Annotated in this window: 53 protein-coding genes, 15 tRNA genes, 2 pseudogenes, 2 riboswitches and 1 other annotated feature (1 of these 73 only partly in view); of the genes and pseudogenes, 19 read left to right on the forward strand and 51 right to left on the reverse strand. The window is 38.0% G+C overall.

Annotated elements, in window-relative coordinates; translation table 11 throughout:
- The 4 genes from pulA to pepV all read right to left on the reverse strand — a co-directional run.
- Nucleotides 1-373 carry the beginning of a type I pullulanase gene (gene pulA, locus ACM5BR_RS10305; RefSeq protein WP_416827747.1) on the reverse strand. The gene continues 1772 nt to the left of window position 1, outside the view, so only the first 373 of its 2145 coding nucleotides appear in the window; the start codon lies at nucleotides 371-373; its stop codon lies off the left edge, out of view.
- A 154-nt stretch (nucleotides 374-527) separates the two neighbouring features.
- Nucleotides 528-1061 (reverse strand): RNA 2',3'-cyclic phosphodiesterase, encoded by a 534-nt coding sequence (gene thpR / locus ACM5BR_RS10310; RefSeq protein WP_416827748.1) that lies wholly within the window; start codon nucleotides 1059-1061, stop codon nucleotides 528-530.
- 148 nt (nucleotides 1062-1209) lie between these two features.
- Nucleotides 1210-2403 (reverse strand): MFS transporter, encoded by a 1194-nt coding sequence (locus ACM5BR_RS10315; RefSeq protein WP_416827749.1) that lies wholly within the window; start codon nucleotides 2401-2403, stop codon nucleotides 1210-1212.
- A gap of 144 nt (nucleotides 2404-2547) precedes the next feature.
- Nucleotides 2548-3948, reverse strand: coding sequence for a dipeptidase PepV (gene pepV, locus ACM5BR_RS10320; RefSeq protein ID WP_416827750.1), 1401 nt, complete (start codon nucleotides 3946-3948; stop codon nucleotides 2548-2550).
- A 414-nt stretch (nucleotides 3949-4362) separates the two neighbouring features.
- Here pepV and ACM5BR_RS10325 point away from each other — a divergent pair, with 414 nt between their 5' ends.
- On the forward strand, nucleotides 4363-4584 hold the full coding sequence (locus tag ACM5BR_RS10325) for a DeoR family transcriptional regulator (RefSeq protein WP_416827751.1): 222 nt from the start codon (nucleotides 4363-4365) through the stop codon (nucleotides 4582-4584).
- A 169-nt stretch (nucleotides 4585-4753) separates the two neighbouring features.
- Here ACM5BR_RS10325 and ACM5BR_RS10330 read toward each other — a convergent pair whose 3' ends face one another.
- Both ACM5BR_RS10330 and ACM5BR_RS10335 read right to left on the reverse strand, forming a co-directional pair.
- The gene (locus ACM5BR_RS10330; protein ID WP_416827752.1) at nucleotides 4754-5464 is read right to left on the reverse strand and encodes a pseudouridine synthase; all 711 of its coding nucleotides are present in this window, start codon (nucleotides 5462-5464) and stop codon (nucleotides 4754-4756) included.
- A gap of 142 nt (nucleotides 5465-5606) precedes the next feature.
- A complete protein-coding gene (locus tag ACM5BR_RS10335; RefSeq protein WP_416827753.1) occupies nucleotides 5607-7256 on the reverse strand; it encodes a putative polysaccharide biosynthesis protein in 1650 nt (549 codons plus the stop codon).
- A 199-nt stretch (nucleotides 7257-7455) separates the two neighbouring features.
- Here ACM5BR_RS10335 and ACM5BR_RS10340 point away from each other — a divergent pair, with 199 nt between their 5' ends.
- Nucleotides 7456-8724: a BaiN/RdsA family NAD(P)/FAD-dependent oxidoreductase gene (locus ACM5BR_RS10340; RefSeq protein ID WP_416827754.1), complete on the forward strand. Its 1269-nt coding sequence runs from the start codon at nucleotides 7456-7458 to the stop codon at nucleotides 8722-8724.
- A gap of 42 nt (nucleotides 8725-8766) precedes the next feature.
- On the opposite strand, the gene ACM5BR_RS10345 is transcribed toward ACM5BR_RS10340, so the two are convergent.
- The 9 genes from ACM5BR_RS10345 to ACM5BR_RS10385 all read right to left on the reverse strand — a co-directional run bounded on the left by ACM5BR_RS10345 (nucleotide 8767) and on the right by ACM5BR_RS10385 (nucleotide 15172).
- A complete protein-coding gene (locus ACM5BR_RS10345) occupies nucleotides 8767-8949 on the reverse strand; it encodes a sporulation protein Cse60 (RefSeq protein ID WP_416827755.1) in 183 nt (60 codons plus the stop codon).
- Nucleotides 8927-9187, reverse strand: coding sequence for a DUF2553 family protein (locus tag ACM5BR_RS10350; protein ID WP_416827756.1), 261 nt, complete (start codon nucleotides 9185-9187; stop codon nucleotides 8927-8929). Before ACM5BR_RS10350 ends, ACM5BR_RS10345 begins: the two co-directional genes overlap by 23 nt.
- A 156-nt stretch (nucleotides 9188-9343) precedes the next feature.
- Nucleotides 9344-9517, reverse strand: coding sequence for a hypothetical protein (locus ACM5BR_RS10355; protein WP_416827757.1), 174 nt, complete (start codon nucleotides 9515-9517; stop codon nucleotides 9344-9346).
- Between the two features lie 62 nt (nucleotides 9518-9579).
- The gene (locus ACM5BR_RS10360) at nucleotides 9580-9804 is read right to left on the reverse strand and encodes a spore germination protein (protein ID WP_416827890.1); all 225 of its coding nucleotides are present in this window, start codon (nucleotides 9802-9804) and stop codon (nucleotides 9580-9582) included.
- 50 nt (nucleotides 9805-9854) lie between these two features.
- A complete protein-coding gene (locus tag ACM5BR_RS10365; protein WP_416827758.1) occupies nucleotides 9855-10169 on the reverse strand; it encodes a rhodanese-like domain-containing protein in 315 nt (104 codons plus the stop codon).
- Nucleotides 10170-10645: 476 nt separating this feature from the next.
- Complete coding sequence (leuS, locus tag ACM5BR_RS10370) at nucleotides 10646-13060, reverse strand: leucine--tRNA ligase (protein WP_416827759.1); 2415 nt, start codon at nucleotides 13058-13060, stop codon at nucleotides 10646-10648.
- 50 nt (nucleotides 13061-13110) lie between these two features.
- Nucleotides 13111-13323 (reverse strand) — a binding site (T-box leader).
- Nucleotides 13324-13361: 38 nt separating this feature from the next.
- The gene (locus ACM5BR_RS10375) at nucleotides 13362-14552 is read right to left on the reverse strand and encodes an MDR family MFS transporter (protein WP_416827760.1); all 1191 of its coding nucleotides are present in this window, start codon (nucleotides 14550-14552) and stop codon (nucleotides 13362-13364) included.
- A gap of 194 nt (nucleotides 14553-14746) precedes the next feature.
- Nucleotides 14747-14890: a glycogen biosynthesis protein GlgD gene (locus tag ACM5BR_RS10380; protein WP_416827761.1), complete on the reverse strand. Its 144-nt coding sequence runs from the start codon at nucleotides 14888-14890 to the stop codon at nucleotides 14747-14749.
- 18 nt (nucleotides 14891-14908) lie between these two features.
- Nucleotides 14909-15172, reverse strand: coding sequence for a DUF2524 family protein (locus ACM5BR_RS10385; protein ID WP_416827762.1), 264 nt, complete (start codon nucleotides 15170-15172; stop codon nucleotides 14909-14911).
- 148 nt (nucleotides 15173-15320) lie between these two features.
- Between ACM5BR_RS10385 and mnmL the strand changes: the two genes are divergently transcribed.
- Both mnmL and mnmM read left to right on the forward strand, forming a co-directional pair.
- Nucleotides 15321-16280 (forward strand): tRNA modification radical SAM protein MnmL/YtqA, encoded by a 960-nt coding sequence (gene mnmL, locus ACM5BR_RS10390; RefSeq protein ID WP_416827891.1) that lies wholly within the window; start codon nucleotides 15321-15323, stop codon nucleotides 16278-16280.
- Entirely contained in the window at nucleotides 16277-16852 is a 576-nt protein-coding gene (gene mnmM / locus ACM5BR_RS10395; RefSeq protein WP_416827763.1) for a tRNA 5-(aminomethyl)-2-thiouridylate-methyltransferase MnmM, read from the forward strand. The genes mnmL and mnmM overlap by 4 nt, the downstream gene beginning before the upstream one ends.
- Nucleotides 16853-16907: 55 nt before the next feature.
- On the opposite strand, the gene ACM5BR_RS10400 is transcribed toward mnmM, so the two are convergent.
- Both ACM5BR_RS10400 and ACM5BR_RS10405 read right to left on the reverse strand, forming a co-directional pair.
- On the reverse strand, nucleotides 16908-17966 hold the full coding sequence (locus ACM5BR_RS10400; protein WP_416827764.1) for a tetraprenyl-beta-curcumene synthase family protein: 1059 nt from the start codon (nucleotides 17964-17966) through the stop codon (nucleotides 16908-16910).
- Nucleotides 17967-17979: 13 nt separating this feature from the next.
- Nucleotides 17980-18762, reverse strand: a complete 783-nt coding sequence (locus ACM5BR_RS10405) for an alpha/beta hydrolase (protein WP_416827765.1) — start codon at nucleotides 18760-18762, stop codon at nucleotides 17980-17982.
- Nucleotides 18763-18830: 68 nt separating this feature from the next.
- On the opposite strand from ACM5BR_RS10405, the gene ACM5BR_RS10410 reads away from it, so the two are divergent.
- The 4 genes from ACM5BR_RS10410 (at nucleotide 18831) to ACM5BR_RS10425 (ending at nucleotide 23037) form a co-directional block, all read left to right on the forward strand.
- On the forward strand, nucleotides 18831-19349 hold the full coding sequence (locus ACM5BR_RS10410; RefSeq protein ID WP_416827766.1) for a gamma carbonic anhydrase: 519 nt from the start codon (nucleotides 18831-18833) through the stop codon (nucleotides 19347-19349).
- A 135-nt stretch (nucleotides 19350-19484) separates the two neighbouring features.
- Nucleotides 19485-20021 carry a phosphatase PAP2 family protein gene (locus ACM5BR_RS10415; protein WP_416827892.1) on the forward strand — a complete coding sequence of 179 codons (537 nt, stop codon included), beginning with the start codon at nucleotides 19485-19487 and terminating at the stop codon, nucleotides 20019-20021.
- 17 nt (nucleotides 20022-20038) lie between these two features.
- The gene (locus tag ACM5BR_RS10420) at nucleotides 20039-21181 is read left to right on the forward strand and encodes a glycosyltransferase family 4 protein (RefSeq protein ID WP_416827767.1); all 1143 of its coding nucleotides are present in this window, start codon (nucleotides 20039-20041) and stop codon (nucleotides 21179-21181) included.
- 326 nt (nucleotides 21182-21507) lie between these two features.
- Nucleotides 21508-23037 carry an MDR family MFS transporter gene (locus ACM5BR_RS10425; RefSeq protein ID WP_416827768.1) on the forward strand — a complete coding sequence of 510 codons (1530 nt, stop codon included), beginning with the start codon at nucleotides 21508-21510 and terminating at the stop codon, nucleotides 23035-23037.
- Nucleotides 23038-23163: 126 nt separating this feature from the next.
- Here the strand turns inward: ACM5BR_RS10425 and metK are convergent, their stop codons facing one another.
- Complete coding sequence (gene metK / locus ACM5BR_RS10430; protein ID WP_416827769.1) at nucleotides 23164-24363, reverse strand: methionine adenosyltransferase; 1200 nt, start codon at nucleotides 24361-24363, stop codon at nucleotides 23164-23166.
- A 136-nt stretch (nucleotides 24364-24499) separates the two neighbouring features.
- Nucleotides 24500-24612, reverse strand: a riboswitch (SAM riboswitch).
- Between the two features lie 211 nt (nucleotides 24613-24823).
- On the opposite strand from metK, the gene pckA reads away from it, so the two are divergent.
- Nucleotides 24824-26407 (forward strand): phosphoenolpyruvate carboxykinase (ATP), encoded by a 1584-nt coding sequence (pckA, locus tag ACM5BR_RS10435; protein WP_416827770.1) that lies wholly within the window; start codon nucleotides 24824-24826, stop codon nucleotides 26405-26407.
- Between the two features lie 145 nt (nucleotides 26408-26552).
- On the opposite strand, the gene ACM5BR_RS10440 is transcribed toward pckA, so the two are convergent.
- On the reverse strand, nucleotides 26553-26705 hold the full coding sequence (locus ACM5BR_RS10440; protein WP_416827771.1) for an anti-repressor SinI family protein: 153 nt from the start codon (nucleotides 26703-26705) through the stop codon (nucleotides 26553-26555).
- Between the two features lie 14 nt (nucleotides 26706-26719).
- Nucleotides 26720-26804: riboswitch (cyclic di-GMP riboswitch) on the reverse strand.
- Between the two features lie 232 nt (nucleotides 26805-27036).
- Between ACM5BR_RS10440 and ACM5BR_RS10445 the strand changes: the two genes are divergently transcribed.
- Genes ACM5BR_RS10445 through ACM5BR_RS10455 form a run of 3 tightly spaced genes read left to right on the forward strand, consistent with a single transcriptional unit; the run spans nucleotide 27037 to nucleotide 29608 of the window.
- Entirely contained in the window at nucleotides 27037-28029 is a 993-nt protein-coding gene (locus ACM5BR_RS10445; RefSeq protein WP_416827772.1) for an ABC transporter substrate-binding protein, read from the forward strand.
- Between the two features lie 12 nt (nucleotides 28030-28041).
- Nucleotides 28042-28809: an ABC transporter ATP-binding protein gene (locus ACM5BR_RS10450; protein ID WP_416827773.1), complete on the forward strand. Its 768-nt coding sequence runs from the start codon at nucleotides 28042-28044 to the stop codon at nucleotides 28807-28809.
- The gene (locus ACM5BR_RS10455) at nucleotides 28799-29608 is read left to right on the forward strand and encodes an ABC transporter permease (RefSeq protein WP_416827774.1); all 810 of its coding nucleotides are present in this window, start codon (nucleotides 28799-28801) and stop codon (nucleotides 29606-29608) included. Before ACM5BR_RS10450 ends, ACM5BR_RS10455 begins: the two co-directional genes overlap by 11 nt.
- A gap of 72 nt (nucleotides 29609-29680) precedes the next feature.
- Here the strand turns inward: ACM5BR_RS10455 and ytkD are convergent, their stop codons facing one another.
- Both ytkD and ACM5BR_RS10465 read right to left on the reverse strand, forming a co-directional pair.
- Nucleotides 29681-30157 carry an RNA deprotection pyrophosphohydrolase gene (gene ytkD / locus ACM5BR_RS10460; protein ID WP_416827775.1) on the reverse strand — a complete coding sequence of 159 codons (477 nt, stop codon included), beginning with the start codon at nucleotides 30155-30157 and terminating at the stop codon, nucleotides 29681-29683.
- 367 nt (nucleotides 30158-30524) lie between these two features.
- Nucleotides 30525-30998, reverse strand: a complete 474-nt coding sequence (locus tag ACM5BR_RS10465; RefSeq protein WP_416827776.1) for an S-ribosylhomocysteine lyase — start codon at nucleotides 30996-30998, stop codon at nucleotides 30525-30527.
- A gap of 147 nt (nucleotides 30999-31145) precedes the next feature.
- On the opposite strand from ACM5BR_RS10465, the gene yidD reads away from it, so the two are divergent.
- Entirely contained in the window at nucleotides 31146-31382 is a 237-nt protein-coding gene (gene yidD / locus ACM5BR_RS10470; protein ID WP_416827777.1) for a membrane protein insertion efficiency factor YidD, read from the forward strand.
- On the opposite strand, the gene ACM5BR_RS10475 is transcribed toward yidD, so the two are convergent.
- Nucleotides 31376-31942 (reverse strand): beta-class carbonic anhydrase, encoded by a 567-nt coding sequence (locus ACM5BR_RS10475; protein ID WP_416827778.1) that lies wholly within the window; start codon nucleotides 31940-31942, stop codon nucleotides 31376-31378. The two genes, yidD and ACM5BR_RS10475, sit on opposite strands and share 7 nt — an antisense overlap.
- Nucleotides 31943-32198: 256 nt before the next feature.
- Here ACM5BR_RS10475 and ACM5BR_RS10480 point away from each other — a divergent pair, with 256 nt between their 5' ends.
- Nucleotides 32199-33542 carry a cytochrome ubiquinol oxidase subunit I gene (locus ACM5BR_RS10480; protein ID WP_416827779.1) on the forward strand — a complete coding sequence of 448 codons (1344 nt, stop codon included), beginning with the start codon at nucleotides 32199-32201 and terminating at the stop codon, nucleotides 33540-33542.
- Nucleotides 33532-34560 (forward strand): cytochrome d ubiquinol oxidase subunit II, encoded by a 1029-nt coding sequence (gene cydB, locus ACM5BR_RS10485; protein ID WP_416827780.1) that lies wholly within the window; start codon nucleotides 33532-33534, stop codon nucleotides 34558-34560. The genes ACM5BR_RS10480 and cydB overlap by 11 nt, the downstream gene beginning before the upstream one ends.
- Before the next feature lie 81 nt (nucleotides 34561-34641).
- Here cydB and menC read toward each other — a convergent pair whose 3' ends face one another.
- The 6 genes from menC to ACM5BR_RS10515 form a co-directional block, all read right to left on the reverse strand.
- Nucleotides 34642-35742 (reverse strand): o-succinylbenzoate synthase, encoded by a 1101-nt coding sequence (menC, locus tag ACM5BR_RS10490; protein ID WP_416827781.1) that lies wholly within the window; start codon nucleotides 35740-35742, stop codon nucleotides 34642-34644.
- Complete coding sequence (locus tag ACM5BR_RS10495) at nucleotides 35739-37187, reverse strand: o-succinylbenzoate--CoA ligase (protein ID WP_416827782.1); 1449 nt, start codon at nucleotides 37185-37187, stop codon at nucleotides 35739-35741. Before ACM5BR_RS10495 ends, menC begins: the two co-directional genes overlap by 4 nt.
- A 147-nt stretch (nucleotides 37188-37334) precedes the next feature.
- Entirely contained in the window at nucleotides 37335-38153 is an 819-nt protein-coding gene (gene menB, locus ACM5BR_RS10500; protein WP_416827783.1) for a 1,4-dihydroxy-2-naphthoyl-CoA synthase, read from the reverse strand.
- Nucleotides 38153-38977 carry a 2-succinyl-6-hydroxy-2,4-cyclohexadiene-1-carboxylate synthase gene (gene menH, locus ACM5BR_RS10505; RefSeq protein WP_416827784.1) on the reverse strand — a complete coding sequence of 275 codons (825 nt, stop codon included), beginning with the start codon at nucleotides 38975-38977 and terminating at the stop codon, nucleotides 38153-38155. The genes menB and menH overlap by 1 nt, the downstream gene beginning before the upstream one ends.
- Nucleotides 38970-40715, reverse strand: coding sequence for a 2-succinyl-5-enolpyruvyl-6-hydroxy-3-cyclohexene-1-carboxylic-acid synthase (menD, locus tag ACM5BR_RS10510; protein WP_416827785.1), 1746 nt, complete (start codon nucleotides 40713-40715; stop codon nucleotides 38970-38972). The genes menH and menD overlap by 8 nt, the downstream gene beginning before the upstream one ends.
- Nucleotides 40712-42091 (reverse strand): isochorismate synthase, encoded by a 1380-nt coding sequence (locus ACM5BR_RS10515; protein ID WP_416827786.1) that lies wholly within the window; start codon nucleotides 42089-42091, stop codon nucleotides 40712-40714. The genes menD and ACM5BR_RS10515 overlap by 4 nt, the downstream gene beginning before the upstream one ends.
- A 184-nt stretch (nucleotides 42092-42275) precedes the next feature.
- Between ACM5BR_RS10515 and ACM5BR_RS10520 the strand changes: the two genes are divergently transcribed.
- Both ACM5BR_RS10520 and ACM5BR_RS10525 read left to right on the forward strand, forming a co-directional pair.
- A complete protein-coding gene (locus tag ACM5BR_RS10520; RefSeq protein WP_416827787.1) occupies nucleotides 42276-43220 on the forward strand; it encodes a 1,4-dihydroxy-2-naphthoate polyprenyltransferase in 945 nt (314 codons plus the stop codon).
- Nucleotides 43221-43398: 178 nt separating this feature from the next.
- Complete coding sequence (locus ACM5BR_RS10525) at nucleotides 43399-44127, forward strand: TraR/DksA C4-type zinc finger protein (protein ID WP_416827788.1); 729 nt, start codon at nucleotides 43399-43401, stop codon at nucleotides 44125-44127.
- Nucleotides 44128-44242: 115 nt separating this feature from the next.
- Here the strand turns inward: ACM5BR_RS10525 and ACM5BR_RS10530 are convergent, their stop codons facing one another.
- Nucleotides 44243-44443 (reverse strand): cold-shock protein, encoded by a 201-nt coding sequence (locus tag ACM5BR_RS10530; RefSeq protein WP_416827789.1) that lies wholly within the window; start codon nucleotides 44441-44443, stop codon nucleotides 44243-44245.
- A gap of 282 nt (nucleotides 44444-44725) precedes the next feature.
- Between ACM5BR_RS10530 and ACM5BR_RS10535 the strand changes: the two genes are divergently transcribed.
- Complete coding sequence (locus ACM5BR_RS10535; protein WP_416827790.1) at nucleotides 44726-45460, forward strand: TIGR00266 family protein; 735 nt, start codon at nucleotides 44726-44728, stop codon at nucleotides 45458-45460.
- A 173-nt stretch (nucleotides 45461-45633) separates the two neighbouring features.
- Nucleotides 45634-46362 (forward strand): lipase family protein, encoded by a 729-nt coding sequence (locus ACM5BR_RS10540; RefSeq protein ID WP_416827791.1) that lies wholly within the window; start codon nucleotides 45634-45636, stop codon nucleotides 46360-46362.
- Nucleotides 46363-46396: 34 nt separating this feature from the next.
- On the opposite strand, the gene ACM5BR_RS10545 is transcribed toward ACM5BR_RS10540, so the two are convergent.
- The 22 genes and pseudogenes from ACM5BR_RS10545 to ACM5BR_RS10650 all read right to left on the reverse strand — a co-directional run bounded on the left by ACM5BR_RS10545 (nucleotide 46397) and on the right by ACM5BR_RS10650 (nucleotide 57351).
- Entirely contained in the window at nucleotides 46397-48796 is a 2400-nt protein-coding gene (locus tag ACM5BR_RS10545; protein WP_416827792.1) for a glycogen/starch/alpha-glucan phosphorylase, read from the reverse strand.
- Between the two features lie 5 nt (nucleotides 48797-48801).
- A pseudogene (locus ACM5BR_RS10550) lies at nucleotides 48802-49185 on the reverse strand (glycogen synthase); the annotation flags it as partial.
- A 2-nt stretch (nucleotides 49186-49187) separates the two neighbouring features.
- Nucleotides 49188-50348 (reverse strand): annotated as a pseudogene (gene glgA, locus ACM5BR_RS10555) (glycogen synthase GlgA); the annotation flags it as partial.
- The gene (locus tag ACM5BR_RS10560; RefSeq protein WP_416827793.1) at nucleotides 50345-51364 is read right to left on the reverse strand and encodes a GlgC family sugar phosphate nucleotidyltransferase; all 1020 of its coding nucleotides are present in this window, start codon (nucleotides 51362-51364) and stop codon (nucleotides 50345-50347) included. The pseudogene glgA and the gene ACM5BR_RS10560, both read right to left, overlap by 4 nt.
- 26 nt (nucleotides 51365-51390) lie before the next feature.
- On the reverse strand, nucleotides 51391-52521 hold the full coding sequence (locus tag ACM5BR_RS10565; RefSeq protein ID WP_416827794.1) for a glucose-1-phosphate adenylyltransferase: 1131 nt from the start codon (nucleotides 52519-52521) through the stop codon (nucleotides 51391-51393).
- Nucleotides 52469-54397 carry a 1,4-alpha-glucan branching protein GlgB gene (gene glgB, locus ACM5BR_RS10570; RefSeq protein ID WP_416827795.1) on the reverse strand — a complete coding sequence of 643 codons (1929 nt, stop codon included), beginning with the start codon at nucleotides 54395-54397 and terminating at the stop codon, nucleotides 52469-52471. The genes ACM5BR_RS10565 and glgB overlap by 53 nt, the downstream gene beginning before the upstream one ends.
- A gap of 411 nt (nucleotides 54398-54808) precedes the next feature.
- Nucleotides 54809-55750, reverse strand: coding sequence for an L-lactate dehydrogenase (locus tag ACM5BR_RS10575; protein WP_416827796.1), 942 nt, complete (start codon nucleotides 55748-55750; stop codon nucleotides 54809-54811).
- Nucleotides 55751-56046: 296 nt separating this feature from the next.
- Nucleotides 56047-56118 (reverse strand) — tRNA-Glu (locus ACM5BR_RS10580).
- A gap of 1 nt (nucleotide 56119) precedes the next feature.
- A tRNA-Ser gene (locus ACM5BR_RS10585) sits at nucleotides 56120-56210 on the reverse strand.
- Between the two features lie 3 nt (nucleotides 56211-56213).
- Nucleotides 56214-56288: transfer RNA gene (locus tag ACM5BR_RS10590), tRNA-Asn, on the reverse strand.
- A gap of 24 nt (nucleotides 56289-56312) precedes the next feature.
- Nucleotides 56313-56389: transfer RNA gene (locus tag ACM5BR_RS10595), tRNA-Ile, on the reverse strand.
- Nucleotides 56390-56395: 6 nt separating this feature from the next.
- Nucleotides 56396-56469, reverse strand: a tRNA-Gly gene (locus tag ACM5BR_RS10600).
- Between the two features lie 6 nt (nucleotides 56470-56475).
- Nucleotides 56476-56547, reverse strand: a tRNA-Lys gene (locus ACM5BR_RS10605).
- Nucleotides 56548-56558: 11 nt separating this feature from the next.
- Nucleotides 56559-56631 (reverse strand) — tRNA-Thr (locus ACM5BR_RS10610).
- Between the two features lie 19 nt (nucleotides 56632-56650).
- Nucleotides 56651-56723: transfer RNA gene (locus ACM5BR_RS10615), tRNA-Phe, on the reverse strand.
- Between the two features lie 3 nt (nucleotides 56724-56726).
- Nucleotides 56727-56802: transfer RNA gene (locus ACM5BR_RS10620), tRNA-Asp, on the reverse strand.
- Nucleotides 56803-56805: 3 nt separating this feature from the next.
- Nucleotides 56806-56882 (reverse strand) — tRNA-Met (locus ACM5BR_RS10625).
- A 36-nt stretch (nucleotides 56883-56918) separates the two neighbouring features.
- Nucleotides 56919-57011: transfer RNA gene (locus ACM5BR_RS10630), tRNA-Ser, on the reverse strand.
- Nucleotides 57012-57027: 16 nt separating this feature from the next.
- Nucleotides 57028-57104: transfer RNA gene (locus ACM5BR_RS10635), tRNA-Ile, on the reverse strand.
- An 8-nt stretch (nucleotides 57105-57112) separates the two neighbouring features.
- Nucleotides 57113-57189 (reverse strand) — tRNA-Met (locus ACM5BR_RS10640).
- A 12-nt stretch (nucleotides 57190-57201) separates the two neighbouring features.
- Nucleotides 57202-57274, reverse strand: a tRNA-Ala gene (locus ACM5BR_RS10645).
- Nucleotides 57275-57277: 3 nt separating this feature from the next.
- Nucleotides 57278-57351: transfer RNA gene (locus tag ACM5BR_RS10650), tRNA-Pro, on the reverse strand.
- Between the last annotated feature and the right edge of the window lie 50 nt (nucleotides 57352-57401).

Below are 57401 nucleotides of genomic sequence, written 5' to 3' on the forward strand. Positions count from 1 at the left end.
TCGTAGCAGTAGGTGCCCATACTTTGCAGATTGTTTTTTCAAGGGTAAATGTCACACCTAAATCATTTCCATCATAATAATAGGTGTTATCGAATGCCTGAGTTCGAATAACCGCTCCTATTTGTAAATCAATTTCATTATTTCGTTCATCTACAACACGATACGTCTCTCCCATTTCTAAAGACGTTTCTACCTTACATTCATATTTCGTAAATTCCTGGAATTCGATTATTTTCTCTATGTTAAGATTCCATTCAGACTCATGACTTTTCAAACGAAATTTACTTGATACACCATACGCTTTTGACAGCAAAATTGTAATAAAGTCCATTCGATCTATATACGCTTCAAATGCGTTCTCGACTTTAAGCATTGCTGTAATTCACCATCCTCTAACTCTTTTCAAGCCGTAATCGTTTATTTAAGCTGTCTATACTATACTATATTCTCTTCTTCCGTAAACGTTTTCATTATCTCGTGATTTCCATAAAGTGAAACTGCCCGAAAGTAGAAGGTCTTAGCGCCCATTAATGTAGGAGTGGAAATGTAGCGATTTCTTCATACTTAGGTGTTGCATCCATATGTGTAGCAAATAAAGAGAAGGAATCAACCGAAAATGAAAGAGGTGCAATTGTCATCTTATTTTCAAATGAATTTTCATTTCCCCAACGTTTAGCCAGTGTAATATGTGGTTGATATGGACGTTTATCTAGCGAGTATCCCAAATTTGTACAAACTTCGTATATGTAAGCTTGCAATGAAATAATTTCTGCTGATTGCGAAACACCTGCCCACAAAATACGCGGACGATCCTCCATTCCAAATGTATGTATACCTTGAATATCAAGAGAAAAACTGGATACAGGAATACCCTTTAAGAGGGGCTGAAAAGAAGAAAGAGCTGAAATAGCTTCTCCTAAAAATGCAAGTGTTATATGATAATCGTCTTTATGGGTCCAAGTTCGAAAGGAAAGGTGTTGCTCATTTTGTGAGCGCCACCATGCTAACTTTTCTTTTACATAAGACGGTAAAGGAATAGCAAAAAAATAATGGTTTTTCATTTAAAAATCATTCTCCCATCTGCATGAAGCCTTCTCTCGTGTGAAGAGGTTTACTATTAGCTGTATTGTCCCTCATTAACTCGGTAGACATCCGCTTTTAGAGATAACTTACTGTAAAGTAGGAAGAAACTATCTTGGAAGCTTTACTTTATACTAGTTCGTTCTGCTTCATTCGAGAGGGAACTTTATTTCTGAATATTAGAATTAACAAGAAAATGCCAATACATGTGAGTACAAAATAACAAAAATATATGGCTTGTATCCCAAAATAATCCATGAGAATTCCGCCAATTATCGTACTAAACCAGGTTCCCAATCCACTGCCTGCTGATGCATACAATGTAACAGCGGTAGATTGCATCGAATCAGAAGAAAGGCTACGAACATACTGCAAAGCAGCTGGTACGAAAAAACCAATCGATATACCTTGGGCAATAGTCGTAATATAAATAAGCAATAACGGAGGCTCAAAAAAATAAAACAACCAACGAATCGCTGAAACAGCAGATGATAAAATAAGAATTTGACCTACGCCTAGCTTACTCATCCAATAGGAGGATATTCTCATAAACGGCGCTTCACTCCCTGCAGAAAGTAAAAACATAATCCCTACCGCAGTTAATGTCCCGCCAAGCTCCATAATTAACAAGCCAAAATACGTATTATTCGCATTAATAGGACCAAAGATAAAAAACGAACTACATAAAAACAATAGAAATTCACGTTTTTTAAAAAGGACCTTACATCCTTGTAAAAGATTGACTTCTAAATTTGTCCCTTGTTTTGGAAGGGTCGACGTCAATATTGCTCCAGCAAACATAAATACTGCAAACAAGTAGAATATAATTACTGTTCCAAAGCTTTGCGAAGCTCTTCCAGCAACGAAAACTGCAATAGCAAATCCAAGGGAACCATATAGACGAATTCCCCCGTAGTTATCCTGCCCCTTTTGCACATAATTAAGAGCGATACTATCAGAAATCGGAATAATTGCACTTTGTGAAAATGCCAACGCAAATGAGATAATCACAAGAATCGCGTAAGTTGCAGTGGTTGCATACAAAAAGCCGATGATACCTGTTGCTAACAAAGTAAAAAATAATACTTCACGAGGTTTTTGCGTATAATCACATAGAATTCCCCATAATGGTTGAATGAAAATCATAACAATTGGTCCAATTGACGTAATCGTACCAATCTGTGTTCCAGATAAATGCAGTGAATCTTTCAAATATACGCCAAGTAAAGGCATTAAAACGCCTAATCCAAAAAAAATGAAAAAATAATAGAATCGAAACATTATACTAGTCTTCTTCGATTCCTTCTGTATGGATATCTCCATGTATTCCACCCTTTCCAAACAGTAAAAAGAAAGAGATAGAGCTGTCTCCACAGTATTTTCCTTTTGGGATAGCCCTATCTCATGAATAATCGGTTATCAGCTGCATGCCTTGACTCTTGCATGTTAAGCTTCTAGCCTTTCCTATTATTTAGCCAATTCATAGATAGCTTGTGCATAGATTGCAGTTGCTTTTATTAAATCATCAATCTCGATATATTCATCCTTTTGATGCGCAAGCTCTTCCTTTCCTGGAAATAATGGACCAAATGCGACTCCTGCTTTTAATGAACGTGCATACGTACCGCCGCCAATAGATAATAGGGTAGCTGGTTTACCCGTTTGCTCTTCATAGACACGCCCTAGTCTTTGAATGAGAACGTGATCCTTATCGACATGATGTGGCTTCGAATCAGATACATCTCCTACCAAAAATCCATTCTCTTTTGCATTTGTTTCGAGCGTTTGTAGCATCCACTTGGCATCTGTTGTCACCGGATAGCGTATGTTTAATCCAAGTGTACCGCCCTCTACTTCACTATAGGACATAAGACCTACATTCACTGTTAAATCCCCTGTAATGCTATCCTTATATGAAATTCCTAGTTTTTTACCTAGCGTATCATTTTCAAAATAATCAGCTGCCAACGTAACAAACAAAGCCCCAGCTGAGTCTAATTGCTCTTCTTTCAAGAAGGCTGCTAACAAAATACCTGCATTTCGTCCTTGTTCTGGAGTAGATCCATGCGCAGATATCCCCTTTATTTCAAACGAAATGACATCTTTCTCAAGTGTTGCATGCCCTTCTATTCCTTTTTCCTGTATATAGGTCTTAAACCGCTCTATACTATGTACATCCTTTGTCCGTACTTGTGCTCTCGCAAAATCTGGCACCATATTTAATCGTCTACCTGATGAAAAGCGAATGAGTGCGATTTCCTCTTTCTTGTCAGATGCAGGCTGCTTTAGATATACATCACAAATTCCTTTTTCTGCATTAATAATAGGAAAATCAGCATCTGGTGCAAAACCCATCGTTGGCATTTCTTCGTTTTTAAAATAATGATCCACACAACGCCAATTGCTTTCTTCATCTGTACCTAAAATCATACGTACTCGCTTTGTTAAAGGTAAGCCTAGCTCTTTCACAATTTTCATAGCATAGTAAGCTGCCATTGTGGGCCCTTTATCATCAATTGCCCCGCGTGCAATTATTTTTCCATCCCGAATGTTTGCAGCATATGGATCGCTCGTCCAGCCATCGCCTTCCGGTACAACATCTACGTGACACAATATACCGAGCAATTCCTTTCCTTGTCCCATTTCAAGATGTCCTGCATAACCTTCTAGATTTTTTACAAGAAATCCATCTTTGCTACCCATTTGAAGCATATGCGTAAGTGCTTGCTCTATGCCCGTTCCGAATGGAGCACCTTCATGGCCATCCTCTTCGTCAAGTACACTTTTAATTCGTAAAAATTGTTGCACATCTTCAATGAGTGCTTCTTTTCTTTTTTCTACTTCTTCTAGCCAATTAATATTTGCCATGGAATCACCTACTTTATTTATTATCCTCTTTCATCATAGCAAACGGTTATCCATAACGCCAATATTCATGATAAAATAGGACTGTATTGCAATCCACTACTAAAAAAGGGGATGCTATAATTGACTTAAAAACATATGCAACGTGGTTACCTCTTAACGAAGGGTAAAACATATACACTCACGAACATTTGACAAAATGAAGGACTTAGACAGTTTTTGTAGAAATGGATACTCGATCTTATCTAAGATCTTGTCGACTACTCTCATATCATGCTTTTACATTTTTAATAGTAAAGTTAATTTTCTGTTAAAATACATAAAAAAAACGCATGTTATTCATGATATGGAGTACAATAAAAACAAAAGAATTCTTTCCCAGTTGAGTCACTATAAAACTCGTGGAGGAGTGGTTTTTTGAAATTTACAACCTCTCGTATGTTAACACGGATTAAGTCGATTTATATGTACATCAATGAAAAGGGCACGGTTACAACCCAGGATTTAGTGGATGAGTTCGGTATAACACCCAGAACCATTCAACGAGATCTAAATGTGCTGCAGTTCAATGATTTGGTTTACAGCCCTAGTCGTGGCAAGTGGACGACAACAGGAAAGAGAGTGAGACTCACATCATAAAAAAACGATTTTGTTATTTATAGACACACAGAGTCAGTGCAGCGGTCAAGTAGACCCTTAACCTTTGAATAAATATAACATTGTAACTATTTTTTTCATATGTAGCGATTGTTTAAAGGGCAATGGGCTTCCCTTTTGAACAATCGCTATTTTTAGCTGAATCTACTCCCTATTCTCCTTTAAGTAAATACAATTCCTCATCTGTCAATTCACGATATTGACCGAGCTCTAACTCTTCATCCAATAAAAGTGGTCCCATTTCAATTCGTTTTAAATAAATAACTTTTTTGCCAACCGCTTCAAACATACGCTTCACTTGATGAAATTTTCCTTCTGTTATGATTAGTTCAATTTCAGAGATACGATTTCCCTGTAAAATAGTGAGCTCACCCGGTTTCGTCACATAACCATCATCTAACATCACACCATTCTGAAAGGCAATCCGATCATCTTCTGTAACAAGTCCTTCTACCTTAGCATAATATTTTTTTGGTACATGCTTTTTAGGGGATAAGAGCTGATGTGCTAGTTTTCCATCATTGGTAAGAAGAAGAAAACCTTCTGTATCCTTATCAAGTCTTCCTACCGGAAAGGGTTGAAATACTGCATCTTCTGGCTCTAATAAATCGAGCACAGTTTGTTGCTCATCATCCTCTGTTGCCGAAATGACGTCCTTTGGTTTATTCATCATTAAGTATATGAATTCTTTATATTCAACGGTTTCACCAAACACGGTCACTTCTTGAATAGTAACATCCACATGAGCTTTCGCATCCTTAACGGGAGATCCATCAATGCGGACTACTCCATCCTTTAGGAGTTTTTTTACTTCTTTTCTACTTCCATACCCCATATTAGCTAGAAACTTATCAATTCTCATATGTTCCTCCTTCTATTCTTTATATAAGTGGGATCAGCTTATAAAGTGAAGTATCTTGTTAGGTAGTTAACCCCCACTTCCAGACTCTTCTCAAGAGTTTGGAAGTAGGGGCCTTCCTGTTGTTACATAGCAGGATACATTCTTATGCTTGTTTGCTTACAAGCTTTATTTTTCGTCTAAATTTTGTTAGTAGTTTTTGAAGAAGTTCTTCCCCAAAAACATGTTTCGCAACATCCAATCGGATCGCTAAAAACACATATACTACCACGCCAATGCTACCTGCAATGCCCACGATGAGAAATGCATCTAATCGGCTGGCTGTATATGGAATAATAGTAGATAAAGCATTGTATATCAAGTTTGCACAAAATGCCATAAGGATTGTGATAACAGAAATTTGGAAGGTTCGTTTATAAACACGTTCAAAACTGAAATGTAATTTCTGACGAATTTTATTATTTGCATAAATAATCGATGCGGCAAATCCTATTCCAGTCCCAAGAACACCGCCAATAGCATCAAAGTAACGAATAAGTACCACATTACACATGATTTTTAGTACTACGCCTATAACTAATCCAATAATGGCATGCTTTTGCTGATTAATTCCTTGTAATATGGCTGCTGTAACGGAAAACAGGGCAAATAATAAAGCGACAGGCGCATACCACATAAGAACCTGTCCACCAAGAGGATCCGGATCATAAAACGCGCGATAGATCGGATATGCAAGTAAAGACATCCCAACAACTGCTGGTAATGTCAAAAATATATTTACTTGAAATGCTTGTTCGATTTGATGTTGTAATGTTTTTATTTTGTTCTCTGTATAGGATTTTGTAATCGCTGGGACAAGCGTTAAACTAAATGCAGTTGCAAGGGAGACAGGGATCATAATGAGCTTATGCGTCCACATCGTAAAAATTCCAAGAGCATGCTCCGCAATCGCTGCTTTTCCAGCTGCCTCCATTGCTTTATTAAATGTAAGGGTATCGATTTGCTGATACAAAGGAATTGCTAATCCTACCACAACATAAGGAATCGCATAGGCAAATAATTCTTTGTATAGCTGGGGAGTGCTAACGCTTGAAGGCACTACAGTTTGGGATTTTAGTAGCTTATCCATATGGTGTTTTCGTTTTACCCAATACCAGAGCAGTACGATTAATGCCCCAACAGCAGATACGAAAGCAGCAAATGTAGAAACCCCAACGGCTGTTGCAACTGACCCTTTTAATACACGTATGACAATATAACTTCCTACTAACAACATCGCAATGCGAATGATTTGTTCAATAATTTGTGAAACGGTTGTAGGCCCCATCGATTGATGTCCTTGAAAGAAGCCTCGAATTAAACTCGCTGCTGGTACTACAAGAAGGGCAAAGCTAACGAGCCTAATAATCATCGTTACATCTTGAGGGCTGTTTTCTAACGTATTATTCCCTAGCATCGCTTTAGCGAACAAAGGTGCACTCATATATAGAACGAGAAAAGATAAGATACCCATAAAGATCATAAGCTTCATTCCTGAACGAAACATTCGCCTACTCGTCTCATAATCTCCTAGAGCATTGTATTTTGACACAAATTTAGAAACGGCAAGAGGAACCCCTGCAGTTGCAATGCTTAAAAAAATCTGATAAGGTACATAGCCATATGTATACAGTGTTCCGCCATTTGTACCTACAAGTTGGTGAAACGGAAAGACGTAAATCATACCAAGAAATTTAACGAAAAAAGTCCCGAACGTTACAATAAGCGTTCCACGTACAAATTTGGAATCAGACATTGGAAGATCCCCCACGTATTATAAAATCTAACTTTTGTATTGTATCATAAAATATTAGCATTCGATAAGGACGTAACAGAAAACCATTATTTCTTTTTTTCTTTTATTCATGCTATCCTTGTGTACATAAAGTGAAACTTCCTCAAGGTGGAGTCTTACTGCCCGTTAAAGCGGGATAAAATGTACAAGGGTGAAAAGAATGAATTATGATGTAATTGTAATTGGCGGGGGGCCATCTGGCCTAATGGCAGCAATTGGAGCTGCTGAAAAGAAGGCTAAGGTGCTGCTGCTCGACAAAGGAGATAAACTAGGAAGAAAGCTTGCTATTTCAGGTGGTGGCCGTTGCAATGTTACGAACCGTTTACCAGTAGATGAAATAATAAAGCACATTCCAGGAAACGGCCGATTTTTATACAGCGCGTTTTCCACTTTCAATAATGAAGATATTATTCAATTTTTTGAGAAGCTTGGAGTGAAGCTGAAAGAGGAAGACCATGGTCGAATGTTTCCTGTTTCCAATTCCTCACAATCTGTCGTAGATGCTCTTCTTCATAGAATGCATGCGCTTCATATTCATGTACGCACAAATACTGCTGTGAAAACAATAGAATATAAAGATGGACAAACATCGGCCGTTGTATTACAAAACGGAGAAATACTACCTGTAGAACACGTCGTAATCGCAGTAGGGGGAAAGTCCGTTCCACAAACAGGTTCAACCGGTGATGGCTATGCTTGGGCAAAGAAAGCAGGACATACGATTACTGAATTGTTCCCAACAGAGGTTCCGATTTTATCTAATGAAACGTTTATTAAGGACCGTGTCCTGCAAGGGATATCCTTGCGGAATGTAGAACTGAGTGTTCTAAATCCAAAGGGCAAACCAGTAATTAAGCACAAAATGGATATGATTTTTACCCATTTCGGCCTTTCCGGACCTGCAGCACTAAGATGCAGCCAATATGTTATTAAAACGATGAAAAAGTATCAGGTACATCAAGTTACCATGAAAATTGATTGCTATCCAGAGCTATCAGAAGAAGCACTCTATCAGCAAATTATAGAGCGGATCCAGGAAGATCCTAAAAAAAGCGTAAAAAATCTGCTAAAAGGATTAATCCCAGAACGATACTTACTATTTCTTCTTGAACGAAATGATTTACTATCCAACACAACTGCAGGCCAAGCTTCCCGTGAAATGCTACTCAGCTTTGTCCATGACTTAAAAGGATTTTCTCTTAACGTACACGGAACACAATCTATTGAAAAAGCCTTCGTAACAGGAGGCGGAGTATCCATCAAAGAAATACATCCAAAAGAAATGTCGTCGAAGCTTATGAAGGGCTTGTACTTTTGCGGAGAAATTCTTGATATTCACGGGTACACAGGCGGATACAACATTACGGCTGCATTTGTAACAGGAAGAATTGCTGGAATGTCTGCAGGAACCTATGCACTGCTAACATAAACGAAAGATGACTGAAAAAGAGTACTTGTATTCTTTTCTCAGTCATCCTTTATATACTATCATAGCTGAAAAACAGTATATTTGATTTTCTTCATCATTATTTGAAACAGCGACTTGATATTTAATGTCTACTACACTCTCTTCGTCAACCTTCTTTAAAAAATTATTCATACATTCTTCTAAATCTTTTTCATGGCTTTCATCAAATACTTTTACTCGTATCATCTAAGCACCACCTTACATCTGACCGCTTTACAGAAGGATTCACATCTCTTCGCGTATCAATTAATCGATAAAAGCGTCCATTCTCAAAAATATAGCCATCTTCCAATACATATCGTTTTTCTAGAGAATTCATATAAAATTTTCCAATCATAAATTTATTCGAATATAATTCCAAATAGTTCTCTTTAAACTTAGCCACCACTTTTTCTGTAATATCTATTTTTATAGTCCTTCCCATTTATTCCCCCTCCCTTCGTGTAAGGATTCTTTGATTTATTCTATTAATTCAGTTGAAATTTATGATAGGTTGCAAAAAATTTTACACAATTCTTAACAAATAAAAAATCCAACATATTTGCTGGATTTTTTTACTTATGAAAGACAAGTATAATTTTTAAGTTTGTTTAGTCGGATCGATTTTTTTTCCATTTACAGAATCATTGATAACCGGTCCGCCTGCTCCATTGATAGACTTTGTTGCATTTGTTTTTACTTCATTTACATGGTCCGTAATGCGTACCATACCGTTATTGTTTACAATAATAAATTTTTTTATCACTACTGTCATATCGTATCTCGGCCCCTCTTCTCATCATCTCTATCAATGTATGCTAGTCGTACAAGAAGGGTTCATCCATTAACGGGTTCATCTATTATTACCGGCGGATCAACTGAGGTGGTGTCAGTGATGTCACCGGGAGTTCGTTTTCCATTGACATACACTCCGCTATTCGATGCTCCAGAGCCATTACTTGTTTTTGAAACAGTAATGGAGTTTACATTGTAATAATTTCCGATATTTACTATACCTGTATTTGTGTGAATTTTTAAATTCCGGATTTTAGTGATTTTAATTCCTCCTTTGCATCCATTTGTATTAACCTATGCAAAAGAGAGCAATTTTCTCACGCAATTTGTAATTTTCCTTTGTATTCATTCATACCGCCCACCATATTAAGAACACTATAGCCTCGTGCATACAAATAATAACAAACATGTTCACTTCGAATACCTGTCTTACAGATAATTATGTATTTTATGTTTTTGTAAAAATGAGACAATTTATTAGGTATATCGCCCATAGATATGTGAACCGCTTCTGGAATTTTTCCGTTTCGTATAATTTCTTCCTGTTCTCGAACATCCACGAGGAATAAAGTCTCTCCGTTTTCTAATCGTTCCCTAACTTCATCCGGTGTAATAGTTTGAAACGAAGGCATTTCATCCCCTCCTAAAGTTTACACTACAATAATAGTAACAATAGCAAAAAAAGGAAGTAAAGGGGGAATTAGAATTTTTTTATTTTAACCAGAAAAATGTTACAAATAATCGAATACACTCTACAAAAATTGAGAATAAATTGCATTATCTCCTACAAATCGACATCAGAGTCGGTTTCAAAAAAAATGAAACGGCCTTTCCCCAATAAAAATTGAGAAAGGCCGTAACTTACTATATTCTTGAAGGGTTATGTGCAAAACCCCTCTTTAAATACTCTTATTTATTTACTTTTTTTGATTTGCTTTTGTTTTCCCTCAGAGAAATTCGAAGAATCGTTAAAGTTCGGTTGCTTCTGACCGCTATTGTTACTTCTTCCCTTGCCCTTTGCCATAATACATTCCTCCTTTATACATGAAGTTAAGTCTAGTATGTGTGAACAAGCCATAACTTATGTTAAAAAAGGAGGACCTGATTATTAATTAGCAACTATATTAACAAGCTTCCCTGGTACAGCAATTACTTTACGAATTGTTTTTCCTTCTACTTGTTGTTTCACAATTTCATTTTCTAAGGCTGTTTCTTGCATTTGTTCCTTCGTTGCACCCTTGGCAATCATAAGCTTCGCTTTTAATTTACCATTGATTTGTACAACAATTTCAATTTCATCTTCTACAAGCTTCGATTCATCATAGGTAGGCCATGCATGATACGAGATGGATTCTTTATGTCCAAGCTTGCTCCATAGCTCTTCAGCAATATGAGGTGCCACAGGAGATAATAATTGTACAAAACCTTCCATGTATTCTTTTGGAAGCACATCTGCTTTATACGCTTCATTACAGAATACCATCATTTGTGAAATTGCTGTATTAAAACGAAGTCCTTCGTAATCCTCTGTAACTTTCTTCACCGTTTGATGATAGACCTTATCAAGTGATTTGTTAGCTGTATCTGCTATTTTTTCACTTAACTCGCCATTTTCTTGTATAAGCAAGCGCCATACACGATCTAAGAAACGACGTGATCCATCAAGTCCATTTTCAGACCAAGCAATGGACGCATCAAGAGGTCCCATAAACATTTCGTACAGGCGAAGTGTATCTGCTCCGTGACTAGCAACCACATCATCTGGATTGACAACATTTCCTTTTGACTTACTCATTTTTTCGTTGTTAGAGCCTAGAATCATGCCTTGATTAAATAATTTTTGGAATGGTTCTTTCGTCGGTACAACACCAATATCATACAAGAATTTATGCCAGAAACGTGCGTATAACAAATGCAAGACAGCGTGCTCCGCACCACCAATGTATGTATCGACAGGAAGCCATTGTTTTAATTTTTCTGGATCTGCCAACTTCTCGTTGTTATGCGGATCAATGTAACGTAAGAAATACCAGCAGCTTCCTCCCCATTGCGGCATTGTATTCGTTTCACGACGACCTTTTTTACCAGTAATCGGATCTACAATTTGAACCCAATCTTCAATGTTTGCAAGCGGAGATTCGCCTGTTCCTGACGGATGGATATTTTTTGTTTTTGGAAGAAGAAGTGGCAATTCTTCTTCTGGTACAGTTGTCATTGTTCCATCTTCCCAATGTATAACTGGGATTGGTTCACCCCAATAACGTTGACGGCTAAATAACCAATCACGTAAACGGTAGGTTACCTTCTTTTCACCTACGCCATTTGTAACGAGCCAATCGATCATTTTTGTAATCGCTTCTTCTTTACCAAGTTCATTTAGAAAACCAGAGTTAATATGAACGCCGTCACCCGTATAGGCTTCTTTCGAAATATCTCCGCCTTCTACAACTTGCTTAATCGGAAGATCAAATTTTTTCGCAAATTCATAGTCACGTTCATCATGAGCAGGAACAGCCATAATCGCACCAGAACCATAGCTAATTAACACATAGTCAGCAATCCAGATTGGCATTTTTTCGCCATTAACCGGATTTATTGCATAGGCACCCGTAAACACGCCTGTTTTTTCCTTCGCTAAATCTGTACGTTCTAAATCACTTTTTGCTTTTACTTGTTCTATATATGCTTCTACAGCAGACTTTTGTTCAGGTGTTGTAATTTTACTTACAAGATCATGCTCTGGAGCCAAGACAGAATATGTTGCTCCAAATAAAGTATCAGGACGAGTCGTAAACACTGTATATGTCTCATTCGTTCCATCAATTTTAAAATGAACTTCTGCCCCTTCCGAACGGCCAATCCAATTACGCTGCATTTCCTTAAGGCTTTCTGGCCAATCAAGCTCTTCTAAATCCTCTAGTAAACGATCTGCATACGCTGTAATTTTTAACACCCATTGTCTCATTGGACGTCGTTCAACCGGATGTCCGCCGCGTTCACTCTTACCATCAATTACTTCTTCATTAGCCAATACAGTTCCTAGAGCAGGGCACCAGTTTACAGCAACCTCATCTACATAAGCTAATCCCTTTTCGAACATCTTTATGAAAATCCATTGTGTCCATTTATAATAATCTGGATCTGTCGTATTTACTTCGCGGTCCCAGTCATAAGAAAATCCAAGCGACTTAATTTGTCTACGGAATGTATTAATGTTTTTCAACGTAAATTCCGCTGGATCGTTTCCAGTATCAAGCGCGTATTGCTCTGCTGGAAGACCAAATGCATCCCATCCCATTGGATGAAGTACATTATTGCCTTGCATCCGTTTCATACGAGCTAATATATCCGTTGCTGTATATCCTTCTGGATGTCCTACATGAAGTCCTACGCCAGACGGATATGGAAACATATCCAATGCATAAAATTTAGGCTTTTCTTTATCCTCCGTTGTACGGAATGTTTTATTATTTTCCCAATACGCTTGCCACTTTTTCTCGATTTCTTGATGATCGTAGCTCACTACATACCCTCCATTCTATTTCCGTAGGAATGCAAAAAAACCCCCATCCCAAAAGGGACGAGAGGTTATATTCCCGCGGTACCACCCTAGTTAATGCAACTTGCATTCGCTCTTCATCCTTAACGTGGATGAAACGATAATCGCTACTTATTTCACGATTATTACTCCAAGGCGAGTTCACGACAAAGCCTGGATTGACTTGCACCAACCGTCAACTCTCTGTCCTGCTTACAATCGTTACTACTCCTTATCAATGTAACTATTATCTTATGTTCTATTTTAAATTATGTTCTATATCCAGTCAAACAGAGATTTTACCATCAATCTCTTTCTTATGCACAAGCTTATAATCGTAAAATCTTGCAATGAGAAAAGCTAGCAGTAGTGTCGCCAAAATGACGATAAATAATACATGAATATGAAAGGCATCAAAAATCATACCGCCAACTAACGGTCCTAGCATCCTTCCCCCTGTTGCAGCACTATTTACAAGACCTTGATAAAAGCCGGCTTTTCCCTTTGGCGCTAACTGATTCGCAATGGTAGGTACAGCAGGCCATGCAAACATTTCGCCAAATGTTAAAATCACCATTGCAATCATGTATGTTCCGAAATGCTCGGCTTGGCTTACGATAGCAAATGAAATCATGAAAATAACCGTTCCAATCATAAATTGCTGTTTTAATGAAGCCTTGATGATTCGAACAATAAACTGGATGAGCGGCTGTCCTAACACGATGAACGCACCATTTACTGTCCAAAGCAAGCTATACGATTGCAAACTAATATTTAAATCCTGCATGTGGGTTGGTATCACACCTTGCCATTGCACATATGTACCCCAACAAAGCAAATAAGCAAAGCATAGGATAAGTAAGGATTGAAACATAGGTGTTATTTTCCAAATACTTTGTTTTCGTTCTTCTTTTTCTATATGGGTGGCGTGTGTTTCAATATTTCGAAACCCAATTACTGCTAGTACAAAAAAAACAGCATACAAGAGAAAATTCGCTAAAAATATATAATCGATTCGCAAGGAAGCAACAAGACCACCAAGAGCAGAACCGAGTGCAACTCCAAAATTTTGGGAAACATATAGAGCATTAAATGCGCGTCTCCCGCCCTCTGGCCAAATCGTGGCAATCATCGCATACATAGAAGGAAAAACCATGCCTGAACCAAGACCAATTGCAGCTAGCCATACAACATACAAAGGCCAATTATGCATCATCACCAATCCTGCTACAGAAACAAGGGTAATAATAATTCCTGATAAAATAGACTTGTATCCGCCTATCTTATCAAACATATAACCGCCAGCAAGATTCCCAACTGCAGCTGCTAATGAATTTATCATAAGGGCCATTCCAGCTACGGATAATGATTTTCCTAAATAAGTATGAATATAAATGGTGTTAAAAGGCCATAAAAAAGAAGAGGCTGTAATATTAATAACCATTCCAATAATTAATAACCATACTCTTTTCGGCATCGATCTTTCCTCCTCTACCTTATCATTTTTACAACATTTCGATTGTATGTCTTTTTAGAAAGGATGACAACAGATTCACGTGTATACAAATTATTCGGAAAATTTGCTTCCCTACTATTCATTTCAAAAGAGAAAAGTCTCGCACCATTTGCGAGACTTTTTCTTATCCCTGCTTCAGAGACTTATTTCACTTTTTACTGCTTCGCCTTTTGGGGTTGTCCTGTTCCCTTATTTCGCTGCTTGCTTTCTACAATGGGATCAGCAGCATTAGAATATTCAGGATTTGTACCGTTGTTCGTTTTTTGCTCCGGGTTATTTTGCTTCGATCGTTTTACCATAGTCAATCTCCTTATCATTTAATGAGGGGTCGTAATCATTTGATGTTGCATAATGCGGATTCTAGCAGTGATTCGATCAATACTTTCACGCTGCTGCCCATTTGAACTATGGAAGATAGCTTCTAATGACAGCAAAGCCTGTTCAAGCTGCAGCTGTGCATCGGAATATTCGATATCATTATAATGCTCTTGTCTCAAAGCAAGATCTAACTGCTTTTTACTAGCTTCCAAAATGTCTTCCGCATCGGTAATGCTTTGATCGAATGAATAACGATCTGTCATTTGACTTCCTCCTTATTCACTTCCGTTACTAAAACCTCAGGAAATAGAAGTTTCACCTTATTGTGTCCTGATTCAGGCAATGATATGAGGAAGTATGTTATAATGATGGTTGTTTTTCTAAGTAGTAGTCACTCTTTATTTGGAGGAAATATACATGGAAAATCCATTTCTATATAGCAATGATAACAAACGGTATCACACATGGAATTACCATCTCCGAAAGCAATTTGGAGAAAAAGTATACAAGGTTTCTTTAGATGCTGGATTTGATTGTCCAAATCGGGATGGTACGGTTGCATTTGGTGGCTGTACCTTTTGCAGTGCAGCTGGATCCGGCGACTTTGCAGGGAACCGCGCAGAAGATGTTGTTTCACAATTTTACAAAGTAAAGGAAAAAATGAATGAAAAGTGGAAAAACGGAAAATGCATGGCCTATTTTCAAGCCTTTACCAATACGCATGCACCAGTTGAAGTGTTAAAGCAAACCTTTGAACCTGTTTTAGAACTACCGGGAGTTGTGGGCATTTCCATCGCGACGCGTCCAGACTGCTTACCAGATGATGTCGTTTCCTATCTGGCTGATCTTAATAAACGTACGTATCTCTGGGTGGAACTTGGCTTACAAACCGTTCATGAACGAACTGCTCTTCTTATCAACCGAGCGCATGATTATAAAACGTACGTAGAAGGAGTCGAAAAACTTCGTAAACATAATATTCGCGTATGCTCGCACATAATTAATGGTTTACCGCTTGAAACGTACGATATGATGATGGAAACGGCCAAAGAAGTAGCCAAACTTGATATTCAAGGAATTAAAATCCATTTACTCCATCTCCTCAAAGGGACACCAATGGTGAAACAGTACGAAAAGGGACAATTACAATTTCTATCCCAAGAAGATTACGTAAATCTCGTAGTGGATCAGCTTGAAATAATCCCTCCCGAGGTGATTGTGCATCGTATTACAGGAGATGGTCCTCCTGATTTAATGATAGGACCAATGTGGAGCTTAAAAAAGTGGGAAGTACTGAATGCCATTGACGCAGAATTTGTTAGACGGAACAGTTGGCAAGGAAAATGTAGTGATAAGGAGATAGATGAATGAAGCTAGAAGGAATATTGCCATTTGCCAGAACGCTACTGAAGGCTGCCGTTTCTCAAGGAGATATTTGCGTAGATGCCACTATGGGCAATGGTCACGATACATGCATGCTAGCTGAACTCGTAGGAGAATCTGGAACGGTATATGCATTCGATATTCAGGAGCAAGCATTGGAACATACAAAAGCTCTCTTAGATGAAAAACATTTGGAACATCGCGCTGTGCTCATTCATGATAGTCATGGAAATCTCGCTCGCCATCTACCAGAACATACGCATGGTAATATAACCGGAGCTATTTTCAACCTAGGATATTTGCCTGGGGGAGATAAAAGCATTGTAACAAAACCAGAATCTACGATTGCTGCTATTACACAGCTCCTTGCTGTTATGGCGGCTGAAGGAATCATTGTCCTTGTTATTTATCATGGGCATCCGGAAGGAAAAGTGGAGCGTGATTCTATTCTTTCTTTCGTAAACGGGCTCGATCAAAAACAAGCTCATGTGCTACGTTACGAATTTGTTAATCAACAAAATGACCCTCCATTTATTATTGCGATAGAAAAGAGAAAATGAAAAATGCCCATCTACTAATAGTCTTTAGTGGATGGGCATTTTTTTGGATGCTTTATTATTGCGCTCTGTTTCGATACATTTTGCCATTTAAATAGAAAAAGTACGAGGTTAAACCTCCATACTTGACAATTTTCTTTGCCATTTTTCTTATCTCTTTTTGTTCATTTACCTTTTGATCTGACATATAGACACCAAGGAGGCCATAATTAAGTAGCTGATGAAACTTTGCATCTGGCAAAGTACGTACGTGTTGATTACTTTCCTGTACAAAATGCTGAAGACGTCTTAAAGTTTGTTCCTTATTTTCATAATAGCTACAAAAATTTAAGTCTCCACCCAGACGATCTTCCTCTTGATCAATAAAATAATCCAATAAAATGTGCAAGCCTTGTACGTAAGGAAAATATCCTTGCCTTATTTTCATAATCGTTTCTTCACTTAGCTCCTCATGAAAGGAATAGGAAACAAGACAAAAGATTCCAAGCGTACTACCCGCACATGCGGAGAATTCAAACCATTCCATCGCAGGTAGTTTGTTTTCGTAAGAATGAAACCAGTTTTGTAGACGACTTTCTCGTTCCTCTACCTTCACATGCTTATGTACTTGCAGATCACAATAATAGCCTGCAAGCTCATGAAGGATTGGAGCAATTTTCGCATAATGATGCGACTTTTGTAAGATCGTTTGACACGTTTCTACGAGTTCGTGTAAATAGCCACCATCCTCTTGATCCTCTCGGTAGCGATAGTAATTAATAGGAGCTCTGCCAGGCGTAAGTGCATGTAGCATTGATTCATGCAGCGCTTCAAAGTCTAGCGGATCCATAGAGGTACTTCTGTCACATAAATTATCAAGATAATCACTTATGGTTTGATAGGCAACAACAAAAGAGATACATTCTTTTCGGTATTCTCTTGCTAGCAGCGCTAGTATTGCACCACCTTCGCAATGAAATGTTTTCGCTTCTATGCTGGCGAGTGCTTGCTTCCTTAGCTCACCATTTGGAATTTCGTTTGCTCTTTTTGTCCAGTAGGCAAGTTCCTCATGTACATATGGCATAACCCCTTTATACACCTTTGCCATTAAAGTGATTGGATTCTTCGGCACATTCATTTACTTTCCACCTCTATTTACCCATATGAGCTTGTGTAAAATGGTATGCGTACGTAAATACTTCATCTTTCTCGTATTCATTAAACAGCTCATGATAGCAATTTTCCCACTCTTTATATGCTTTATCATCAATCTTTAATTCATCAAACCAAGTTCGAACCATTGTTTTATCTACAATTTTATCTTCACACGCCTGCATCAACAGGAGCGGTACATTAGGAAATTCATCTCGTTTATCGGTAGCTTCCTTGATTCCTCTTTGAAGTTCACTATACCATCTTACAGAAACTTTTCGTAAATATAAGGAATCGTTCTCCATGGCATCACGAATCTCCTTGTTTCTCGTTGCCATCTCAACAGTAAGATTCGATGAAACAAGCAGACTTGGATATACCCAATTCATCACCTTTGATATAGCTCTCAAATAAGAAGGGGGCTTAGATAGGATACCAAGACATGGCGAGCTTAAAATAACACCATTTACATCTAGTTTAAATTCTTGCATCATACGAATGGCAATCAATCCGCCCATACTATGCCCCAAAAGAAAAAGTGGTAACTGATAGGATTTCGCTTCTTTTACCCATTTTGATGCTTCCGTTATATAATCATCAAAACTGTTAATATGTCCTCGTGATCTGGAGGTAGTTCCATGACCTGGTAAATCTCCTAATACGACATGAAATCCAAGCTCTTTCCACATGTCAGCGAGCGGCCGATAACGATCATGATGCTCCATTGCACCATGTATCATAACCATAACTGCCTTCGGTTCTTCCGCTTCCCATTTCCACATGAATACTCCCCCTTTGTACTTCTATATGCTACACTATGAATAATTGAAAAGAAAGGTGGTTTTCCGTCTTGATCTATCCGTTTCATGACAAAACCCCGAACATTTCCACAAGCGCTTTCATCGCTGATTATGTTACGATAACAGGCGATGTAACTATCGGGGAAGAAGCAAGCATTTGGTTTAATACCGTGATTCGCGGTGATGTTTCGCCAACTATTATCGGCAATCGGGTAAATGTACAGGATCAATGTACACTTCATCAAAGTCCAAAATACCCACTTATATTGGAAGATGATGTAACTGTCGGACACCAAGTCATTCTACATAGCTGTACGATACGAAAAAATGCGCTAGTTGGAATGGGGTCTATCATTCTTGATGGAGCTGAAATTGGCGAGGGATCCTTTATTGGGGCCGGTAGCCTTGTTCCTCAAGGAAAAATCATTCCACCAAACTCGCTCGCATTTGGACGTCCTGCTAAAGTCATTCGTGAATTGACAGAGGAAGACAAACAGGATATGGCACGCGTCCGCCGTGAATATGTAGAAAAAGGCCAATTTTATAAAGGACTACAAAACAGCAAGTAAAGCCTTCGCTTTGCTTGCTGTTTTTTTACATATCTTAGGATGGGATTTACATTTTCTTATTACTTACTCAATATATTTTTATTAAAATGATAAAGCAGTTCCAAATATTTTTTAGTAGGGAGGTGCTGCTGGGTGATGTCAAAATCAATCAGCGCCTTATATGAAATAGAATGTCACATTTTTAAGAGAATTAATCGGTATTTTGAAAGAAAAGCACTGAATATGTATTTCCGCACGATAACTCATATGGGCGGAGCTACCTTTCTAATTACTGCCGTTATCGTTCTCCTTCTATTTTCTAAAGGATCCTTACGACAGGCTGTTATTACAAGTGCTATTTCTCTTACGATTAGCCACATTCCCGTCCAACTTTTAAAAAAGCTATATCCAAGAAAAAGGCCATATTTAATGGTAGATGGTACGAAATATCCCATTAATCCTTTAAAGGATCATTCCTTTCCTTCTGGACACACAACTGCAATTTTTTCTGTTGTCGTACCTTTACTATTATATATGCCCGTACTCACAATCATTCTCGCTCCAATTGCACTTAGCGTAGGTATTTCACGAATATATCTTGGCCTTCATTATCCTTCAGATGTTCTTGCAGGCTTATGCCTTGGAACGCTTACTGGTATCATCTCTTATTATCAATTTTCATTACTTTTTTGAAGATGGAGGGTTTATGGATGAAAATTGCAATTTTTACGGATACATTTACGCCTCAAGTAAATGGAGTAGCGAAAACGTTAGATCGATTTACAAAGTATTTGGAACGCCAAGGTATTGAATATTATGTTTTTGCTCCGCAAAATACAACTGAAGAAAACGTCATGATAAATGTAAAAAAAATTAAAAGTATCCCATTAGCAATTTATCCTGAATGCCGAATAGCGATTCCAAATCCTGGTTATTTAAAAAAGGAATTGCTTGAATTTCAGCCAGACATCATTCATGTAGCTACACCTTTCAATATGGGACTATTCGGTATGTACTATGCAAAAAAATTAAACATACCTTTAGTAGGATCGTATCATACTGATTTCGATGCGTACTTACAGTATTACAAAATGGAATTTCTATCTACTATGCTATGGAATTATTTACGTTGGTTTCATAGTTCCCTTCAAAAAACATTCGTTCCTTCCTACGAAACATTAAAGCAATTGAAAAAGAAAGGATTTCGTGATCTTCATATTTGGAGTCGCGGAGTTGATTGTCATTTATTTCATCCAAACTATCCACAACAAAGTATTCGTGAAACTTATCATATTACAGCACCGTATATTCTCTCTTATGTAGGACGAATCGCTCCAGAAAAAGACATCGATACATTGCGCAAAATTATAAAGGACGTAAATAAGAAACGCGACAAGCAAGTACACTGGCTGATTGTAGGAGACGGTCCTCTTGCCCCAGAATTAAAAGAAGAATTTAAAGACAATATAACATTTACTGGCTATTTGAAAGGAGATCAATTAGCACAGGTTTATGCTTCTTCAGACGTAATGGTATTTCCATCACCTACTGAAACATTTGGCAATGTGGTATTGGAATCTCTTGCTTGCGGAACACCGGTTGTTGGAGCAAATGCTGGTGGTGTGAAAAACATTATTTCTCCTAATAAAACCGGCTTCCTATGTACCCCTAAAGAAGTAGATGAATTCTTAGTGTCTATTCTTTCTTTATTAGATGATGAATCCAAACGAAAGAACATGAGTATTGCAGCTAGAGAATATGCACTTACACAAAGCTGGGATAGCATATTTGAAAATCTCCTTGGACACTATGAAGATACGATTCGTGTTCCTGTTGCAGAGCTATTAGCATAATTTCTCTAAATAAAAATCGTTTTGATAAAGTGAAACTTCCATCAGTGGGGTTTTTTCATCCCCCACTGATGGTTAGTTGAACCAATCGGACTTTTACGAGCAGTTGACCCCCACCTATCTTCCTTGCTTCTCTCTGAATCTTAAGGTGGGGGTCTTACTGCTCGTTAAAGCGGGATAAAAAAGACCGTTTTGCAGAGTAGTGCAAGATTTATCACTCTGCTTACCGGTCTTTTTTCTTTCCATCCTTCTGGCTTGAATAATAAGGGATATGTCGATAAAATAATAGTCTTATTAGACTATTATTTTAATGAAGAGGAGACAAAAACATGGTGTCAAAGGAAAGTAATCTTCGATTCGTTGTTGCTGGTTTATTATTAGGTATTTTAATGGCAGCAATGGATAACACGATTGTAGCGACTGCAATTGGTACCATCGTATCTGATTTAGGCGGTCTGGATCAATTCGTATGGGTTACCTCAGCATATATGGTTACCGTTATGGCTGGTATGCCTATTTTCGGGAAATTATCAGATATGTATGGTCGTAAACGTTTTTTCGTATTTGGAATTCTTCTATTTTTAATAGGATCTGCGCTTTGCGGTACGGCACAAAGTATGACTCAGCTTAGTATTTATCGTGCCATACAAGGGGTTGGTGGCGGTGCCCTGCTACCAATTGCATTTACGATCGTCTTTGATATCTTCCCTGTTGAACAACGTGGTAAGATGACCGGATTATTAGGTGCTGTATTCGGTTCTGCTAGTGTATTTGGCCCTTTGCTAGGTGCATACATTACAGAACACCTTAGCTGGCATTGGATTTTCTACATTAATGTACCAATCGGGGCACTTTCCCTATTCTTTATCTTACGTGCATACAAAGAATCAAATCCTCCTAAGGAACAAAAAATTGACTGGTGGGGTGCAGCTACTCTCGTTTTATCGGTGGTTAGCTTAATGTTCGCATTAGAACTTGGCGGAAATAAATATGCATGGAACTCTACTCAAATCATATCTCTATTCGTATCGTTCGGCCTTTTCTTTATCATTTTTCTTATCGTTGAAACAAAAGTGAAAGATCCGATTATTTCATTTTGGATGTTTAAACGTCGTATATTTGCGATATCACAAATAATTGCGTTTTTATATGGTGCAACCTTTATCATTTTAACCGTATTTATTCCTATCTTTGTTCAAGCCGTCTATGGAGGATCTGCTACAAATGCCGGACTTATCTTAACTCCAATGATGTTAGGATCCGTTGTAGGTAGCGCAATTGCAGGTGCGTTTTTAACGAAAACAAGTTATCGAAACTTAATGCTTCTTTCTGTCGTATTCTTTTTTACGGGAATGTACCTTCTCAGCACATTAACTCCGCTAACAGCACGTACACTTGTCACAATCTATATGATCGTAGCTGGCTTTGGCGTTGGATTTTCATTTTCATTACTTCCAACATCATCTGTTCATAATATTGAACCACACCATCGCGGTTCAGCAAATTCTACGAACTCCTTTTTCCGTTCATTAGGTATGACTCTAGGTGTTACGATTTTCGGATCGATTCAAAGTAATGCATTTACAAACAACTTAAAGGATGCCTTTCAAGGAATGGGTACAAATCCACTTGGTGCGATTGGAGATTCTCGTTCCATTTTTGAAACGAGTATGCGAAGTAAAATTCCTGCTCCGATTTTAGATAAAATTGTGGCAGCCATGTCTTCTTCTATTACGCATGTATTTACACTTGCTTTGATTGCAATTGCTGTTGCCTTCATTGCTATTCTATTTATGGGAAATTCTCGAGTTACCGTTTCAAAGAAACAAACTAACGCCAAAACACAAGGCGCAAAATGAATAAGTGGCAGGGAAAAGCAAAACAAAACGGATTATCTTCAAAGGGAATGGATATTCTATAAAAATGTAAAAAAAAGAGAAACCTCTAAGGGAATGTTCCTTAGAGGTTTCTCTTATATTACTTTATTATAGTCCTGCTTGTTTCTTTAAATCCTCTGCCTTGTCTGTTTGTTCCCAAGGAAGATCAACATCAGTACGACCAAAATGACCGTATGCTGCTGTTTGCTTATAAATTGGACGTCGAAGATCAAGCATCTTAATGATTCCAGCTGGACGAAGATCAAAATTCGCACGAATTAAATCTACTAGAACTTCTTCAGAGACTTTTCCTGTTCCAAATGTATCAACGGAAATGGACACAGGCTGCGCTACACCAATTGCATAGGCAAGCTGAACTTCTGCTTTATCTGCAAGACCGGCAGCGACAATATTTTTTGCCACATAGCGTGCTGCATATGCAGCTGAACGGTCTACTTTTGTAGGATCTTTACCAGAGAATGCACCGCCGCCATGACGTGCGTAGCCACCGTACGTGTCTACAATAATTTTACGTCCTGTTAGACCAGCATCTCCTTGTGGACCGCCAATTACAAATCGGCCTGTCGGGTTGATAAAGTACTTTGTCTTTTCATCAATTAAATAAGCCGGTACAATTGGTTGAATGACATATTGTTTAACATCCTGCTCTATTTGTTCACGGGTAATTTCAGGATGATGTTGGGTTGAAATTACAATCGTATCAATGCGAACAGGCTGATTGTTTTCATCGTATTCTACGGTTACTTGCGTTTTACCATCTGGACGTAAATATGACAGTATATCATCTTTACGAACTTCTGCTAGACGACGAGATAATTTATGTGCAAGAGAAATAGGAAGAGGCATTAATTCTTTTGTTTCATTACAAGCAAAGCCGAACATTAATCCTTGATCACCGGCACCAATTGCTTCAATTTCAGCATCTGTCATAGAGCCTTCGCGAGATTCTAAAGCTTGGTTTACGCCCATTGCAATATCAGGAGATTGTTCATCAATAGAAGTCAGCACAGCGCAAGTTTCTGCATCAAATCCATATTTTGCACGGTTATAACCGATTTCACGAATTGTTTCACGAACAATTTTAGGAATATCTACATAAGTAGAAGTTGTAATCTCTCCTGCAACTAATACTAAACCAGTTGTTACTGATGTTTCACAAGCTACGCGTGCATTTGAATCCTTCTCTAAAATGGCATCTAGAATGCTATCAGATATTTGATCACAAATTTTATCTGGATGTCCTTCAGTTACAGACTCAGATGTAAACAGACGACGCTTTGTTGTCATTAGTAACCCCCCTTTTTTCTATTATTACGGAACTCATCTCTACATGTTACGTGGCATACTTACAATTCCCAGTTTTTAAAAATAAAAAACCTTTCCCCTTGAGGAAAGGTTAAAATTTGCTCATGTTTGCCTTTCACTCTTATCGTTCAAGGCTTAATTAGCCTTGCATCAGGTTTAGCACCTTTTCACTTTGAGAGTGAGGTTGCTGGGCTTCATGGGGCCTGTCCCTCCGCCAACTCAGGATAAGAGAGTATCCGTCCAAATGTATATTATAGTAAAAACAGCTGCTTGTCAATAAATTTTCATATTTGGAGGCAGTATAATCTCATATTTTGTCGAATAACTTAAATTAAGTAAGAAACAAATATTAATAAATAGTATACGTTATTTAAGTTAATATGTTATACTTAATGCAGAATGAGGATCATATTTCATAAATCACATAAAGGATGGTATGTATATGAGTACTGTGAATGTCCACACTGAATTACAAGCACTAATTAACGGAAGCAACGCGCATGTTCAATCAAGCGTTCCTCAATTAGTAGAAAAAGTTTTAATGAAAAAAGAAGGCATTTTAACTTCTGCTGGCGCTGTTTCTGTTGCAACAGGTAAATATACAGGACGATCTCCTAAAGATAAATTTATTGTTAAAGATGCTATTACAGAAAACAAAGTAGATTGGGGTTCAGTTAACCAACCAATTTCACAAGAAATATTCGATAAATTATATGCGAAAGTAATAGAATACTTAAAAAATAAAGATGAAATATTCGTATTCAACGGTTATGCAGGAGCAGATAAAGCTTATCAAATGCCAATCCAAGTTATCAACGAATATGCTTGGCATAATTTATTTGCACAACAATTATTTATTCGTCCAACTGAAGCTGAATTAGAAAATCATGTTTCAGAATTCACAATTGTTTCTGCTCCAAACTTCAAAGCAGATCCAAGCATTGATGGAACAAACTCAGAAACTTTCATCATCGTTTCCTTTGAAAAACGAATCGTTTTAATCGGCGGAACTGAATACGCTGGTGAAATGAAAAAAGGTATCTTCTCCATTATGAACTTCTTACTACCTGAACAAGAAATTTTTTCTATGCACTGCTCTTCAAATGTTGGTGAGGAAGGCGATGTAGCTTTATTCTTCGGTCTTTCTGGAACGGGAAAAACAACATTATCAGCAGATGCAGACCGTAAGCTAATCGGTGATGATGAACATGGTTGGTCTGATAACGGTGTATTTAACATCGAAGGCGGATGCTATGCAAAAGTCGTAAATTTATCTCGTGAGAAAGAACCACAAATATATGATGCAATAACATTTGGTTCTGTTTTAGAAAATGTTATTGTTGACGAACATACTCGTATTCCAGATTACAATGATGTAACTCTAACTGAAAACACTCGTGTAGCTTATCCAATTGAAGCAATAGACAATATTGTTCTTCCTAGTGTAGCAGGACATCCAAATACAATTATTTTCTTAACAGCTGACGCATCTGGTGTACTTCCTCCAATCAGCAAGCTTTCGAAAGAACAAGCTATGTATCATTTCTTAAGTGGTTACACAAGTAAGCTTGCAGGTACTGAACGCGGCGTTACCACTCCTGAAGCAACATTCTCAACATGCTTTGGATCTCCTTTCTTACCACTACCAGCTTCTCGTTACGCTGAAATGCTTGGTGAAAAGATTGAAAAACACAATGCCAAAGTATTCTTAGTTAACACAGGCTGGACCGGTGGTGTTTACGGAGTAGGTAAACGTATGAACCTTAAATACACTCGTGCCATGGTGCAAGCTGCTCTTAACGGCGAATTAGACAATGCAGAAACAGTGAAGGATGGTATTTTTGGTCTTGAAATTCCACTTCATGTACCTGGTGTTCCAGACGAAGTATTAATGCCTGAAAAAACATGGGCTGACAAAGAAGCTTATAAGAAAACAGCTTTGGAACTTGCAGGTAAATTCAAAGAAAACTTCAAGAACTTCTCTAATGTTTCTGAAGACATTATTAAAGCAGGCGGTCCTTACTAATCTAACCTTCTGCATAGAAAGAAAAGGAATGGCCTATAGAGGTCATTCCTTTTCTTTCTATTTATCCTAATAAAAAAAGCAGTCATATGACTGCCATTTTATCTCGGGCACTTGCTTAACCTTCAAATCTTTTTATCGTTATAACCTATTTACTCGTAGACGCAAAACGCAAGAAATTATTTACTTCTTCAAAGCTTAATCCTAAGTTCTTTGCCTCCATAATTAATAATAACCACTCCCTGTCAAGATAGGCTCCGTTCGTCTCTTCTCCAACTTTTCTGGATTGACTCATCAACATTAGCTACCTCCGTAAGCGGCAGCCCAGCCATCATAGTATTCCTACCGTAGATCTGTGACTTTGCGTCCCTATTTTTCAATAGGTTTGCCTTTATCAACTTTTCATAATTTTTGAATTTTTTTGATAGTAAGTTTTACAATTTCATTGTACCATGATTTCTAATACGTAGTCGACTTTTAAATCAAAAATAATTAAAAAAATAATTAAAAAAATAATTGAGAATTTTCCGCTTATCTTTAGAGCATACTATATTATTTTTTTACATAGGCATTCACACAGTTTTGCTTCCATTCATACAGTAAAAGTAGATTCTATATAGGAGGTGCATGCATTGCGGAAGCTTCTACTTGTATTTTTAATCGCAGCTCTAAGTTGTTTTACATTCTCTGCCTGTAATAAAAAAGAAGAAAAAGAAAAGGTGCGTGTTGGAGAGGTAACACACTCATTATTTTATACCCCCTTATACGTAGCCATTAATAAAGGATATTTCCAAGAAGAAGGAATAGATATTGATCTGCAAACAACTGCAGGCGGGGATAAAACAATGACAGCTATTCTTTCTAATGGAATTGACATTGGACTCGTCGGCTCCGAAACTTCTATATACGTATACAGTCAAGGTGCAAAAGATCCTGTTATTAACTTTGCTCAGCTCACACAAACCGACGGAACATTTCTTGTGTCTCGCATTAAAACAGATTCTTTCGATTGGAACGATTTGAAAGGAAAAACGTTTCTCGGTCAACGACAAGGCGGCATGCCGCAAATGGTTGGTGAATATGTACTGAAACGTCATAGTATTGATCCAAAGCAAGATCTTAATCTTATTCAAAATATTGATTTTGCTAATATTGCAAATGCTTTTTCTTCCGGTACAGGTGACTATGTTCAGCTATTTGAACCGACAGCAAGTATATTTGAAAAATCCGGAAAAGGATACATTGTTGCCTCTTTTGGTACTGAATCTGGAAATGTCCCCTATACTTCCTTCATGACTAAGAAAAGTTATTTAACAAACCACAAGTCAACCGTTGAAAGGTTTACAAAAGCAATCTATAAGGCACAACAATGGGTAAATACACATACACCAGAAGAAATTGCCGATGTATTGCAGTCTCAATTTCCTGATACTCCTAAGGATATTATAATAAAGGTTATTCAACGATATCAAAGTCAGCACTCTTATGCAAATAATCCTCTCTTAGATGAAGAAGAATGGAACAATCTCCAAAAAATTATGAAAGAAGCTGGTCAACTACCAAAAGAAGTTGACTACCATGTGTTAGTTGATACCGCAATTGCAGAGAAAGTTATCAAAAAATAGGGGCAATGCACGATGAACTTTCTTTCTATTAAACAGGTATATCATGGATACTTTACTGAACAGCAAGCTAGTCTCGTTCTAGCTAATATAAATATAGAAGCAAATGAGGGAGAATTTATTGCTATTTTAGGGCCAAGTGGATGTGGAAAGACGACACTCCTTTCCGTAATAGCTGGATTGCTACAGCCATTGCAAGGTACAGTTACGATAGAAAATGAGCTCGTTACAAAAACATCATCTAAAATCGGCTACATGCTTCAACAAGATTATTTATTTCCTTGGAAGACCCTTTTTGAAAACGTTGTAACGGGTCTACGAATTACCAAATCATATAATGAAGAAAGCCGTACATTCACCCTTAACCTATTGAAAGAAGTTGGATTACAAGACGTAGAACATTTGTATCCAAGTCAACTCTCAGGCGGAATGCGCCAACGTGCTGCTCTCGTCCGTACGCTAGCAACTCACCCAAAGCTTCTATTATTAGATGAACCATTTTCTGCACTTGATTATCAAACAAAGTTAAAATTAGAAGAGCTCGTCTTTTCCTTACTGAAAAAATTTCAAAAAACGTCGATCCTTGTTACACATGATATTGAAGAAGCAATCGCTATGAGTGACCGTATCTTTCTCCTGAAACCTAAACCCGGTAGAATGGCAAAAGAAATTATTATTCCTGAAGAGATACGAATCCTTTCTCCTCTACAAGCCCGTCAGCATCCTTCCTTTCTCCCGCTCTTTCAAATGATTTGGAAGGAGTTCGAAATCATTGAACAATAATTATGATCTTTCTCACTTACACAACGCTTATAAGAAAAAAGAAAGAATAATCAAATATCGAATCCGATTCATACAATTGCTCATTCTAGCTCTATTCTTTTCCCTATGGGAAGTTGCTAGCAATGCAGCTTGGATTGACCCACTTCTATTTAGTTCTCCATCAAGCATTTTTCACCTTTTTGCTAGTAAATTACAAGACGGGTCCCTTTGGCCTCACATGTCCGTAACCTTGCTTGAAACATGTATAGGATTTATTCTGGGAACACTTCTTGGAGCTATCGTCGCCTCATTACTATGGAGTATTCCTCTTATAGCTAAAATTCTCGATCCATATTTAGTCGTTCTCAATGCTATGCCAAAGGTTGCACTCGGTCCCATTATTATTGTTATATTTGGTCCAAATGTGACTTCTTCTATTGCAATGGGAGTCATTATATCTGTTATTATTACGATCCTTGTTATCTACTCTGCATTTTTAGAGGTAGATAGCAATTATATAAAGCTTCTACAAACATTCGGTGCAACAAAGTGGCAAATCTTTAAGCATGCTATTCTCCCCTCATCCTTCCCTACAATTATTTCCACACTAAAAGTAAACGTTGGTCTTTCTTGGGTTGGAGTCATTTTTGGAGAATTACTAGTCTCAAAGCAAGGTTTAGGTTATCTCATTCTTTACGGCTTTCAAGTTTTTAATTTTACACTCGTACTCTTGAGTGTTCTCCTTACGTGCTTGTTTGCAGCAGCTATGTATGCTCTCGTAGCAATGCTGGAAAAAGCCATTATAAATAAAAACATATAATCCTTTTAAAAAGGACAAAAAAATGGATCGTTACAGAATGCTATTATCAACATTCTAACGATCCATTCATTTTTACATAATTGGAAAACTCTTTTGCACTTGCTCTAAGCTGCGTACTAATACATCATCCCTCATAATAAAACTGTAACGTCTGTCATTTTTAATGAACTTTGGAATTTCATCTAATAGAATGGGTCCATTCGTTTCATCAAGATGCGTATGTTGTACTAGCTTATTAATAATGGCGAAGTATATGTTTTTAATGATAATCTTATCTTTTCCTGACACCTTGTATTGACCAATATAATCGAGATGCGTAACGATTCCACCCGTTTCTTCTAGTACTTCTCTAACGGCAGCTTCTTCAGGAGTTTCACCTTCTTCAACTTTGCCGCCTGGAAATTCATAACCGCGACGTAGGTGCTGAGTCAACAACCATTTGTCGTGATAACGGCAAATTACCCACACATGCTTAGGGGTTTGAGAAAAAGGACAATCATCGAACGATAACTCCACTGTATTTTGGTAGTAATCTTTAAATATATACATGAAAATGCGCTCCTAGTATAACGAATTCTTACTGTGAATTGTAGCATATTCTGTAGAATCTGCCTAATAAAGCGAAAAATTCCTTATGTAGTTGTTTTTCTTTCATCTCCCTGCTGCTATCAAAGGGAGACCTATACATTTAGGGAAAGCTCCTCACCACTTTCACTTTACATGACCTTTCTCAAAGTCTTAAAACTGGGGCTTACCGCCCTTAAATTGTCATCATTCATTTTTGCCTTGAAGCTAGGAAATATGCAGGAATATCCTATAAAAACATGACCTGCATATTTCCTAAACAAAAAAAGAAAGACTATTCTTACGCAATTACAACTGCGCTGAAGATAGTCTTTTTTTATCCATATATTTATTATCCAAATACTTTTTCTAAGTCTTCTTTGTTTTGTGATAGCCAATAATTCATAAGGCGTTTTGCACCTTCTAAGTCGTGAAGCTTCGCTTGCCCACATTGCTTTACATTAGCTGCTGGTACTTCTGTAACCGTAACAGCATCACGCATTGTATTTTCAAGCAAATCAATGATTTCACGAACAGAAGGTGTTCCACTTACGACTAAATAGAATCCTGTTTGACAGCCCATCGGTGAAATATCAATAATGTCAAAATGATTATAGTTTACGACATACTTTCGTAAATTATAAGCTAATAAATGTTCCAGCGTATGAATTACATCTGGCTTCATATTTTCTTTATTTGGCTGGCAAAATCGAATATCAAATTTATTTACAACCCCATCGCTTCCTACTTTATGAACACCACAATGTCTTACATATGGTGCCTTTACAATCGTATGATCTAATTCAAAGCTTTCAACTGATGGCATGTCGTTCTCCCCTTATCTATCCAAAATTTATAATTCCGATATATTTAATATGATATAAAATTTTTCACAAATAGTAAAGAAATTATGCCATTCGAATTTTGAATCCAATTTGTGCTATGATAGTTGTATTCGAAAGGAGCCTGTATTATGAAACATATTCTTATTTCTATTATTCGTTTTTATCAAAAAGCTATTTCGCCATTAACGCCGCCTTCATGCCGCTTTTACCCAACATGTTCACATTATGGCATTGAAGCAATTAAAATTCATGGCGCACTTAAAGGAAGCTGGCTTACGATTAAACGCATATCGAAATGTCATCCGTTTCATCCTGGTGGATTTGATCCCGTTCCAGAGAAAAAACATCATAAACATCATCATTGATGGTTATATCCGTTTATGATAACTTCTAATTCCCCTGTTTTTGGATCAATTACCATTCCATGTACAGGGACGTCGGACACTAATAACGGATGGTTTTGAATCGTTTCTACGCTATGTTTTACGCTATCTTGTACACTAGAGAAGCCGCGAAGAAATCGATTTAAATCAATTCCTGAATAGCGAAGCGTTTCAATCTTATCTTCTGAAATGCCGCGTTCTTTCATCTTTTGAATCGTATTTTGTGCTTGAATACTTGACATACCACAGTCATGATGACCAACAACGCATACTTCAGCAGCACCAAGTTCATAAACTGCAACAAGTATACTACGCATAATACTTCCAAATGGGTGAGAAACAATAGCTCCCGCTACCTTAATAATCTTCACATCCCCATTTCTGAAATTCATTGCTTTCGGAAGTAACTCTACGAGACGTGTATCCATACATGAGATAATAACTAGCTTTTTCTCAGGATACTTATTTGATCTCAAAGTTTCATACTCCTTACTTTCTACAAACCCCTTGTTAAACGTTAAAATATCATCAAGTAATGCCATTCTTTATTCCCCCTTGTTTTTATGTTCCCTTTAATATAAATGAATGTCAACATGAAATATAGTATTGAAATGAAGTGTAACTTCCCTCATTAGAAATTTTACACTAATAAGGAATCACATAAAAATCATTATTCTAAAAAAAAAGACATAATTCCGTCGAATTTTCCACAAAACTTTGTAACAAATCCCACGTTAGTAGACCCCTTTTTCACTATAAAATAAGTATAGATAATAAAAAAGGAGTTGAAGTTAGACGATGGATGTACTCTTATTAAGTCGAATTCAATTTGCAGTTACAATTTTTTATCACTTCTTATTTGTTCCTCTTACTCTTGGTCTTGTAATTCTTGTAGCAATAATGGAAACGCAGCATGCTAGAACTCTTAATCCACTGTATCGAAAGATGGCAGATTTCTGGGGAAAATTATTTACCATTAACTTTGTAATGGGGATTATTACCGGGATTACAATGGAGTTCCAATTCGGTACAAACTGGTCTGAATATTCAAAGTATATGGGTGATATTTTTGGAGGGCCTCTAGCAATTGAAGCTCTTGTTGCCTTCTTCCTTGAATCAACTTTCATGGGCATTTGGATCTTTGGAAAAGATCGTATTTCACCAAAGTTTAGAGCCTTCAGTATGTGGATGGTAGCAATTGGAACTAATATATCTGCAGTTTGGATTATTACGGCAGATGGATTTATGCAACATCCAGTAGGATATGTTGTTCGAAATGGTCGAGCTGAATTAACTGATTTCTGGGCACTAATTTCAAATTCCTATGCTTGGCATATGTTCTTCCATACAGTTGTAAGTGCTTACATCGTTGGTTCTTTCTTTGTAATGGCAATTAGTGCCTATCATTTATTACGTAAACAAAATGTACCATTCTTTATGAAATCTTTTAAATTCGCATTAATTTTTGGACTTATTGCTGCAACAGCAACACCATTAATCGGACATGAATCAGGTATTAATGCTGCTAAAATGCAGCCTGCTAAAGGTGCCGCAATGGAAGCAATTTGGAATACAGGTACAGGACAACCTTTTAATATTATTCAGTTCCCAAATGTTAATAAGGAACAAAATTTTGAAGCACTTAGCATTCCTAAGCTTGGTAGCTTCTTCTATACAAGCTCTTTTAATGGTAAGGTAGTTGGCTTAAAAGATATTCCAAAAGATGAGCGTCCGAACGTTAACTTAGTATTTTATGGCTTCCGCGCAATGGTTGCGCTAGGTGTCTACTTCATGGCACTTACATGGTTTGGATTCTACTTATACCGCAAAGGAAAAATTGAAAATTCAAAACGTTTCTTAAAGCTTACAATCTGGTCAGTATTACTTCCTTATGTAGCTATTAACTTAGGATGGATGGTAACAGAAGTAGGCCGTCAGCCTTGGACCGTATATGGACTTATGAAAACAGCGCAATCTGTTTCACCGATTTCTATGTCTCAAATCATCTTCTCAATCGTAAGCATAATTCTATTCTATACTTTATTACTAATAGCAGATGTGTACTTAATTCTTAAATATGCTAAAAAAGGACCAGAAGCTAACTTAGGTTCTAATGAGGGGGATGTAGATTATGTCTCATGATGTTTTAGCAATTATATGGTTTGGTCTTTGGGGCGTATTATGGACTGTATATTTTGTGTTAGACGGATATGCACTTGGAACAGGGATTTTGTTTCCTTTCATAACAAAGGACCGCAAAGAACGTAATCAATTACAAGAATCAATCGGACCATTCTGGGGTGGCAATGAAGTTTGGCTCATTACAGCTGGTGGTGCTACATTTGCTGCGTTCCCTGTAACCTATGCAAACATGTTTAGCTACTTATATACACCGCTTTTTCTCATACTCTTTGCTCTATTCTTTCGAGCTGCTGGACTTGAATTTATGCATAAAGAAGAATCTCCTAAATGGCAAAGTACATGTAAATGGGCGTTTGCTATCGGAAGTTTTTTAATTGCCCTACTATTTGGTGTAGCCTTTGCTAATCTTTATTACGGACTACTAATTGGTAAGAATGGATATGAAGGCAACTTGCTAAGTCTTCTTCATCCATATGGTTTACTAGGAGGAATCCTATTCGTTTCCATCTTCACTCTTTCCGGTGCGCTTTGGACGATGTTGAAAACAACGGGAGAAGTTGCAGATCGATCCTATAAAATTGCAAAACCAGTATCCATGGTTACAGCAATTCTAGTTGCCATCTTCTATGTTGCAACAGCAAATCAAACAAACTTATTTCAAAATTTTAATCAATACCCAGTGCTTTATTTACTGCCAACACTAGCCATGCTTCTTAGTATCCTTGCAATTTGGACGGTGACAAAACGTAAAATTGGTCTTGCTTTTACTTCTGTTTCGTTGACAATTACTATGTTTATGGCTACAGGCTTTGCAGGTATGTTCCCAAGAATGCTGCCTTCACGTATTGATGATGCATTTAGCACAACACTATACAATGCTGCCGGCAGTCAAATGACCTTACAAATTATGTTCATCGTAGCACTTATTATGGTACCAATCGTTATTGGATACCAAATTTGGAGCTACACGATCTTTAAAGAAAAAATTACGAAAGACTCTGCAAAAGGGTATCATTAATCTCCACATAGTAAAAAAGTCACAGTTCAATTTTGAACTGTGACTTTTTTATTGTCTGCTCTACTTACCTTCCCAACACTCTTACATAAAACAGCGTGTATGCATCGTAATTTGTTCTAAACGCTTATGGTTAATATGATAACCAATCCCTGGCAGCTTCGGTACTGTAACCTTCCCATTTTGAACGGTTACTTGAGGAGTAATAATATCCTCTTCCCAATGACGTGAAGATGCTGAAATATCTCCTGGAATCGTAAAGTTAGGCAAAGTGCTTAGTGCGACATTTTGAGCCCTAGAAATCCCTGTTTCAATCATTCCTCCGCACCAAATCGGAATATTATGCTGCAGGCAGTAATGATGGATATGAATCGCTTCCGTTAATCCGCCGACACGTCCTGCTTTTACGTTAATAATCCGGCAGCTTCCAAGCTGAATAGCTACCCTTGCATCCTCTAAGGTATGAATGCTCTCGTCTAAACAAATGGGCGTTTGTATTTGCTGCTGAAGCTCAGCATGGTCGAGAAAATCATGAGACCCAAGTGGCTGTTCAATCATGAGCAATCCAAATTCATCTAGTCGCTTCAGCTTATCTATATCTTGCAGTGTATAAGCAGAATTTGCATCTACCATTAGCGGAAGCTGCGGAAATTCCTTTCGAATGGTAGAAACAATTTCATAATCGCGGTCTGGCTTAATTTTTACTTTAAATCGTTTATAGCCATCTTTTGCATATTGCTCGATATGGCGGAGCATCACCTGTACTGTATCAAGCCCGATGACAACACCAACTTCAATCTCCTCTTTTGAACCGCCTAACGCCATTGCTAGCGACTGATTGGTCCTCTTTGCATACAAGTCCCATAGAGCTCCCTCTAACCCTGCCTTCGCCATATGATTGCGTTTTACTTTCCACAGCTTACGAACGTCGCTCGGATGAGAAAGAGGGGTATGGAGTATGGCAGGAATTAAATAATCAATTAGCATATGTGAGGAGGTTACAATCGTTTCTTCCGTATACCAAGGCTGTGAGAATGCAACAACCTCTCCCCAGCCGCTTCTTCCCTCTTCATCATGTAATTGGATTAAAATACTTTCTCGCTCCTTATACAACCCGTAACTCGTCTGAAAGGGGGAAACAAGTGGCATTTTCGTATAATAAAGTGTCACACGCTTAATGATCATTGCAATCGCTCCTTCAATTCGCGACGAAGTAACTTATTTGAAGCATTACGCGGAAGTTCTTTTACAAAATAAATACGACTTGGTACTTTGTAGCGAGCAAGACGTTCTTCGCAAAATAAAATCAAATCTTCCTCAGTTATAGCTCCTTCTACCTTTACAAAAGCAATCGGAACCTGCCCCCATTTTTCATCCACTTTTCCGATTACACCAGCCTCCAAAATAAGCGGGTGAGCAAGAAGAACCTCCTCAATTTGTGCAGGATAAATATTTTCCCCTCCAGAAATAATCAAATCATTGCGGCGGTCTAATACATATAAAAAGCCTTCATTATCTAAGTATCCGATATCTCCTGTATGAAACCAGCCATCAATTATACTTTGTTTCGTAGCATCCTCACGGTTCAAATACCCATTCGTTACATTTGGACCTTTTACAACGATTTCTCCCTCTTCATTCTGATGAAGTGTTTTTCCGTCATTCTCAATTCGAAGTTGACAGGGAAATAAAGGTTTTCCTGCTGATCCTACTTTGGAAAGCATATAATCCGCTGTCAGTGTACAAATTTGCGATGAGGTTTCTGTCATGCCGTACGTTTGAAATACAGGAATATGTTTTTGTACACAAGCTTCTAATAACGGCTTTGGTGCCGGACCTCCTCCCAATAATACACAGCGAAGAGTTTCTGGGTAGACTTTATCTCCTAGGGTACGAATCATATCGGTAAGAACCTTTGAAACGACGGAAACAATCGTAACTTCACGATGATTAATTTTCTCGTTGATTTGAACTACGTCCGCTCTTTCTAAGATAATAATACGCATGCCATATATTACATTTTTCATTAATATAGATAACCCGCCAACATGAAAAAATGGCAGACAAGCAAGCCAGCAATCTTTCTCCGTAAGCCCTAAATTTAATGCAGATCCAACTGCACTCCACCAATGGTTTCCATAGGTTAGCTGAACTCCTTTTGGTTTACCAGTCGTGCCGGACGTATAAATAACGGTCATCGTTTCCTCTTCTGCAAATTCTGCTTGGCATCTAGCCTCCTGGGAAGGCAGCGCCAATAATTGTTCGTAGGTGAACGTTTTTGGTATAGGCATTGCAGCAAAAGTATGCTCTTCATCTGCTATGAGCACATTTGCTTTAGCGTCCTTCATTTGCCATATAAGTTCTTCTCGTGATAGACGAGTATTTAATAAAATAGCAACTGCTCCTATGTATGATAGTGCGTGAATTACATATATCATTTCGAGTCTATTTCGCATAAGTACTGCCACATGACTTTGTTTACGAACTCCTGCATAAGAGAGGCGTCCTGCAAGAGCGGTTACATGCTCGTCTAACTCGCGAAAGGTGACCATACTCGTTCCCGCCTCAAGTGCAATCCTCTCCGGTGTTAGAAAAGCACGCTGCTTTAACCAGTTCGGCATCCTATTCATCGTATCTCCTGCTTTCTATAACCGTTTTTATAAGTATTATATACTAACAAAAATGAAAACTACTATTTTTAACTACGTAATAGAAACAACGGATTAACAAAAAAACTGGCACTCAAAGGAGTACCAGTTTTGTTTCTTATATTTTCATCAAGGAAAACGAGGGAATTGACCGAAATCAGGAGAACGTTTCTCCTTAAAGGCATCGCGTCCTTCTTTCGCTTCATCTGATGTATAGTAAAGAAGCGTTGCATCCCCAGCAAGCTGTTGAATACCTGCAAGACCATCTGTATCCGCATTAAAAGCAGCCTTTAAGAAGCGTATCGCCATTGGGCTCTTTTCAAGAATTTCTTCTGCCCATTTCACCGTTTCATCTTCAAGCTCTTCAAGCGGAACCACCTTGTTTACTAATCCCATATCAAGTGCTTCCTGCGCACCATATTGACGGCATAAATACCAAATTTCACGAGCCTTTTTATGACCAACAATACGAGCTAGATAGCCTGCACCATAGCCGCCGTCAAAACTTCCTACCTTCGGACCAGTTTGTCCAAATACAGCATTTTCTGCTGCTATCGTTAAATCGGCTACAATATGAAGGACATGTCCTCCGCCAATAGCATAGCCTGCTACCATAGCAATAACTGGCTTTGGAATGGCACGCATTAAACGTTGTAAATCTAGTACATTTAAGCGAGGGATTTGATCGTCTCCAACGTATCCGCCATTACCGCGAACCTTTTGATCGCCGCCGGAACAAAATGCACGTCCGCCTTCACCTGTTAAAATGATAACGCCAACATTTTCATCATCACGAGCACGCGCAAACGCATCAATCATTTCCATAACCGTTTTTGGTCGGAATGCATTATGCACATGAGGACGATTGATTGAAACCTTTGCAATACCATTGTATGTAGAATAAATGATATCTTCATATGAACCTTGAACAATCCATTCTCTTGTCATCAAATTACCTCCTTGTTCGTCAAACTTTTCAAAAATCCCATTACTATTGTATCAAACTTTTCCGGTTGTTCCACATGAATTGCATGCCCCGCCTCAGAAATTTGAATGCGAGTGGCATTCGGCAGCATCTGTTCCATCCGTGCAAGAATTCCGATAAACTTTTCATCATACTCTCCGCAAAGAAGCAATACCGGCATATGAAATTCATGTAGCCGTTGCCACCAAGACGGCTGTACACCCGTTCCCATTCCTCGTAAGCTGTTTGATAGCCCAATCGCATGGTTTAACAACCTCTCGTTTCGAACATCATCACGAGATTGTTTCGGTAAGTGCTTTTGAGAAGCAAATAAAGGAATGTCTTCCCATCTTGTAACAAAAGCTGAAACACCCGATTTTTCAATAAAATCAGCTAACTTCCGATCCTTTTTTACGCGCCCGATACGCTCGTTTTCATCTTCTATGCCAGCCGTCGTACTTTCTAGTATGAGAGAACGGACCCGATGAGGATAGAGTTTTGCAAATGTAATAGCTACCCTTCCTCCCATGGAATAGCCAAGAATATGAGCTTGCTCCACATGAATGCTATCCAGTATCATAAGCAAATCTTGAGCTATTGTTTCGATATGGTAACGCAATTCATCTGTAGGATGATCTGTTTTCCCGTGTCCAAGCAAATCAACGGCAATAACACGAAAATGATTACTCCAAGATGGAAGAAATGAACGCCATGTCTCTTTACTTCCCGTAAAACCGTGTAAAAGAAGGAGCGGCTCCCCTTCTCCCACTATCTCTACATCATACGATACGCCCTGAGCTTTAATCATGCTGCAATCCCTTGTCAATTTGTTTAGAAACAGCAGCCCATAAATCACGATGGGTACTCATATTGCTTTCTCGATCTGTACGCCATTCTACTACGTGTAATCCCTTTCCAAATACACCTGCTTTTACATGTTCGCGAAACTGCTGCCACGATTGTGGACGACTAAACGCACCGCCGTACATTTTTACAACGTGTTCATAGTCTAAGCCAAGCGGTGTTCCGAACAAGCTCTCAAAATGCTGCTTATGTTCATGTTGCGGAAGAAAAGAAAAGATTCCACCACCATCATTATTCACAACAATAATCGTTGCATTTAATTGATGAAGCTTAGCCGCAAGCAATCCATTTAAATCATGATAAAATGATAGATCACCAATCACTAGAACAAGTGGTGAATAGATAATACTTGTTCCTAATGCAGTCGAAATTACACCATCAATTCCATTCACACCACGATTGGCAAATACCGTAAGTTCCTTATCTTCGTTAAAAAGAAAGGTATCTGCATCACGAATGGGCATACTGTTCCCTAGAAACAACGCTGCTCCATCAGGAAGTATACGGGCAACCTCTGTAATAACCTTTCCTTCAAATCTACCATCATAATTATCCACTTCTTGAAGTTGCTTCTTGGATACGTCATTCATCCTCTTCCAAAGACGCATCCAATCACTTTCTTCCTTTTTATTCACCTTTACAGCTAGTTCCTTACAAAATTGCGTCTCATTTGCATACACCATTTCATTCGTCATTCGGACAGGATCTCGCCATGCTCCTGCTTCATCAACCGTAATGTGCAGGGCATCCTTCTGTTTGCCAATAAATTTCGAAAGGGCTTTCGAAACAGGCATCGCGCCAAGCCTAATAATTACATCTGGCTTCCATTCAGCTGCAATTTCTTCGTTTCTTAAAAACGTATCATAGCAATCCATGATATATGTTTTATCATGGCTGCCGCATCTTAGTTGAGATAATGAATCAGCTAAAATAGGATATTGTAATGTACCTGCCAATTCAACGACTGCTTGTGCCAATATAGGATCCTGCTGATCTCCGCATACAATCATTCCCTTTTCCAATGAAAGCAAACGGTTAGCTGTCGATTCTAAATAGGATGGCGATGAAACCCGTATAGTCCCTGTGCTTTCCTCGTTACTATGTACCCTACCTTGATCCCAAATATCAGACAATGAAAAGTCTGGAATGAGAGGTTCTCGAATCGGAAAGTTTAAATGAATAGGTCCTTTTGGCAAATCGGTAGATAGCCTAACAGCTCGCTTAGCCGATGTACGAATATAGCGATACATGGAGCTCGATGATTCTGGAAGAGCAAGCTCAAACGATTTTTTTACAAACGATCCATATAATCCAATTTGATTCATTGCTTGTGGTGCTTCTATGTCACGCAGTTCATGTGGACGATCTGCTGTTAATACAAGAAGTGGTACACGAGAATGAAATGCCTCACATATGGCCGGAAAATAATTAGCAGCTGCTGTTCCAGAAGTACAAAGCAGCGCAACTGGCGTTTGCTTTGCTTTTGCCATACCGAGTGCAAAAAATGCGGCTGAGCGCTCATCTACGTGTAAATACGTAGTTATATCTGCATGCTCAGCCATTAACATAGCTAATGGTGTTGATCTTGATCCGGGGCTAATCACTACATCTCGTACATGTAAGCGCGCGATCTCATCAACAAATGATCCTAAATAATAGGTCAGTGCTTCCCTATGATTCATATTATGCTTCCTCCTAATGCTGTAAGCATAGGCTTAAACTTCATATTCGTTTCTTCATATTCAAGTTCTGGCTTCGAATCTGCAACAATTCCACACCCTGCGTATAAGGAGATTTGGTTCCCCTTAATTAAACCAGAACGTATACCAACAGCAAATTCTCCATTTCCTTCTCTATCTACCCATCCAAATGGTCCTCCATATAGACCTCGATCTAGCTGTTCATGCTCTCGAATCATTTTCATCGCTTCATTTCGAGGTGTTCCACCAAGTGCTGGAGTTGGGTGAAGCTTTTCTACCATAGTTAATAAACTCGTTGTCCCAGTTGCTTCTACTGGTGTATACAAATGAATTAAATGCTTTGTTTTCATAAGCGCCGGAGTTTGCGGAATGACTACGTGATTACATACTTCCTCCATCGTCTTTCGTATACTATCTACTACAAAGCTATGCTCATTACGGTTTTTTTCATCATATAGCAGCTCATTTCCATTTTGTTCATCTTCTTCTAACGTAGACCCGCGGCCAATTGAACCCGCAAGACACATGGAGGTATAATTTCCCCCCTCTTTTTTCACTAATTTCTCAGGAGTTGCTCCTAAAAAACAAGAGCCATTCTGTTCGATAGCAAAAATGTAGCATCCTGGTTGGCCAATGCGCAATGCTTCAAGAACAGGAGCTGCATCTATATTTCGATCTGTTTCTAATTTCATTTTACGAGCTAACACTACTTTAGGTATATTCTTTTCTTCCATTTCTTTCTGAACAGTTGTTACAGTTTGAACCCAATCCCCTAGTTTTCCAATTCTTTTATTTACATACGAGACCGTTTGCTCTGTCAGTGGATTTTTACTTTTCTCAAGTAAATCACGTATCGCTACTTGAATGTCCTCATCTATATCCTCTGCTTTTGCATCACGTGTAATACGATTTATCGTTAACCACGCTTCTCCATCCTTTAATGTAATCATAAAGGCAGGTAACCAAAAGGAAGCATCAGCATATGCGTCCCAAGTATCCGTTTTTTTCTGTAATGAATCAAAGGTAAATCCGCCAAAAAGGAGCGGTCCTGTTCCAAACGAATAGGGTGAGCGGTCTACGTTCATTTTCTTTATACATTTATTCCATACATGATGAACCTTTTGAAAACGCTTTTTTGAAGAGGCAGTAAATGTGAAAACAGATCCGACTCCTGCCATAATTACACGTTGTGTGGGATCGGACCAATAAAAGCGCTCCTTATATCCTACTCCGGCTGCATAAAAAAGGAGTGGATCAATCCATTCCACTTTTTCGACCGTACTAATAATTGTTTCTTCTTGTGCATCAACAGCAGTGAGGAGCGATTGCTGCATTCTGTGTTGCTTCATATCAATCACTTGAGTCTCCTCCTTACGCAAAAAACTCTACTTACATTTAATTTACACCCCTGATAAAAGCTGTGTCAATCATTAGCATTTCTGTGAAAAAGCATTGTGATTCCTACAAATTAAACATTGACACTATAGATAGCTTTTCCTACACTTAATTGTGTACTTATTATGAACAGGAGGATTCTCACATATGAAGGCAGAAACGAATTCTTCTTTAACGCAACCTACAACAAAACAAAGCCGCTTTCGTGTATGGTGGAACTTGCTTCGTCCTCATACATTAACGGCATCCTTTGTACCTGTTTTAATCGGGACTATGTATGCCCTGCAAATTGTAGGTTCGATGAAGATAAATCTTCCACTTTTTTTCATTATGCTTATATCCTGTATGTTAATTCAAACAGCCACAAACCTTTTTAATGAATATTTTGATTTCAAAAGAGGACTGGATGATGAAAAATCTGTTGGAATTGGCGGAGCAATTGTACGCGAGGGATTTAAACCGAATACTGTATTAAATTTAGCCTATGGCTGTATTGCAGCTGCTTTAGTATTAGGCGTAATCATTTGCATGCAAACCAGCTGGTGGCTTGCACTAGTAGGTATCATTAGCATACTGGTTGGCTATTTGTATACCGGTGGACCTATTCCAATTGCATACACACCATTTGGTGAACTAACTTCCGGTTTATTTATGGGTGTAGTCATTATTGGCATTTCTTTCTTTATTCAAACAGGGGTCGTTACAAACGATTTAATTATGATTTCCATTCCATCTTCTCTTTTAATTGGTTCTATTTTATTAGCAAATAATATCCGTGATTTAGACGGTGATAAAGAAAATGGTCGTAGAACGTTAGCCATTCTTGTCGGTCGGAAAAATGCAACTGCTGTTCTTGGAGCTTTCTTTGGCATTGCGTATGTGTGGTCAGTATTCCTTATGCTAAGTGGTATCGTCACTCCCTGGATTTTAGTTGTATTCTTAAGTCTTCCACAGGCAATTTCTGCTGTAAGGGGTTTTGTTGGAAAAAGCCAACCCGCAGAGATGATGCCAGCAATGATTGCCACTGCTAAATTGAACACAATCTTTGGCTTTCTATTCTCTGTTGGCCTGCTATTCGGGTATATATTTTAATTCGTAATTCTATCCTATCTGCAAAAGATCGCTGCGTACCCCAGCGATCTTTTTTGTTTCATCTTATTCCTGATATTTTTGATGCTGTTGCAAATACTACAACAGATGTAAGCTTGATTCTTTTAAGCGGTCGTAGACTGGATATAGCACCCACATTTTAAAACAGGAAGGTGAAGCAATGCTAACTCCAAGGCAATACGAACATTTTAAACGTGTGTTATTACAAGAAAAACAAGAGCTTGAGAAATCTATACAAGCACGCGAAACACAAGATCGTGCAACCCATAGCGAATCCATTGGAGAGCTTTCCCTTTATGATAATCATCCTGGTGACGTCGCCACAGAGTTGTATGAACGTGAAAAGGATTTCGGTCTTCTCGAATTTGCGCACAAGCAGCTTGATGATGTAAATTATGCACTGTCCCGAATAGACGCAGGAAACTATGGAATTTGTGAGGTTTCAGGGGAAATCATTCCGCTTGAAAGACTGGAAGCAATGCCAACTGCTGTAACTACTGCGAAGCATGCAAACGACAGGCTCCGTATGGATTCTCGTCCTGTAGAAGAGGAAGCAATTACTCCGCAAGTTACAAAAGAAGAACGAGACGACAACATACGAAATGATGCAGAAGATACCTGGCAAGAGGTAGCGAGTTACGGAACATCGGATACACCTTCAGATATGATGCAGCCAAATAGTAAAGAATTTACGACTATGTATAGCAACAGCGATGAACCTAGAGGAGCCATAGAAGACTTCGAAAATTTTATTGGAACAGATATGTATGGTAAGAATCCAAAGGCCTATTTAGGTGACGATCATGAAAATTATGAACAAATGTTAGACAACGAAGAAGAATCTTTACCTGTAACGAACTACAGTCAAGTCTCTAGAAAGAAAAGATAGCTGTAAAAAAATAAGCTAACTACCATTGTCATCTGACATTGGCAGTTAGCTAAACCAATTGGGTTCATATCTTACAAAAAGAGCATTTCACAAAAGCGAAATGCTCATTACTTTCTTATTTTTTTGTAACGTTAGCAGCTTGAGGTCCACGGTTTCCTTCAACGACTTCAAAAGTAACTTCTTGACCTTCTTCTAAAGTTTTGAAACCTTCACCTTGAATAGCAGAGAAGTGTACAAATACATCGCTACCGTCTTCTCCTTGAATAAATCCATAACCTTTTTCACCGTTAAACCATTTTACTTTACCTACTTGCATTATTTTACCTCCTAAGATAAAAAAATAAAACTAATTGCTCTACATATGAAGGAGGAATTAAAGGAATTGTTCGCATCGATCATGTATGAAACATGGGAATCTTGCCTTATTTCCGTACCAGAATATGCAGTTCAATAGTATTTTTAATGTATCATAATTTACAATCTCTCGTCAAACAAATTATGTATTTATTGGGAAAATTAACAAAAAATTTATTTCTTTCTTATTTTATATTTAATACAATAAAATTATACATTTCTCTATAAAAAAGGAGGCATATTCATGAATTCCCACGAAATCGACTATCGGCTATATGGTGATGATATGCAATTTGTTGAAATAGAACTGGATCCATACGAAAGTGTAGTAGCCGAAGCTGGCGCACTTATGATGATGGAAGATGGAATTACAATGGAGACAATTTTCGGGGATGGCTCTAACTCAGATCAACAAGGACTCTTTGATAAATTACTCGGAGCTGGAAGACGCATCGTAACAGGAACAAGCTTATTTATGACTGTATTCAAGAATACAGATAGAGTAAAGAGAAAGATTTCTTTTGCAGCATCCTATCCAGGTAAAATTATTCCTATTGATTTAAGTCAATATAATGAAAAGTTGATTTGCCAGAAGGATGCTTTTCTCTGTGCAGCAAAAGGGTTATCAATTGGCATTGAATTTACGAAAAGGTTCGGTACAGGCTTCTTCGGAGGCGAGGGATTCATTATGCAAAAGTTAGAAGGAGACGGTTTAGCATTTATTCATGCAGGTGGGACAATCTATCAAAAAGAACTACAGGCTAGAGAAAGACTACGTATTGATACTGGATGTTTAGTTGCCATAACCAAAGACGTAAGCTACGATATTCAGCTTGTAGGTAATGTTAAATCAGCTTTGTTTGGCGGGGAAGGATTATTCTTTGCTACATTAGAAGGACCTGGAACGGTATGGGTTCAATCCTTAACATTAAGCCGTCTTGCTCAGCGTATCAAGGGATCTGCTGGTCAAAACCGATGAAGGTAGCTTTCGGTAAATGAATTGATTTAAGCTTTTTTTAGGAATTCTGTAAGTACTTAGGCTAAGGCAATCCCTTAGTAAAGAATGGATTACCATACCCTTTCATATATTAGTAGTACTCTAACTATTATTTTGAATGATGGCAATACTGTTCACTATAGGAGGGTCATTTTTTGCTTACATTCTCTGCTATCGATAGAAAACTAAGCTTTTTGCTGGCAAGTTGCTGTAAATTAACCTATGAACAAAACATACAAGACGGATCCTTTTCATTGCCAGATGGACTACAATATGTGATGGGATTTAAAGCGAAGGCCATCGGTACACTCGAATGGTTTGGCTTTATACTAGAATCAGATGATAGTATTATAGTTGCATTCCGAGGAACACAATCTGATCCGGATTGGATTGCAGATTCGTTAGTCAATCAACGAGAATATCCATATACCCAAAATAGCGGCAATGTTCATAGCGGTTTTCTTTCTATTTACGAAACATGCCGCGATACCATTATGGATGCATTAGCAAAGCTCTCCTCACACAAATCCCTTCTTGTCACCGGTCATAGTCTAGGAGGTGCTCTCGCTGTTCTTCACATACTAGATGCTCGTGTTAATACATCATTTCGTACATGTATTCTTTACAACTTCGGAGCACCAAAGGTAGGCGATCTTGCATTTCGAAACTACTACAACTTACAAGTAGCAAACAGCTTCCGATTTGTAAATTTATTTGATGTCGTCCCTCTCCTACCGCCGCGAAAAGTGAAAATAGAAAAGATTGACCGCAAATGGGAATACTACCATGTCAATAACCTCATAACCTTTACTTCTAATCTAGGATCCATTACAAAAAATCACGATATATCATCTTACAAAGCAGCTATACAAGTATGGAACTGAAAAAAACAGGTGCATGAGCACCTGTTTTTTTACTTTAACGAATCGGCTTAATATTCCAAATTTCATCAGCATATTGCTTGATGGTTCGATCACTTGTAAAATATCCGGACTTTGCAATATTTGTTAGACTCATTTCTAACCATTTCTTTCGGTCTTGATAAACCCTGCCAACTTGTTCTTGCACATCTAAATAAGGAGCAAAGTCACGCAACACAAAGTATTCATCATTTTGTGTGATAAGAGAATCATAAATCATACCAAATTCATCATCACCATTATCGAAGAATCCATTCACAAGCTGATTCACTACTTTCGTAATACGTAAATCATGGTGATAATAATCACTTGATTGATACCCTCCATTACTATAGTAATGGAGCACTTCCTCTGCAGTAAGTCCGAAAATGAAAATATTATCGTCGCCTACTTCATCACGAATTTCTATGTTAGCCCCATCCAAAGTTCCAACCGTAATAGCTCCATTCATCATAAACTTCATATTTCCAGTTCCAGAAGCTTCCTTACTAGCTGTTGAAATTTGTTCACTAACGTCAGAGGCTGGAAATATTTCCTCTGCCAATGAGACTCGATAGTTTTCTAAGAAGATCACTTTTAAATATTTATTTGTTTGAGGATCATGATTCACTCTTATAGCTAGATCATTGATTAACTTAATAATTTTCTTCGCATAATAATATCCCGGAGATGCTTTGGCTCCGAAGATAAATGTCCTTGGCTGCATCGTAAAGGTTGAGTCCTCTTTTAATCGATTATATAAGTACATAATATGGAGAACATTCAATAACTGCCGTTTATACGCATGCAGGCGTTTTACTTGTACGTCAAATATGGATTGCGTATCGATAGCAATTCCTGTCTTCTGCAGAATTCGCTTTGCTAGCTTTTCTTTTCGCAATGTTTTTATAGCCTCAAATTTCTCTAAAAATGAACGATCATTCTTATATGCTAACAGCGAAGTAAGCTTTGTAGGATCTGCAACCCACTCGGATCCAATACTTTCAAATAATAGCTTTGCCAGTTCTGGATTTGCTTTTAAGAGCCATCTTCTATGCGTAATTCCATTGGTTTTGTTGTTAAATTTGTTCGGATAAAACTCATGAAAAAGTCTCATTTCACGCTTTTTCAAAATTTCTGTATGAATATAAGCAACCCCATTTACACTATGGCTGCCAACAATAGCAAGATGCGCCATTTTTACGAGACCATTTGCAATAATAGCCATATTCTCAATGCGCTTCCAATCGTATGTATACCGATTCCAAAGCTCACGACAAAATCTTTCATTAATTTCATTTACAATCATAAAGATACGTGGAAGAAGCGGTTGAAAAATATGAATCGGCCATTTCTCAAGTGCTTCAGAAAGGGTAGTATGATTCGTATAGGAAATGGTATTTACAGTAATATACCATGCTTCATCCCAGTCCATTTTTTCTTCATCTAACAAAATTCGCATAAGTTCCGGAATAGCTAACACAGGATGTGTATCGTTAATATGGATGGCTATTTTTTCATGCAGATTCTTTAACGTACCGTTCCGATCTTTATGCAAACGTATAATATTGCGTAGACTAGCTGACACGAGAAAATATTGCTGCTTCAAACGCAATATTTTTCCTTCATCGTGTGTATCATCTGGATACAAAAATTCAGATACAGATTCAGTTTCACGCTTATATACAAGTACATTTTTGTTGTTCGGCGGAAACGGGGTAGGCTCTGCACTCCAGAGGCGTAGTGTGTTTACTGTATTCGTATGATAACCCACAATTGGTACGTCATATGGAATCGCCATAATGGTTTCAGCGTTATTGTGGAAAAACTCTAATCTTCCATTTACCATTGAGGATTCTACTTGTCCCCAAAAATTAACTTCCACTGCTTGGTCATGTCTTCGCAATTCCCATACATTCCCATTTCTTAGCCATTGCTCTGGAAGTTCAACTTGATACCCGTCGACTATTTTTTGATCAAATAAGCCGTGTTTATAGCGAATACCAAAGCCATGACCTGGTAAATTAAGCGAAGCTAACGAATCCAAAAAACAAGCTGCAAGACGTCCAAGACCACCATTTCCTAACCCTGCATCCGACTCATTCTCTTCAATTTCACTTAAATCAATACCAAGTTCCGCCAATCCTTGTCTACTTACTTCTAAAATATCTAGATTTAGTAGATTACTACCTAATAATCGTCCAAGAAGAAATTCAATGGATAAATAGTATACTTGTTTTTGGTTATCGGCTCGAACCTTTTCATTCGTATCAATCCATCGTGAACTAATATATTCTCGCACCATATGACCTAGTGTGTTGTACTGATCGCGAGTAGTAGAGTCTTTAAAGCTTTTCCCATAGGTCGTTTCCAACTTTTCTAAAAATGCAGCCTTGAAGCTCTCTGTACTTGAAAACATGCTATTCACTCCTGTCGAACTAGTTCTTCATATAGGTCCTGGTATTTCTGTGCAGATTGTTTCCAACTATAATCTTGATCCATAGCTCTAGTCACCAACTTGTGCCATACATCTTGTTGATGATAATAATACAATGTGCGCCGAACCGTGTATAACATATCGTGAGCATTGAAATTTCTAAAACTAAATCCATTTCCTTGTTCTTCTACTTCATTATAGGATTGTACTGTGTCGTTTAAACCACCTGTTTCCCTTACAACGGGAATACATCCGTAACGAAGGGCAATAAGCTGCCCCAAACCACATGGCTCAAATAAGGATGGCATAAGAAAAATATCTGATCCTGCATAAACATGATGCGCCAATGTTTCATTAAAACCAATATACACCNGGCAATAAGCTGCCCCAAACCACATGGCTCAAATAAGGATGGCATAAGAAAAATATCTGATCCTGCATAAACATGATGCGCCAATGTTTCATTAAAACCAATATACACCTTTACTTTATCTGGATATAAATAAGCCATATATTGAAAGAAATCCTCATATTCTTTATCGCCAGATCCTACTACAATAAATTGAATATCCTCCTGCATCATTTCATGAAATACATGACGCACTAAATCAATTCCTTTTTGTTTCGTAAGACGCGTTACCATAGCAATGATTGGTGTATGTTCTTTTTCTTCAAAGCCTAACTGACGCTGCAACGCAGCTTTATTTAGCTGCTTCCGCTCTAATGACCCTGCAGTGTATGTTGATGCAATCGATGAATCAGTTTCCGGATTATAGAATACATCATCAATCCCATTTACGATGCCCTTAAGTTTATAGTGATAGTATCGTAACAAGCCATCTAACTTCTCACCATAATATGGATGCTGTATTTCCTCTTTATAGGTAGGACTTACAGCAGTAATCATATCCGATGCTATAATTCCGGCTTTCATAAAATTAATGTTTCCATAAAACTCCAAATAATCGATTGAGAAATATCTAGAATCTAAACCGAGAAGTTCATCCATGACCGAGCGAGGAAATATTCCCTGAAATTGAAGATTATGAATCGTAAATACAGTTTTTATCTTTGCATACATTGGAAAATTCTGATATTCCTCTTTAAGTAAAAATGGAATCATGGCTGTATGCCAGTCATGACAATGCAGCACATCTGGTTCAAATTCTAAATAAGGTATGCAATTTAACACAGCTCTGGAAAAAAACGAAAATCGTTCCCCATCATCGTAATGACCATACAACGAATCTCGTTTAAAGTAGTATTCATTATCAAGTAAATAATAGGTAATCCCATCATATTTCGTTTCTAAAATACCACAATGTTGCTGTCTCCATCCGATTTGAACATATATTACCGTTTTCAGCACAGCATTTTTTCTTAGATGCCAAGGAATAAGACTATAATTAGGTAGTATGACTCGAACTTCATTGTTTAGCTTTTTTAATTCCTTCGGAAGTGCACCCGCTACATCTGCTAAGCCGCCAGATTTAATAAAGGGCACGCACTCAGATACAGCAAATAATATATTCACAAATTCATCAGAGCTCCTTGTTCGGTTCCTTTTTCAACCACAAATGGCGACAATCCTTGTTTCGCACCTGTTAATACCGTTCCATCTACAATCTTCACATCTTTATCCAAAATAACCCCATCAAGAATGCAATTATCACCTATTTCCGTTTTTTGCATAATGATGCTATTTCGAATAATGGATCCTTTTCCAATTTTAACAGAACGGAATAAGATACTATTTTCTATCGTACCTTCTATAATGCTGCCGTTTGCAATCATGCTATTGCTTACTTTTGCTCCCTTACTATATCGTGTAGGAGGTTCGTCTTTTACTTTTGTAAAGATAGGCGCATCATTATGAAAAAGCTGCTTCCATACAGTTGGTTGTAAAATAGCAAGGCTTTTCTCATAATAACTTTCAATGGAGTCAATAATGGCAACATATTGTTGTGCTTCGTACGGATGTATACGCAGAGAAGTCGGATTTTCTCGGACAATATCGTTTATACCTATATTACCTTTATCTTTATATCCTTTGATTAAAGTAAGCAACAAATCTTTACTCAGAATATAGGTTTGAAGCGAGCGTCCTTTGTAGTATACCTCTGTAATATCTGAACGCATCTCAATATGACGTAACAAGATTGGTCTAAAGTTAATAGAAGTTACGATATGAGCTGCTGTAATAACCACATATTTCTGTTTACTTCTAAGAAGATAATCAATATTACGATCAAGGTGATGAAACGAACCACATTCAATTTTTTCACATGGACAGTTTGGGGTAAATACAAATAATCCGTCTCTTTTTCGATCCAAATCCCATTGTTTTCCTGAACCAAGGTGGTCCATAATCGAGCGATTTTCATGTCCAGTAAAGATAGCTACACTATGAATCCCTGAATTCACCATATTAGATAACATAAAATCGATTAAACGATAACGTCCTCCGAAAGGAAGTGCTGCTAACGAACGATGTTGTGTTAACTTCTTTAATGAATTGAATTCGTTTGTTGCATTAATTATTCCTAACATAAATCCTCCTCATTTCCCTCTAAGATTTATTCTTCCTCTGCTACTAATATAATATCTTCCATATTCTTAAGTGGGCGAACAGTAGCATTATCTTCGATTACCATTCCCGGTGCAACGATCGCTCGATCAATCGTTACATTTTTTCCAATTACCGCATCCGGCATAATAACAGAATCCGTAATAACCGTTCCTTCGCCTACTGATACGCCTTGGAATAAAACGGAATGCTTTACTTCTCCTTCGACTACACAGCCTTCATTTAATAAAGATTCTTCAATTGTTGCTGTTGGAGCAATATATTGAGGAGGTTGATTTGGATTTACTGAATAGATACGCCAATCTCTATCATACATATTTAAGGTTGAATCTTCGCTAAGCAAATCCATATTTGCTTCCCAAAGACTTTTCACTGTACCGACATCCTTCCAATAGCCTTGGAACGGATACGCTACAACTTTCTTATTTTCTTCTAATAATAATGGAATAACATCTTTCCCAAAATCATTACTAGATTCAGGATTACGCGCATCCATTTCTAAAAACTCCTTCAGTACAGACCATTTAAAGATATATATTCCCATTGATGCTAAATTACTTTTAGGAAATGGAGGCTTTTCTTCGAATTCTGTAATCTCCATATTTTCATTTGTATTCATAATACCAAAGCGACTTGCTTCCTCCCATGGAACAGTAATAACGGAAATCGAAACGTCCGCATCTTTTTCCATATGATAGTCTAGCATTTTAGAATAATTCATTTTGTATATATGATCGCCTGATAAAATCAGAACATACTCAGGATCGTATTGTTTCAAATAATTTAAGTTTTGGAAAATGGCACTTGCGGTTCCTTTATACCACTTCACGCCAGAAGATTCTGAATACGGAGGCAAAACTGTTACCCCTCCGTTACTACGGTCTAAATCCCAAGCGCTTCCGATTCCAATATAAGAGTGAAGTACAAGCGGCTGATATTGTGTTAAGACGCCAACCGTTTCAATGCCTGAATTTGTACAATTACTTAATGTAAAATCGATAATCCGATACTTTCCGCCAAATGGGACAGCTGGTTTAGCTAAATTCTTTGTTAAAGAACTTAAACGACTACCTTTTCCCCCTGCTAGTAACATTGCTACGCATTTCTTCTTTATTGCCATCCCTCATATTCCCCTTCCTTGTTTTCACTGGTCGCAAAATCGAAATACCAAAAGGCGGTATCGTCATTTCTACACAAGCTGGTTGATTATGAATCTCTTTTTTGATCGCTTTCAAGCGTTTTTTATTCACTTGACCGGAGCCACCAAACCGAATATCATCACTATTTAATATTTCATTATAGGATCCGTCTAACGGTACACCTACTTTATAATCGTGGTATACGTATTCACTAAAATTGCAGATAATAACTAACGATTCATTGTCTTTCTTGCCGTAACGAATAAATGAAAAAATACTTTGCTCACAATTATCTGCATCAATCCATCGGAACCCTTCCTGCTTATGATCCAGTTCCCAAAGTGGTTTAGAGCGTTTATAAATACCCATTAATTCTTTAAAATATTCTTGCATAAGCCTATGCATTTCAAAATCTTGAAGCATCCAATCTAAATCCTCAAGATCCTTCCACTCATCAAACTGTCCAAATTCTCCACCCATGAACAATAGTTTTTTACCCGGATGTGAGATGAAATATCCATATAGGAGTCGTAATTGCGCAAACTTTCGCCAATAATCTCCTGGCATTTTATTAAGGAGGGATTTTTTTCCATGTACAACTTCGTCATGTGATAACGGTAAGATAAAATTTTCAGAGTAAGCATATAGCTGTGAAAATGTTACTTTATCATGCATATGCTTTCGATATTGAGGTTCACATTCCATATATTTTAGGATGTCATTCATCCATCCCATATTCCATTTATAATTAAACCCTAGTCCCCCATCATAGGTTGGAGCTGTTACAAGCGGCCAATCAGTAGAATCTTCTGCAATCATTAAAGCCTCTGGATGAACGGCAAATACAGCTTCATTCAATTTTTGTAAAAATTTCACTGCATTTTCATTTCGACTAAATTGTCCATTTGCGTTCCAATATAACATGTTTGCAACAGCGTCTACACGAAAACCGTCTATGTGATAATATTCAAACCAGAATAGTGCATTCGATATAAGGAAACTTTGAACCTCCGGCTTTCCTAAATCGAAGTTAGCAGTTCCCCAAACAGGATTTTCTTGTACATTATAATCGTAGTATTCATACGTAGGTTCCCCATCAAACATGTACAGACCATGAGCATCTTTACAATAATGCCCTGGCACCCAGTCTAAAATAACCCCTAGTCCATGCTGATGGCATTGATCGATAAAATACATAAGATCATAAGGTGTACCATATCTACTTGTAGGAGAATAATATCCTGTACCCTGATACCCCCAAGAACGGTCATAAGGATGTTCAACTAGCGGCATGATTTCAATATGTGTAAAATGATGATCGATTACATAAGGAATTAGAATGTCAGCCATCTCCCTGTATGAATACAAGGAACCTTCATCCTTTTTTTTCCAAGTACCAATATGCATCTCATACACAGCGAATGGTTCTTCATAAATCGATTTACGTTTTTTATTTCGGAACCATTTCTGATCATTCCATTTATACTCCCCTATATCATAAACAATAGAAGCAGTATGGGGGCGTAACTCTGAAAAAAACGCATAGGGATCCGATTTTAATAACGTTTTACCGTATGAAGTTTGAATCTCATACTTATAAATCTCATTTTCCTTAAGCCCAGGAATGAACAATGACCATATACCTTGATCTGTAATTTTTGTCATTTGATGTTCATTGCCTATCCAATTGTTAAAATCCCCTACTACACTTACCGCTGCTGCATGAGGGGCCCAAACAGAAAATCGCACACCTTCTATATCATTTTCAACCGCACGATGGGCACCAAACAGGTGATAACTTTGAAAAAGGCTACCCTCATGAAACAGATGTAAATCATAGTCCGTAAGTTGAGTCAAAACCACAGCTTTCACCTCGCCGGTACATAATATTTCAAATACTTTAATATTATTCTACTAAAAACTCTATAATTCCTTTTGTTAGAAAGAAAAACATTACTGTAAAAAGAAAATTTAGATATAATTCACATTATAGACAATAACTATGTAATTTCTGCTATAAAATCCGTGTGAAAGCATTTCATAATTTGATTTCATTATGTTAGAAAAATCTATAGTATAAAAGTAATTTACAGGATGTAATTGTATAAATAAAAGAGTACCTACACTAATAGTAAAATAGTTATGTAAAGAAATTGTATAAAAATTAGAAATAATATGTAAACATTAATTAATGAAACAAAAAAACCTCATCATAATATAATTATGATGAGGTTTTTGCAGATATGTTGAACAAATATATAAGATAAATTATAATACTGGGCTCATTGTTTCTTTTAATACTTTTACTGAATGATCGAATTTAGCTTGTTCAGCTTCGTCCATTTCAAGTTCCATTACTTCGCGAACACCGCTACGGTTGATGATAGCAGGAACACCTACATAAATGTCACTTTGTCCATATTCACCGTTTAAGTATGCAGAAACAGTTAAAATACAGTTTTCATTATTTAAAATCGCCTTTGTAATTCTCATGAGAGCCATACCAATACCATAGAATGTTGCACCTTTACGCTCAATAATATGGTAAGCAGCATCACGAACATTTACAAAAATAGCATCTAAATCTTCTTGTTTATATTTTTGATCTTGTAAAACTTTTGCTAATTTTTGAACCCCAACAGAAGCGTGGCTCCATACTGGAAGTTCTGTATCACCATGTTCACCAATGATGTAAGCATGGACGTTACGTGCATCAACATCAAAATAATCGCTAAGCATATAACGTAAACGTGCTGTATCAAGTGTAGTACCAGAACCGATAACGCGTTCCTTCGGTAAACCTGATTCTTTCCAAGTAACATATGTTAAAATATCAACTGGATTAGTAGCAATTAAGAATATTCCATCAAAACCATTGTCCATAATTCCACGAACAATTTGCTTAAAGATTTTCGTATTTTTTTCTACTAAGTCTAAGCGAGTTTCACCTGGTTTTTGTGGAAGTCCTGCAGTAATAACAACAAGGTCTGCATCTTTACAATCTGCGTAGCTTCCCTTCCAAATCTTCGTTGGAGCTGGAGCAAATGGCATACCATGATTTAAATCCATTGCTTCGCCTTCTGCTTTGGCTTCATTTACGTCAACGAGTACAAGTTCTTCTGCTACACCGTGGTTAAGCATTGAATATGCATAGCTACAGCCAACTGCACCTGTTCCGACTAAAACAACACGATTAATCTTCTGCTTCATGTTTAAGCTCTCCTTTATTGTCTACATTTTCTTTATAAATCCATTCATTCTATATTCTGTGTAATTTCCTCTGAACATTTTCATTTTAACATAAATTATTTTTATTCCATTCCATTTTTGTGATGATTTTGTGAATTAATTCACATAAGTAGCGTGAATATACTACTTCTGCGAAAGAGGAATAAAGGAAAGAAAACAGACAGAGATTACGAGGGATCTATCTATACATAAATGAAACGTTTATACATCGTAGGACATGAAAAAAGAGCCAGTATATTCATCACTGACTCTTAGTATGACCCGTACGGGAATCGAACCCGTGTTACCGCCGTGAAAGGGCGGTGTCTTAACCGCTTGACCAACGGGCCGTGGCAGAGAAGAAGGGATTCGAACCCTCGCGCCGGTATCCCGACCTACTCCCTTAGCAGGGGAGCCCCTTGAGCCTCTTGGGTACTTCTCTATATGGCTCCGCAAGTAGGATTCGAACCTACGACCTATCGGTTAACAGCCGATTGCTCTACCGCTGAGCTATTGCGGAATAAAAATGTATGATTATTTTACATGGTGGGCCTAAATGGACTCGAACCATCGACCTCACGCTTATCAGGCGTGCGCTCTAACCAGCTGAGCTATAGGCCCATTATTTGGAGCGGGTGATGGGAATCGAACCCACGCTATCAGCTTGGAAGGCTGAAGTTCTACCATTAAACTACACCCGCAAAATGTGAGCCATGAAGGACTTGAACCTTCGACCCTCTGATTAAAAGTCAGATGCTCTACCACTGAGCTAATGGCTCAAAATAAAAAATGCCGACTAGAGGACTTGAACCCCCAACCTACTGATTACGATTCAGTTGCTCTACCAATTGAGCTAAGTCGGCAACACTTAATCTAGTAAAGTGGCTCGGGACGGAATCGAACCGCCGACACGAGGATTTTCAGTCCTCTGCTCTACCGACTGAGCTACCGAGCCAAATGGCGGTCCCGACCGGGATCGAACCGGCGATCTCCTGCGTGACAGGCAGGCATGTTAACCGCTACACCACGAGACCATTTGGTTGCGGGGACAGGATTTGAACCTGCGACCTTCGGGTTATGAGCCCGACGAGCTACCGGACTGCTCCACCCCGCGACGATAGATAAATTATTTTATTTTTAAAAAATAAAATGGAGGAGGAAGAGGGATTCGAACCCCCGCGCAGCTCTCGCCACCTGTCGGTTTTCAAGACCGATCCCTTCAGCCAGACTTGGGTATTCCTCCGTACTTAAGTTGTAAATGGTGGACCTTGTAGGACTCGAACCTACGACCGGACGGTTATGAGCCGTCTGCTCTAACCAGCTGAGCTAAAGGTCCTTATTATATGGTAGCGGCGGAGGGGATCGAACCCCCGACCTCACGGGTATGAACCGTACGCTCTAGCCAGCTGAGCTACACCGCCATCATCTATATGTGGAGCCTAGCGGGATCGAACCGCTGACCTCCTGCGTGCAAAGCAGGCGCTCTCCCAGCTGAGCTAAGGCCCCATATCGGGAAGACAGGATTCGAACCTGCGACCACCTGGTCCCAAACCAGGTGCTCTACCAAGCTGAGCTACTTCCCGTAATACGCGCCCAGGAGAATTCGAATCCCCAACCTTTTGATCCGTAGTCA

Source organism: Ectobacillus polymachus, from assembly GCF_048159605.1.
GTDB classification, from domain to species: domain Bacteria; phylum Bacillota; class Bacilli; order Bacillales; family Bacillaceae_G; genus Ectobacillus; species Ectobacillus polymachus.

What these genes read in the sequence shown, in the direction of transcription:
- ACM5BR_RS10385 (WP_416827762.1), bottom strand. Translation starts at nt 15,172, where the DNA reads ATGACAGATCGTTATTCATTCGATCAAAGCATTACCGATGCGGAAGAC.
- ACM5BR_RS10350 (WP_416827756.1), bottom strand. Translation starts at nt 9,187, where the DNA reads ATGGGAAGGACTATAAAAATAGATATTACAGAAAAAGTGGTGGCTAAG.
- ACM5BR_RS10420 (WP_416827767.1), top strand. Translation starts at nt 20,039, where the DNA reads ATGAAAATTGCAATTTTTACGGATACATTTACGCCTCAAGTAAATGGA.
- menD (WP_416827785.1), bottom strand. Translation starts at nt 40,715, where the DNA reads ATGAATCATAGGGAAGCACTGACCTATTATTTAGGATCATTTGTTGAT.
- ACM5BR_RS10365 (WP_416827758.1), bottom strand. Translation starts at nt 10,169, where the DNA reads ATGCCTTCGTTTCAAACTATTACACCGGATGAAGTTAGGGAACGATTA.
- ACM5BR_RS10345 (WP_416827755.1), bottom strand. Translation starts at nt 8,949, where the DNA reads ATGATACGAGTAAAAGTATTTGATGAAAGCCATGAAAAAGATTTAGAA.
- ACM5BR_RS10440 (WP_416827771.1), bottom strand. Translation starts at nt 26,705, where the DNA reads ATGTTGATGAGTCAATCCAGAAAAGTTGGAGAAGAGACGAACGGAGCC.
- pckA (WP_416827770.1), top strand. Translation starts at nt 24,824, where the DNA reads ATGAGTACTGTGAATGTCCACACTGAATTACAAGCACTAATTAACGGA.
- yidD (WP_416827777.1), top strand. Translation starts at nt 31,146, where the DNA reads ATGAAACATATTCTTATTTCTATTATTCGTTTTTATCAAAAAGCTATT.
- menB (WP_416827783.1), bottom strand. Translation starts at nt 38,153, where the DNA reads ATGACAAGAGAATGGATTGTTCAAGGTTCATATGAAGATATCATTTAT.
- ACM5BR_RS10575 (WP_416827796.1), bottom strand. Translation starts at nt 55,750, where the DNA reads ATGAAGCAGAAGATTAATCGTGTTGTTTTAGTCGGAACAGGTGCAGTT.
- metK (WP_416827769.1), bottom strand. Translation starts at nt 24,363, where the DNA reads ATGACAACAAAGCGTCGTCTGTTTACATCTGAGTCTGTAACTGAAGGA.
- mnmM (WP_416827763.1), top strand. Translation starts at nt 16,277, where the DNA reads ATGAAGCTAGAAGGAATATTGCCATTTGCCAGAACGCTACTGAAGGCT.
- pepV (WP_416827750.1), bottom strand. Translation starts at nt 3,948, where the DNA reads ATGGCAAATATTAATTGGCTAGAAGAAGTAGAAAAAAGAAAAGAAGCA.
- ACM5BR_RS10450 (WP_416827773.1), top strand. Translation starts at nt 28,042, where the DNA reads ATGAACTTTCTTTCTATTAAACAGGTATATCATGGATACTTTACTGAA.
- menC (WP_416827781.1), bottom strand. Translation starts at nt 35,742, where the DNA reads ATGATCATTAAGCGTGTGACACTTTATTATACGAAAATGCCACTTGTT.
- ytkD (WP_416827775.1), bottom strand. Translation starts at nt 30,157, where the DNA reads ATGTATATATTTAAAGATTACTACCAAAATACAGTGGAGTTATCGTTC.
- cydB (WP_416827780.1), top strand. Translation starts at nt 33,532, where the DNA reads ATGTCTCATGATGTTTTAGCAATTATATGGTTTGGTCTTTGGGGCGTA.
- ACM5BR_RS10480 (WP_416827779.1), top strand. Translation starts at nt 32,199, where the DNA reads ATGGATGTACTCTTATTAAGTCGAATTCAATTTGCAGTTACAATTTTT.
- ACM5BR_RS10530 (WP_416827789.1), bottom strand. Translation starts at nt 44,443, where the DNA reads ATGCAAGTAGGTAAAGTAAAATGGTTTAACGGTGAAAAAGGTTATGGA.
- ACM5BR_RS10475 (WP_416827778.1), bottom strand. Translation starts at nt 31,942, where the DNA reads ATGGCATTACTTGATGATATTTTAACGTTTAACAAGGGGTTTGTAGAA.
- ACM5BR_RS10315 (WP_416827749.1), bottom strand. Translation starts at nt 2,403, where the DNA reads ATGGAGATATCCATACAGAAGGAATCGAAGAAGACTAGTATAATGTTT.
- ACM5BR_RS10355 (WP_416827757.1), bottom strand. Translation starts at nt 9,517, where the DNA reads ATGACAGTAGTGATAAAAAAATTTATTATTGTAAACAATAACGGTATG.
- ACM5BR_RS10340 (WP_416827754.1), top strand. Translation starts at nt 7,456, where the DNA reads ATGAATTATGATGTAATTGTAATTGGCGGGGGGCCATCTGGCCTAATG.
- ACM5BR_RS10565 (WP_416827794.1), bottom strand. Translation starts at nt 52,521, where the DNA reads ATGGCAATAAAGAAGAAATGCGTAGCAATGTTACTAGCAGGGGGAAAA.
- ACM5BR_RS10425 (WP_416827768.1), top strand. Translation starts at nt 21,508, where the DNA reads ATGGTGTCAAAGGAAAGTAATCTTCGATTCGTTGTTGCTGGTTTATTA.
- ACM5BR_RS10545 (WP_416827792.1), bottom strand. Translation starts at nt 48,796, where the DNA reads ATGTTTTCAAGTACAGAGAGCTTCAAGGCTGCATTTTTAGAAAAGTTG.
- ACM5BR_RS10465 (WP_416827776.1), bottom strand. Translation starts at nt 30,998, where the DNA reads ATGCCATCAGTTGAAAGCTTTGAATTAGATCATACGATTGTAAAGGCA.
- thpR (WP_416827748.1), bottom strand. Translation starts at nt 1,061, where the DNA reads ATGAAAAACCATTATTTTTTTGCTATTCCTTTACCGTCTTATGTAAAA.
- ACM5BR_RS10380 (WP_416827761.1), bottom strand. Translation starts at nt 14,890, where the DNA reads ATGGTAAAACGATCGAAGCAAAATAACCCGGAGCAAAAAACGAACAAC.
- ACM5BR_RS10335 (WP_416827753.1), bottom strand. Translation starts at nt 7,256, where the DNA reads ATGTCTGATTCCAAATTTGTACGTGGAACGCTTATTGTAACGTTCGGG.
- ACM5BR_RS10375 (WP_416827760.1), bottom strand. Translation starts at nt 14,552, where the DNA reads ATGCCGAAAAGAGTATGGTTATTAATTATTGGAATGGTTATTAATATT.
- ACM5BR_RS10405 (WP_416827765.1), bottom strand. Translation starts at nt 18,762, where the DNA reads ATGTGGAAATGGGAAGCGGAAGAACCGAAGGCAGTTATGGTTATGATA.
- ACM5BR_RS10535 (WP_416827790.1), top strand. Translation starts at nt 44,726, where the DNA reads ATGAATTCCCACGAAATCGACTATCGGCTATATGGTGATGATATGCAA.
- ACM5BR_RS10520 (WP_416827787.1), top strand. Translation starts at nt 42,276, where the DNA reads ATGAAGGCAGAAACGAATTCTTCTTTAACGCAACCTACAACAAAACAA.
- ACM5BR_RS10415 (WP_416827892.1), top strand. Translation starts at nt 19,485, where the DNA reads ATGTCAAAATCAATCAGCGCCTTATATGAAATAGAATGTCACATTTTT.
- ACM5BR_RS10495 (WP_416827782.1), bottom strand. Translation starts at nt 37,187, where the DNA reads ATGAATAGGATGCCGAACTGGTTAAAGCAGCGTGCTTTTCTAACACCG.
- ACM5BR_RS10560 (WP_416827793.1), bottom strand. Translation starts at nt 51,364, where the DNA reads ATGTTAGGAATAATTAATGCAACAAACGAATTCAATTCATTAAAGAAG.
- ACM5BR_RS10400 (WP_416827764.1), bottom strand. Translation starts at nt 17,966, where the DNA reads ATGAATGTGCCGAAGAATCCAATCACTTTAATGGCAAAGGTGTATAAA.
- menH (WP_416827784.1), bottom strand. Translation starts at nt 38,977, where the DNA reads ATGATTAAAGCTCAGGGCGTATCGTATGATGTAGAGATAGTGGGAGAA.
- ACM5BR_RS10330 (WP_416827752.1), bottom strand. Translation starts at nt 5,464, where the DNA reads ATGAGAATTGATAAGTTTCTAGCTAATATGGGGTATGGAAGTAGAAAA.
- ACM5BR_RS10525 (WP_416827788.1), top strand. Translation starts at nt 43,399, where the DNA reads ATGCTAACTCCAAGGCAATACGAACATTTTAAACGTGTGTTATTACAA.